Source organism: Dyella sp., from assembly GCF_035685805.1.
In the GTDB taxonomy this organism is placed as follows: Bacteria; Pseudomonadota; Gammaproteobacteria; order Xanthomonadales; family Rhodanobacteraceae; genus Dyella_A.
The window spans coordinates 1-42,322 of record NZ_DASSAB010000020.1; the positions used below are offsets into that span (position 1 = coordinate 1).

The 42,322-nt window shown below is 67.9% G+C and carries 35 protein-coding genes and 3 tRNA genes; 32 read left to right on the plus strand and 6 right to left on the minus strand.

Annotation, left to right across the window (positions count from 1 at the left end):
- On the minus strand, nucleotides 1-731 hold a 731-nt coding region (locus VFG40_RS04415; RefSeq protein WP_324895372.1), incomplete at its 3' end, for a PEP/pyruvate-binding domain-containing protein.
- A gap of 223 nt (nucleotides 732-954) precedes the next feature.
- On the opposite strand from VFG40_RS04415, the gene ppsR reads away from it, so the two are divergent.
- Both ppsR and VFG40_RS04425 read left to right on the plus strand, forming a co-directional pair.
- Nucleotides 955-1,770 (plus strand): phosphoenolpyruvate synthetase regulatory kinase/phosphorylase PpsR, encoded by an 816-nt coding sequence (ppsR, locus tag VFG40_RS04420; RefSeq protein WP_324895307.1) that lies wholly within the window; start codon nucleotides 955-957, stop codon nucleotides 1,768-1,770.
- A 22-nt stretch (nucleotides 1,771-1,792) separates the two neighbouring features.
- Nucleotides 1,793-2,296 (plus strand): DUF1249 domain-containing protein, encoded by a 504-nt coding sequence (locus VFG40_RS04425; RefSeq protein ID WP_324895309.1) that lies wholly within the window; start codon nucleotides 1,793-1,795, stop codon nucleotides 2,294-2,296.
- A 61-nt stretch (nucleotides 2,297-2,357) separates the two neighbouring features.
- On the opposite strand, the gene VFG40_RS04430 is transcribed toward VFG40_RS04425, so the two are convergent.
- From VFG40_RS04430 to VFG40_RS04440, 3 genes are all read right to left on the minus strand, one after another.
- Nucleotides 2,358-2,434, minus strand: a tRNA-Asp gene (locus VFG40_RS04430).
- Nucleotides 2,435-2,493: 59 nt separating this feature from the next.
- Nucleotides 2,494-2,569: transfer RNA gene (locus VFG40_RS04435), tRNA-Glu, on the minus strand.
- Nucleotides 2,570-2,578: 9 nt separating this feature from the next.
- Nucleotides 2,579-2,654 (minus strand) — tRNA-Ala (locus VFG40_RS04440).
- A gap of 157 nt (nucleotides 2,655-2,811) precedes the next feature.
- Here VFG40_RS04440 and VFG40_RS04445 point away from each other — a divergent pair.
- From VFG40_RS04445 to VFG40_RS04465, 5 genes are all read left to right on the plus strand, one after another.
- Nucleotides 2,812-4,554, plus strand: coding sequence for a cation:proton antiporter (locus VFG40_RS04445; RefSeq protein WP_324895311.1), 1,743 nt, complete (start codon nucleotides 2,812-2,814; stop codon nucleotides 4,552-4,554).
- A 172-nt stretch (nucleotides 4,555-4,726) separates the two neighbouring features.
- On the plus strand, nucleotides 4,727-5,491 hold the full coding sequence (locus VFG40_RS04450) for an FKBP-type peptidyl-prolyl cis-trans isomerase N-terminal domain-containing protein (protein WP_324895313.1): 765 nt from the start codon (nucleotides 4,727-4,729) through the stop codon (nucleotides 5,489-5,491).
- Between the two features lie 126 nt (nucleotides 5,492-5,617).
- A complete protein-coding gene (locus tag VFG40_RS04455; protein WP_324895315.1) occupies nucleotides 5,618-6,958 on the plus strand; it encodes a UDP-glucose dehydrogenase family protein in 1,341 nt (446 codons plus the stop codon).
- 2 nt (nucleotides 6,959-6,960) lie between these two features.
- Nucleotides 6,961-7,185 carry a SlyX family protein gene (locus VFG40_RS04460; RefSeq protein WP_324895317.1) on the plus strand — a complete coding sequence of 75 codons (225 nt, stop codon included), beginning with the start codon at nucleotides 6,961-6,963 and terminating at the stop codon, nucleotides 7,183-7,185.
- Between the two features lie 35 nt (nucleotides 7,186-7,220).
- The gene (locus tag VFG40_RS04465) at nucleotides 7,221-7,781 is read left to right on the plus strand and encodes a DUF2058 domain-containing protein (protein ID WP_324895318.1); all 561 of its coding nucleotides are present in this window, start codon (nucleotides 7,221-7,223) and stop codon (nucleotides 7,779-7,781) included.
- Between the two features lie 45 nt (nucleotides 7,782-7,826).
- Here VFG40_RS04465 and VFG40_RS04470 read toward each other — a convergent pair whose 3' ends face one another.
- Nucleotides 7,827-9,899, minus strand: coding sequence for a 3-hydroxyacyl-CoA dehydrogenase NAD-binding domain-containing protein (locus VFG40_RS04470; RefSeq protein WP_324895320.1), 2,073 nt, complete (start codon nucleotides 9,897-9,899; stop codon nucleotides 7,827-7,829).
- Between the two features lie 171 nt (nucleotides 9,900-10,070).
- On the opposite strand from VFG40_RS04470, the gene VFG40_RS04475 reads away from it, so the two are divergent.
- The 11 genes from VFG40_RS04475 to recO all read left to right on the plus strand — a co-directional run bounded on the left by VFG40_RS04475 (nucleotide 10,071) and on the right by recO (nucleotide 22,097).
- A complete protein-coding gene (locus tag VFG40_RS04475; RefSeq protein WP_324895322.1) occupies nucleotides 10,071-10,565 on the plus strand; it encodes a Ycf46 family AAA ATPase in 495 nt (164 codons plus the stop codon).
- Between the two features lies 1 nt (nucleotide 10,566).
- Nucleotides 10,567-13,149 carry a putative bifunctional diguanylate cyclase/phosphodiesterase gene (locus VFG40_RS04480; protein ID WP_324895324.1) on the plus strand — a complete coding sequence of 861 codons (2,583 nt, stop codon included), beginning with the start codon at nucleotides 10,567-10,569 and terminating at the stop codon, nucleotides 13,147-13,149.
- A 131-nt stretch (nucleotides 13,150-13,280) separates the two neighbouring features.
- Nucleotides 13,281-13,874 carry an RNA polymerase sigma factor RpoE gene (gene rpoE / locus VFG40_RS04485; RefSeq protein ID WP_324895326.1) on the plus strand — a complete coding sequence of 198 codons (594 nt, stop codon included), beginning with the start codon at nucleotides 13,281-13,283 and terminating at the stop codon, nucleotides 13,872-13,874.
- A complete protein-coding gene (locus VFG40_RS04490) occupies nucleotides 13,871-14,551 on the plus strand; it encodes a sigma-E factor negative regulatory protein (protein ID WP_324895328.1) in 681 nt (226 codons plus the stop codon). Before rpoE ends, VFG40_RS04490 begins: the two co-directional genes overlap by 4 nt.
- Nucleotides 14,552-14,672: 121 nt before the next feature.
- Nucleotides 14,673-16,130: a Do family serine endopeptidase gene (locus VFG40_RS04495; RefSeq protein WP_324895330.1), complete on the plus strand. Its 1,458-nt coding sequence runs from the start codon at nucleotides 14,673-14,675 to the stop codon at nucleotides 16,128-16,130.
- Nucleotides 16,131-16,279: 149 nt separating this feature from the next.
- On the plus strand, nucleotides 16,280-18,070 hold the full coding sequence (gene lepA, locus VFG40_RS04500) for a translation elongation factor 4 (RefSeq protein WP_324895332.1): 1,791 nt from the start codon (nucleotides 16,280-16,282) through the stop codon (nucleotides 18,068-18,070).
- A gap of 72 nt (nucleotides 18,071-18,142) precedes the next feature.
- The gene (gene lepB / locus VFG40_RS04505; protein WP_324895334.1) at nucleotides 18,143-19,093 is read left to right on the plus strand and encodes a signal peptidase I; all 951 of its coding nucleotides are present in this window, start codon (nucleotides 18,143-18,145) and stop codon (nucleotides 19,091-19,093) included.
- A gap of 140 nt (nucleotides 19,094-19,233) precedes the next feature.
- Nucleotides 19,234-19,614: a DUF4845 domain-containing protein gene (locus tag VFG40_RS04510; protein ID WP_324895336.1), complete on the plus strand. Its 381-nt coding sequence runs from the start codon at nucleotides 19,234-19,236 to the stop codon at nucleotides 19,612-19,614.
- A gap of 3 nt (nucleotides 19,615-19,617) precedes the next feature.
- Nucleotides 19,618-20,274 carry a ribonuclease III gene (gene rnc, locus VFG40_RS04515; RefSeq protein WP_324895337.1) on the plus strand — a complete coding sequence of 219 codons (657 nt, stop codon included), beginning with the start codon at nucleotides 19,618-19,620 and terminating at the stop codon, nucleotides 20,272-20,274.
- An 88-nt stretch (nucleotides 20,275-20,362) separates the two neighbouring features.
- Complete coding sequence (gene era, locus VFG40_RS04520; RefSeq protein WP_324895339.1) at nucleotides 20,363-21,304, plus strand: GTPase Era; 942 nt, start codon at nucleotides 20,363-20,365, stop codon at nucleotides 21,302-21,304.
- Nucleotides 21,305-21,389: 85 nt separating this feature from the next.
- Nucleotides 21,390-22,097, plus strand: coding sequence for a DNA repair protein RecO (gene recO, locus VFG40_RS04525; protein ID WP_324895341.1), 708 nt, complete (start codon nucleotides 21,390-21,392; stop codon nucleotides 22,095-22,097).
- Nucleotides 22,098-22,121: 24 nt separating this feature from the next.
- Here recO and VFG40_RS04530 read toward each other — a convergent pair whose 3' ends face one another.
- Nucleotides 22,122-22,874 (minus strand): response regulator, encoded by a 753-nt coding sequence (locus VFG40_RS04530; protein ID WP_324895343.1) that lies wholly within the window; start codon nucleotides 22,872-22,874, stop codon nucleotides 22,122-22,124.
- Between the two features lie 45 nt (nucleotides 22,875-22,919).
- Between VFG40_RS04530 and VFG40_RS04535 the strand changes: the two genes are divergently transcribed.
- The 14 genes from VFG40_RS04535 to glgX form a co-directional block, all read left to right on the plus strand.
- Nucleotides 22,920-24,935 (plus strand): AsmA family protein, encoded by a 2,016-nt coding sequence (locus VFG40_RS04535; RefSeq protein ID WP_324895345.1) that lies wholly within the window; start codon nucleotides 22,920-22,922, stop codon nucleotides 24,933-24,935.
- A gap of 40 nt (nucleotides 24,936-24,975) precedes the next feature.
- Entirely contained in the window at nucleotides 24,976-25,572 is a 597-nt protein-coding gene (locus VFG40_RS04540) for a YdbL family probable chaperone protein (protein WP_324895347.1), read from the plus strand.
- Between the two features lie 67 nt (nucleotides 25,573-25,639).
- The gene (gene rlmD / locus VFG40_RS04545; RefSeq protein WP_324895349.1) at nucleotides 25,640-26,950 is read left to right on the plus strand and encodes a 23S rRNA (uracil(1939)-C(5))-methyltransferase RlmD; all 1,311 of its coding nucleotides are present in this window, start codon (nucleotides 25,640-25,642) and stop codon (nucleotides 26,948-26,950) included.
- 23 nt (nucleotides 26,951-26,973) lie between these two features.
- Nucleotides 26,974-27,504, plus strand: coding sequence for a CYTH domain-containing protein (locus VFG40_RS04550; RefSeq protein ID WP_324895351.1), 531 nt, complete (start codon nucleotides 26,974-26,976; stop codon nucleotides 27,502-27,504).
- Nucleotides 27,498-28,514 (plus strand): beta-N-acetylhexosaminidase, encoded by a 1,017-nt coding sequence (nagZ, locus tag VFG40_RS04555; protein WP_324895353.1) that lies wholly within the window; start codon nucleotides 27,498-27,500, stop codon nucleotides 28,512-28,514. The genes VFG40_RS04550 and nagZ overlap by 7 nt, the downstream gene beginning before the upstream one ends.
- A complete protein-coding gene (locus VFG40_RS04560; protein ID WP_324895355.1) occupies nucleotides 28,511-29,071 on the plus strand; it encodes a hypoxanthine-guanine phosphoribosyltransferase in 561 nt (186 codons plus the stop codon). Before nagZ ends, VFG40_RS04560 begins: the two co-directional genes overlap by 4 nt.
- A 24-nt stretch (nucleotides 29,072-29,095) precedes the next feature.
- On the plus strand, nucleotides 29,096-29,647 hold the full coding sequence (locus VFG40_RS04565) for an NADPH-dependent FMN reductase (protein ID WP_324895357.1): 552 nt from the start codon (nucleotides 29,096-29,098) through the stop codon (nucleotides 29,645-29,647).
- Nucleotides 29,648-29,672: 25 nt separating this feature from the next.
- Nucleotides 29,673-30,416, plus strand: a complete 744-nt coding sequence (locus tag VFG40_RS04570) for an S-methyl-5'-thioinosine phosphorylase (protein ID WP_324895359.1) — start codon at nucleotides 29,673-29,675, stop codon at nucleotides 30,414-30,416.
- Between the two features lie 164 nt (nucleotides 30,417-30,580).
- Entirely contained in the window at nucleotides 30,581-30,787 is a 207-nt protein-coding gene (locus VFG40_RS04575) for a cold-shock protein (protein WP_324895361.1), read from the plus strand.
- 522 nt (nucleotides 30,788-31,309) lie between these two features.
- Entirely contained in the window at nucleotides 31,310-31,513 is a 204-nt protein-coding gene (locus VFG40_RS04580; protein WP_324895363.1) for a DUF3606 domain-containing protein, read from the plus strand.
- Nucleotides 31,506-34,790, plus strand: coding sequence for a maltotransferase domain-containing protein (locus VFG40_RS04585; protein WP_324895365.1), 3,285 nt, complete (start codon nucleotides 31,506-31,508; stop codon nucleotides 34,788-34,790). Before VFG40_RS04580 ends, VFG40_RS04585 begins: the two co-directional genes overlap by 8 nt.
- An 88-nt stretch (nucleotides 34,791-34,878) precedes the next feature.
- Nucleotides 34,879-38,211 carry a maltose alpha-D-glucosyltransferase gene (gene treS, locus VFG40_RS04590; protein ID WP_324895368.1) on the plus strand — a complete coding sequence of 1,111 codons (3,333 nt, stop codon included), beginning with the start codon at nucleotides 34,879-34,881 and terminating at the stop codon, nucleotides 38,209-38,211.
- The gene (gene glgB / locus VFG40_RS04595; RefSeq protein WP_414649242.1) at nucleotides 38,208-40,403 is read left to right on the plus strand and encodes a 1,4-alpha-glucan branching protein GlgB; all 2,196 of its coding nucleotides are present in this window, start codon (nucleotides 38,208-38,210) and stop codon (nucleotides 40,401-40,403) included. The genes treS and glgB overlap by 4 nt, the downstream gene beginning before the upstream one ends.
- Before the next feature lie 3 nt (nucleotides 40,404-40,406).
- Nucleotides 40,407-42,322 (plus strand): glycogen debranching protein GlgX (gene glgX / locus VFG40_RS04600; protein ID WP_324895370.1); only part of this gene is annotated, 1,916 nt, incomplete at its 3' end.

The following is a 42,322-nucleotide window of genomic DNA, read 5'->3' on the forward strand; positions in this document are numbered from 1 at the left end:
TCCGTGAGGGAAAATCGGTCGCGCTCGGCGGGCGGCAGGTTTTCGGTGCGCACCGACTTGCCCGCCGATGCCTCCGTCGAAAAAGTCATTTTCTGCAGCTTCGAGCCCAGGCGCCGGCGCAGGATCGCCGGCTTGCCCGCCGCCAGCATCGGCTTGTGCACGTAGAACTCGTCCGGGTTCACCGCGCCCTGCACCACCAGCTCACCCAGGCCCCAGGAGGAGGTGATGAACACCACGTCGCGGAACCCCGATTCGGTATCCAGCGTGAACATCACGCCGCTCGCGCCCCGGATATTGAGGAAGGTTTCCTGCTGGCCGGCGAACGAGGCGTCGGGCAGATCCTCCGCCGTGGCCGAGGAGCGCACGGCCACCGCGATGTCGTTGCTACCGGCGTCTTCGCACAGCTTGACGTACGCCTGCCGGATCGCCTGGTCCAGCTCCTGCGGGAGCGGCGTCTCGACCACCCACGAGCGGATCTCGCGGCCGGCGGTGGTCAGCGCATCCACGTCGTCGACGTCCAGATTCGCCAGACGCGCCTGGATGCGCGCGGCCACGCCACTCTTGTCTAGATACTGCTGGAATGCATCGGCGGTGGTTGCGAAGCCGCCGGGCACCGACACGCCAAGCTTGGCCAGGTTGCCGATCATTTCGCCTAGCGACGCATTCTTGCCGCCGACCTTGCCCAGGTCGGTCATGCGCAGGTGGTCGAGCCAAAGCACCAGATCGTTCAAGATGGATCTCCTCGCGAGGTGTGGGGTGGGCACTGCACTGCCGGGAAAAGCAGGCGACAAAGAACTGGTATTGTCGATGAAAAATGACGCATGGCACAAGAAGACCACTCCGGGCCGCTGCCGCGCCACCTCAATACCAGTGTCTCGAAAATCAAGCCAACAAAGCACCAGAAGCATGCGCTAAGGTGCGGAACATGCCCTATGAAGGTGCCGGGAACGACTCATGCAGCGAACCGTTTTTTTCATCTCAGATTCCACTGGTATTACCGCAGAGACAATCGGCAACAGCATCTTGGCGCAGTTCGAAGGGCTTGAATTCGACAAGCATCGCCTACCGTTCGTCGATGATGCGCAAAAGGCCGAGGCCGCCGCCCTGCGCATCAAGACCCGCTACGCCCAGACCGGTGACCGGCCGATCGTGGTGAACACCATGGCCGACCGCACCCTGTGCGACATCGTCGCTACCAGCGGCGCACTGATGATCGACGTGTTCGCGCCCTTCATCGGTCCGCTGGAGGAGGAGCTGGGCGCCAAGCGCTCTGGCGCGGTGAACCGCTCGCACGGTCTGGTCGACTTCGACAAGTACGAGGCACGCATCAACGCCACCAACTATGCGCTGTCGCATGATGATGGTATCGACGTGGACTACGCCCAGGCCGACCTCATCCTTGTGGGTGTGTCGCGCTCGGGCAAAACGCCCACGTGTCTGTACATGGCCTTGCATTACGGCGTGAGCGCCGCCAACTATCCGCTCACCGACGACGATCTGGACAAGCTCGAGCTGCCCGTGCGGCTGCGACCTTACAGGGATCGTCTGTTCGGCCTGACGATCGACCCGGCCCGCTTGGCGCAGATTCGCGAACAGCGGCGGCCCAACAGCCGCTACGCGAAGCTTGAGCAGTGCCGGTGGGAGCTCGCGCAAGCGGACAAGCTGATGCGGCGCGAGAGCATTCCCAACCTCAACACCACCCACGTGTCGATCGAGGAAATCGCCAGCAAGATCTTCGAGCGCTTCGGGATCGAGCGCACCATGTTTTGATGTCCGGGAGTTGCCTGATTAGATGAGCGCCGTACTTGACCGCCGCAGTGCCCTGTTGCCGGGACGATTCGAGTTCCTGATGGGGCTCTATGCGGAGAACTACCACCGGCTGGCGCGACTGTTTGCGCCGCACACGCTGGCGCCCGGGACGTATGTGTCGGACGTGGGCGACGGGCTGGACGTGCACCTGGAGGTGCAGGAGTGCCATCCATATACGCGTGAGCTCGAGCTGACCTACGGGCTCGTCGATGCGCAGACGGGACTACGCACACCGTCCGCGCAGCTGCGCATGTACACCGACGCCCACGTGGCGGAGGCGCTGCATTGCCACCCGGGTCGGCACCTGTGGCAGGTGCTCGGGCCGTTTCCGCCGGCGCATACGGTGTTGCAGCATCGCCTGCGCATGAACGGCTTCCTGTCGCGCTGGCTGGAGTACCTGGCCGAGCAGGGCCACTCGTTGCATACCCTGGAGCGCTGTACCCGCCGGGCCGAGGCTGGCCCGTTGGATACTGTCGTCGACGAGTAGAGCGGGCGGATCGTCAAATGACAGACAACAAAAAACCCGCGCTAGGCGGGCTTTCCGTTAGTGGCGGAGCGGACGGGACTCGAACCCGCGACCTCCGGCGTGACAGGCCAGCATTCTAACCAACTGAACTACCGCTCCACATTTGCTTCCAGCTTCAAGCTTCGTTCGCGCTGCCGCGAACATTGCGGGTTCCAACTTGGCGTCCCCACGGGGATTCGAACCCCGGTCGCCACCGTGAAAGGGTGATGTCCTAGGCCTCTAGACGATGGGGACGAATTAAGTTGGTGGAGCCAGGCGGGATCGAACCGCCGACCTCCTGCATGCCATGCAGGCGCTCTCCCAGCTGAGCTATGGCCCCGCCGCTGGAAGCCCGAAAGAATAGGCAGGGGTGGCGAATCCGTCAAGCATTTTCTTAAAAGATTTTTCGCGCTCTCGGTGCAGGTCGGTGCCGTCGCCGTCCGGGGTCGGGCCGGCGGGTCGTTTAAGCTAGTTGAATCTGCGCAACGGACACCTGCATGCACGAGATCGGCTTCATCCGCGACCTGGCGATCGTGATGATCGTGGCCGGCGCCACGACCATCCTCTTTCATCGCCTGCGTCAGCCGGTGCTGCTTGGATACATCCTCGCGGGCGTGCTGATCGGTCCGCATACGCCGGGCGTGCTGGTTGCCGATCCGCGGACCATCGACGACATCTCGAACCTTGGCGTAGTGCTGCTGATGTTCACGCTGGGGCTGGAGTTCAGCGTGCGCAAGCTGCGCCGCGTGGGGGTAGGAATCCTGGTGGTTGCTGTCGCCGAGGTGGGGGTCATGCTCTGGCTGGGCTTCGGACTGGGCCAGGCCTTCGGCTGGGGCGGCACTGATGCGCTTTTTCTCGGCGGCATCGTTGCGCTCTCCTCGACCATGGTGGCTACCCGCACCCTTGCCGAGGGTGGGCTGCGGGAGCTCCCCTTCGCGCGGCTGGTGATAGGCCTGCTGGTGGCCGAGGACATGCTGACCATCGTCATCCTTACGCTGCTTACCGCCGTGGCCATCGGGGGCTCGGTGGCGGCCTCCACCGCCTTCACCCTGATCGGCCATCTGGGGCTGTTCGTGGTGGCGGGGATGATCCTCGGCCTGCTGCTCTTGCCACGGCTGGTGGATTACGTAGCGGCGTTCGAGCGGGAGGAGATGCTGCTGGTCAGTACCCTCGGCCTGTGCTTCGGTGCCAGCCTGCTGGCGGCGTGGATGGGCTTCAGCGTGGCACTTGGGGCGTTCCTCGCCGGCGCGGTCGTGGCCGAGGCGCGTGCCGCCGAAAAGGTGATGCGGCTGATCGAGCCGCTACGCGACATGTTCGCGGCGCTGTTCTTCGTCGCCATCGGGCTGAAGATCGACCCTGCGATGCTGGCGCAGTATGCGCTGCCGGCGCTGGCCATCGCGGCCGTGGTGATCATCGGCAAGGCCTCGGTGTGCACGCTCGGCGTCTTTGCCATCGGCCATGATCCCCGCACCGCGGTGCGCACTGGCATGAGCATGGCGCAGATCGGTGAGTTCTCCTTTGTCATCGCAACATTAGGGCTTTCGCTCGGCTCGGTGAGCGACTTTCTTTACCCGATTGCGGTGGCGGTGTCGGTGCTCTGCATGGCGGTGTCGCCTTATCTGGTGCGTTCGGCGGACAGCCTGGTCAGCGGCGTGCGCCGGGTGGTGCCTCCATCGGCCCGGCTGCTGGCGACCAGCTACAGCGGCTGGCTGGAAAACCTGCGGCCGGTGGACGACAACGCCATGATCGCGGCCATGGTGCGCCGGCTGCTGTGGCACATCGCGGTGAACGTGATGCTGGTGGTGACGCTGTTCGTGATCGGCGCGTACATCAATGCGCACAACTGGACCTGGTTCTCGATGATCGGGCTCACCCGGGACGCACGCCACACCGTGATCTGGGCATGCGCATTGTTTCTGTCGCTGCCGTTGCTGATCGCGATCTACCGCAAGGCCGAAGCGCTCGGCATGCTGCTTGCCGAGCTCGGCATCCGCGAGAGCTACGCAGGCGGCTACACCCGTGCCATCCGCAGCGTGCTGGCGCGGCTGATTCCGCTGGCGACGCTGCTGGCGCTGGCAGTGCTTGTCAGCGCCTTGGGCTCGACCATCCTGCCGCCACGCGGGGTCGCGATCTCACTTGTGGTCGCCGGTGTGTTGCTGGCAGTGGTTCTCTGGCGCGGGTTGGTCAAGGTCCATGCGCGCTTGCAGGCAGCACTCAGGGACACGATCGCAAAGCCGTGAGGCGCACTCGCGTCTGCTGCGTTCAGGTATGCGCGGAACCAATTCGCGGGCCTCGATGTCCCAGCCTCCGCGTCGTTGCCAAGCGCTGGCGGCGGCCGCACAATGCGGGGCCAGCCTCCGACACGGGGGCTTGTCCGGCGCCGCCGGCACATTCCATATGAGGGAGTTACGAATGAAGCATTTTCTGCGTCCCACGCTCACGACGGCCGCTCTGGCCGTGGCGTTGGGCATGACTGCCGGCGTTCACGCGCAGGCTGCCAAGTCCTCTGCTGCCGGCACGGTCGACAAGACCAAGGCCAGCTACGTGGTGGGTTGGGACCTGGCCAGCTCGCTGCCGCCGCTGGTGCGCGACGAGGTTGACCCGGCAACGGTCGCCCGCGCGGTGCAGTCGGCGCTCTCCGGCCAGAAGCCGACGATGAGCGAGGACGAGTACAAGCAGGTCAAGCAGGCGTTCATCACCAACCTGCAGGCCAAGGCCAAGGCCCAGTACACCGAGGTCGCCGCCAAGAACAAGGCAGCGGGCGAGGCATTCCTGGCCAAGAACAAGACCGCTCCCGGCGTAAAGACCACGGCATCGGGCCTGCAGTACCAGGTGCTGTCGGCTGGCAGTGGTCCGCGTCCGGGTCCGAACGATACGGTGCAGATCGCTTACACCGGCACGTTCGTCAACGGCGAGAAGTTCGACGCCTCGGCGGACCATCCGGAGCCCAAGACCGGCAAGTCGGTGCCGATTCCGCTGGCCGGCGTGATCCCGGGCTTCCGCGAGGGCCTGATGCTCATGCAGACCGGTGCGCACTACAAGCTGTTCATCCCGTCCAGCCTCGCCTATGGGGCGCAGCCGGGCAACGGCTTCCCGCCCAATGAAACCCTGATCTTCGACGTGACCTTGGAGAAGACCGGCCCGACCCCCGCAGGCCAGGGCAACCAGGGCGGCTGATCTGACCGGTTCCAGCTGCTGAATGAAGAGGGCGCGAATGCATTCGCGCCCTCTTCTGTTTTGGGGTAGCGAAGAGGTGGCCCTGATAGAATCCGCGTCCGCTTCTGGCAAGGAAACACCGCAGCAATGAAAGTCACCATCTTCGGCACCGGCTATGTCGGCCTGGTTACCGGTGCCTGCCTGGCAGAAATGGGCAACCATGTCGTCTGCGTCGACATCGACGCGGGCAAGGTGGCTCGACTGGAACGCGGCGAAATCCCGATCTACGAGCCAGGCCTGGAGCCGATGGTGCTGCGCAACCATGCCGAGGGGCGGTTGAGCTTCACCACCGAGGCTGCACCGGCCATCGCCCACGGCGAGATCATCTTCATTGCCGTGGGCACGCCGCCCGACGAGGACGGCAGCGCAGACCTGCAATACGTATTGGCGGTAGCTCGCACCATCGGCGACACGCTCGATCGTTACGCCGTGGTGGTGAACAAATCGACGGTGCCGGTGGGTACCGCCGACCGGGTCAGCGACGCCATCGCTCAGGCGCTGGATGCCCGTGGCGTCAGCGTCCCCTACGACGTGGTCTCCAACCCCGAGTTCCTCAAGGAAGGCGACGCGGTCGAAGACTGCCTGCGGCCGGACCGCATCGTGCTCGGCAGCAACAGCGAGCGCGCGGTGGCTGCGATGCGCAAGCTGTACGCGCCATTCAACCGCAATCACGATCGCACGGTGTTGATGGATGTGCGCTCTGCCGAGCTGACCAAGTACGCCGCCAACGCGATGCTGGCGACCAAGATCAGCTTCATGAACGAAATCGCCAACATTGCCGAGCGTGTCGGGGCCGACGTCGAACTGGTGCGGCAAGGCATTGGGTCCGATCCGCGGATCGGCTACCACTTCATCTACCCCGGCGCCGGTTACGGCGGCTCGTGCTTTCCCAAGGACGTGCAGGCGCTTGAGCGCACCGCGCGCTCGCATGGCTATCAGGCGCGCCTGCTGGAGGCGGTGGAGCGGGTCAACCTAGACCAGAAGAGCAAGCTCTTCGAGCTGCTCCGGCGTCACTTTGGTGACCAGCTGGCGGGCAAGACGATCGGCCTGTGGGGGCTCGCCTTCAAGCCCAACACCGACGACATGCGCGAGGCGCCGAGCCGGCGTTTGCTCGAGGCACTGTGGGAGGTCGGGGCGCGCGTGCGTGCCTTCGATCCCGAGGCGGCCGCCGAGACCAGGCGCATCTACGGCGAGCGGGACGACCTGGCGCTCTGCGATCATCCCTACGACGTGCTCGAGGGCGCCGATGCGCTGGTGATCGTCACCGAGTGGAAGGCCTTCCGCAGTCCCGACTTTGCCCGCATTCGCGAGGCGCTGGCTACGCCGGTGATCTTCGACGGCCGTAACCTTTACGACCCGGTGGCGGTGGAAGAGGCGGGCCTCGCCTACTACGGCATCGGTCGCGGTCGCAGCCTGGTGCGAAGCTGATCATGGCCGGCGAGCGGGTGGATCTGGAGCAGCGCCTGACCGAGCTGGAAGTGAGGCTTACTTTCATCGACGACTCGGTGCATGCGCTGGCCACGGCGGACGCGGAACAGTCGTTGCGGATCGCGGCGCTCGAGCGCATCGTGCGCGATCTGCGCAACGAGCTGGCGACGATGCGTGCGGACAGTTCGCACGATCCGCACGACGAGCCACCGCCGCCGCATTACTGATTTCCGCACCACGTGCATTCACATGGATCGACAGCATGGCTGACTCCCTGCGCGACCAGCTGCTGAAAAGCGGCATCGTCAAACAGGTGCGCGATGACCGGCGCGCGCCTGCACCTGCACCTGCACGAGACAAAGTCTCGCGACCCAACAATCCGCGTCCCGCACCCGCCAAACGGGCACCCAGAGACCAGGCCGAGATTGACTTGGCCCGCGCCTATGCCATGCGCGCGCAGACCGAAGCGGCCGAGCGCAAGCGGCAGGAGAAGGAGGCGGCCGAACGCGCGCGCATCAAGCGCGAACGCAAGGCACAGGTGCAGAAATTGCTGGAGTCGGGCACCTTGAACAAGCCCGACGCAGACCAGGCCAGGCACTTCGAATACGGCGGCAAGATACGCCGCGTCTATGTGGACGCGGACCAGCTGACGGCACTCAATGCTGGCGAACTGGGGGTGATCCAGCAGGGCGGACGTTACCTGCTGGTGCCGCGTGCGCTGGCGGAGCAGATCAAGGCCATCGACGAGCAGGCCGTGGCACTGCTGGTAAATCCCGGTGACGACGCGCCCGAGGATGGCGTGCCGGACGATCTGATCTGGTAAGCGCCCTGGCCGCGTCGCCCGGCCGGCGGCGCGGCCAGAGCGACATCAGCGTATCGCGACCGAGCCCGGGGACTCTCGCAGGGCCGGCGACTCCCAGCCGTGCTTCGGTGCGAAGCGCTCCCCGTACTGACGTGCCAGGCGCTCCAGACGGGACTTGAGCAGATCCGCGCCCTCGCTGCGCGCATAGGTGATCGGGCCGCCGCGGAACGGTGCGAATCCGGTGCCGAAGATGACCCCCGCGTCCAGCAGGTCCGCGTCGTCGACCACGCCGTCTGCCAGGCATGCCACGGATTCGTTCACCATCGGCAGGATCATGCGATCAATGAGGTCGGCGGGCACCACGTAATCCGGATCCACCTCGGGTTTCTGCGGCTTGCCGTCCTGCCACACGTAAAACCCTTGGCCGTCCTTCTTGCCACGCTTGCCGGCCTCGAGTTTGTCGTCAATGCCAGGCGGCAGTTCGAGCCCGAGAAACGGCGCCAGCTCCTTGCCGACCGAGGCGCAGACATCCAGCCCGACGGTGTCCGCCAGCTCGATCGGACCCATCGGCATGCCGAACTTCTTTGCTTCCTTGTCCAGCACCGGCCCCGGCACCCCCTCGCTGTACAGGCGCAGCGCCTCGAGCAGGTAGGGCATCAGGATCCGGTTGACCAGGAATCCGGGCGTTCCCTTCACTGCCACCGGCAGCTTGCCGAGTGCCTTGCAGAATGCCAGTGCCCGTCGTTCGACCGCAGGATCCAGGGCGTCGTGGCGAACCACTTCCACCAGCGGCATCTGCGCCACGGGATTGAAGAAATGCAGCCCGAGGAAACGCTCCGGATGCTGCAGCTGGGTACTGAGTTCGCTCAGCGGGATGCTGGACGTGTTGCTGGCCAGCAATTCTTCCGCCTGGAACTGCGGCTCGATCCCTGCGTACAGCGCTTTCTTGGCGTCGGCGTTCTCGTAGATTGCCTCGATCGCCAGATCGGCGTCGGCCACGCCCTTGCCCTCGACGTCAGCGCGCAGGCGCGCCAGCGCGGCCGCGATCTTTTCCGGCGTCTTGAGCTTCTTCTCGTACATCTGACGCGCGCGGTCCAGCGCCGGCTGGATGTACTTCATCTCGCGATCCTGCAGCGTCACCTGGAAGCCCTTGAACGCGCACCAGGCCGCGATGTCGCCGCCCATCACGCCGGCGCCCACCACGTGCACGTGTTCGATGCCGTGCTCGACCCCTGCGCCCTGGCCCTTCAGTCGCTCCTGCAACAGGAAAATCCGGATCAGATTGCGCGCCGTGGCCGTCTCGGCCAGCCGTGCCACCGAACGTGCCTCCAGCTGCAAGCGTTGCCGGATCGAGCTGCCGCCGCGACGCCACACCTCGATCAGGGCGAACGGGGCCGGGTAGTGTTCCTTGCGCACCTTGGCGGCGGTCTGCTTGACCACCATCGGCGCAAGCACCTGGCGGACCGGCCAGAGGTTGGTTGCCCACGCCTTGGCGCGTTGCGACAGCGGTCGCGAATGAGGGCGGCGCAAAAGTGCACGCGCCTCCGCAAGCAGCTCGGCGGCAGGCGCGGTGCGGTCAACCAGGCCGAGCGCGAGCGCGCGACGGGCCGACAAGGCGCGGCCGGTAAGCATGATGGGCAGTGCGTCGGTGGCGCCGATCAGTCGCGGCAGCCGTGCGGTGCCGCCCCAGCCGGGGTGAATCCCCAGCATCACCTCGGGCAGGCCAATGCGAGTGCTTTCGTCGTCTGCGGCGATGCGCTGGCGGCAGGCCAGGATCAACTCCGTGCCGCCACCCATGCAGGCACCGTGCACGGCCGCAACGGTCGGGCAGGGCAGGCGGGCAAGCTGTTCGTAGATGCGCTGCCCGTTTTCGATGTTCTGCAGCACATCGCCCTGCGCTGCGTAGCCGACGAACTCCTTGATGTCCGCTCCGACCGCGAACCCGCTGGCCTTGGCGGAATGGATGATCACGCCGGCCGGCTTTTCGATCGCGAGCCGTTCGACGATCTGTCCCAGCTCATCCAGTACCGCCCGGGAGATGGCGTTGGCGCTGCTGCCCTCGCGGTCGAGCGTGAGCGTGACGATGCCGCCATCGTCCGTGCTCGTCTTCCAGTGGATAAAGCGCAGTCCTTCAAACATGGCGTCTGGCAGGTGATGAGGGGGCTCAAACCATACCGTCCCGGACGGTCGAATGCGAGATTGCCCCGCAGGCGTCAACCGCCGGTCGCGCGGGCGGGCCGGGGGCACCGTGCTTGACCGCTGCACCGCCTATTGCCAATTGCCCGGCAGTGCGCAAACGTACCGCGCTGTATGCAGTCGATGATGGCGTCCAGCCCGCCCAAGGCCGGTATCGAGATTTTCGAGCGAATCCTGGCCGCGCCGGGAGGCCTGATCGTGACCGAGGGCGTCGACGGCCCAACTTTGATCGGGCAGTTCCGCGCGATTGCGCGCCACACAGGCCAGGCGGTCTACCTCTGGCAGCCCGACAGCGGCCTGGGCAGCCTGCGCGACGCACATGCCCGCGTACCGGGCTGCCAGCGACTGGGCAACGCGTTGCGCTACATGCAGCAAAGCATGCATTTCGGCGTCTACCTGCTGTGTGATCTCGAGCTGCCGCTATCGGCGATGGACGCCACCTTGCTGCGGCAACTGGCACGTGCCCCGAGCGGGCACCTGCGACGGGTGGTGCTGGTGGATGCGCCGCAGACGCTGGTGGATCACCTGGGGGATCTGGCCGTGCGTGTCGCCGCGCAGTCGGACCAACCGGTGCGCCCGCGACTGCGCGACGGCCGCTGGGTCGTCTGACATGACCCGGCCACTGACGACCGACATGCTGGTCGTGGCGTCCAGCCGCGAGTTGCGACGCCAGCTCTTCGACGTACTGGACGCCGAGGAGCACGACCGCATCCTGAGCGCGCGCGACGGTGCGCACGCCTCGATCCTGCTCGCCGGCCGTGGGCCGATCTCGCTGATCGTGGTCGCGTTCGAGGGCGACGGCCGCGCCGCGCGCGCGTGCTGCGAACAATTGCGCGCGATGGATATCTGCCGCGCCGCGCCGCTGCTGGCGGTGTTCGGCCCGGACTGCCGGATCGGTCCGGCGCTGCTGCCCGACTGCGTCACCGACTGGCTGGACAGTGCCGGGATCGCCCGCGAATTGGTCGCACGCTGGCGCAGGGTGGAGCAATCGCGGCCGCAGCCGGCCGCTCCCGACACGCCTGCGTCGCACGCGTCGCCGGAAGACGCGCTCGCCTACCGGTTCGCCTTCGACGATGAAGACAACGATGCCGAGTGGCTGATCGCCGACCCGGCCGGGAGCCGCGTGCTGGACGTCAACGCGGCGGTGCTGCGGCACAGCCAGTTGCCGGTGACCGAGTTGCTGGGCAGGCCACTGGGCGAACTGCTGGCGTTCGAAGGGATCGAGCTGGACCAACTGCTGGCGGCGGCGGATCGCTCCTGGTACGCCTGCCAGCGACGCACCCGGCACGGTACCGATACCGGGCAGGCAAATGCACGACGGGTTCGCCACCGGGGCAGGGACGCTGTCGCCGTGGCGTTCCGCAGCGACCGTGCCGAAGCGCGTGCCGAGGCGGCGTTGGCGCTGCTCTCACGCATCTTCCAGGCGGGCAGCAGCATCGATGCCCATGCCGCCACCGCCCGCCTGCTGATCGACGAACTCTCACTGGACTACCTGGCGCTGTGGTCGGCGCGCCCCGAAGAAAGCGCTGCGCCCGTGCAGGTGATCTCGCACTGGCGCGGCGACGACGTGGCGTGGCCGGACCCGGCCGAGCAGGCGTCGTTGCGCCGGGTCCTCGGTGGCAAGAGCATGTGGCACGTGGAGGATGCGCAGCGGCTGGGCGAGTACGACCCGCTCCTGCGGCAACTGAAGGTGGCAGGCTTTGCTGGATTGCCGCTGCTGGACGAGCGCCGCAGCGTGCTCGGGGCCTTGCTGGTGGGCCGTCGCCGCGGGCTCGGCCGGATGGACATCGTCGAGCCGGTACTGCGCTGCGCCGTATCGCGTTTCGCGCAGTCGCTCGAACTGCGGCGCACGCGCGAGCAGGGACGCGCCGAAGGCCTGCTCGACGCGCTGACCGGGTTGCCCAACCGGCTCCTGTTCAACGACCGACTCGACACGATCATCCGCGAAGCGACCCGCACCGGTGAGTGCTTCGCCGTGCTGTTCGTCGACCTCGATCGCTTCAAGGCGATCAACGATACGTACGGCCACGCCGCCGGCGACCAGGTGCTGCGTGTCGTCACCCAGCGCCTGAGCAGCTCGATTCGAGCCTCCGACACGGTGGCGCGCTATGCCGGCGACGAGTTCACCGTGGTGCTGCGACACATCATCAAGACCGACGACGTGCTGCGGGTGGCCGAGAAGATCGTGCAGGTGATGGAGACGCCCCTGCACCTGGAAGGCGGCGTGGAGCTGCAGGTTACCGCGTCCATCGGCGTCAGTTTCTTCCCCGACGACGCTGCCGATGCGGACACCTTGCTCAAGCATGCGGACGAGGCGATGTATGCGGCAAAGCATCTGGGGCGGAACAACTTCCAGATCTTCGAGATGAGCCAGGATCAGGAGCAGCAACAGGATGTGGCGCTGATCTCGCGCCTGCGTCACGCCGAGCGCAATGGCGAACTGCGGGTGTTCTACCAGCCACAGGTGGACGCGGTAACCGAGGACATTGTCGGCATGGAGGCGCTGGTGCGCTGGGAGCACCCGGAGCTGGGCGGCATCAGCCCGGGTGTGTTCATTCCGCTGGCCGAGGAGAGCGGGCTGATCGTCTCGCTGGGCGCCTGGGTGCTGCGCACCGCGTGTACCCAGGCGCATGCCTGGGAGCAGGCCTATGGCCTGCGGCTGCGCCTGGGGGTGAACCTCTCGGCGGTGCAGCTGATGGAGCCGGATCTGCTGGATGTGGTTTCCGGCGTGCTGCGCGATACCGGCATGGATGCGTCCCTGCTGGAGATGGAGGTCACCGAGAGCATCTCCATCAAGGAGGTACCGAACCTGGTGGAGAACCTGCACGGCCTGCATCAGCTCGGCTGCCGCATCGCGATAGACGATTTCGGCACCGGCGCCGCCTCGCTGGATTACCTGCGCCGCCTGCCTGCGGACCGTATCAAGATCGACCAGAGTTTCGTGCGCAACATCGGTATCGACCCGGACGACGAAGCTATCGTGCGTGCCACGATCGAGATGGCTCATCGCCTCAAGCGCGGGGTTGTCGCCGAGGGCGTCGAGATCGAGCAGCATTTCGAGTTCCTGCGCGCCAACCACTGCGACGAGCTGCAGGGTTACCTGTTTTCGCGCCCACTGCCGCAGGCCAGCTTCGAGCGCCTGTTGGCCGAGCGCCAGCGGCTGGTGCAGGGCGATGACGTGGCCGCCGCTTGAGCTGGCCGCCGTTGTCCCCACCATCTTTGCCATGGGGCTGAACTTGGCGGCCGCCGGCTTGTCTCAAGCGGCTTGCATCCATCCGTCAAGACACCGAGCACGTGGCGACAGTAATCAAGGAGACGGCCCGGATGGGCGATAACGAACTGGATCATGCGCTGGTCGAGCGTGTCCAGAAAGGGGACAAGCGAGCCTTCGACCTGCTGGTGCGCAAGTACCAGCACAAGGTGATCGGCCTCGTCTCGCGCTACGCCAACAACCACGCCGAGGCCGAGGACATCGCGCAGGACGCATTCGTGCGTGCCTGGCGTGCGATCGGGTCGTTCCGTGGCGACAGCGCCTTCTACACCTGGATGTACAAGATTGCCGTCAACACGGCGAAGAACCACCTGGTGGCCCTGGGCCGCCGGCCGCCGGCGGACGACATCAACGTCGAGGACGCGGTGTTCGTGCCGGGGTCGGACCGCATGCACGAGACGGCCACGCCCGAGCGCGAGCTGATGCGCCAGCAGGTGGAACAAACCGTCTTCGCTGCGGTCCAAGCCCTGCCCGAAGAGCTGCGCGCCGCCATCACCCTGCGGGAAGTGGACGGCCTCAGCTACGAGGACATCGCCGAAGCGATGAGTTGTCCGATCGGAACGGTGCGTTCGCGCATCTTCCGGGCCCGCGAAGCCATCGACGAAAAATTGCGTCCACTGTTGTCCGATCGCGAGGATCAGACATGAATCAAGTCAATCCCGAACACCTCTCTGCCGGCATGGATGGAGAGCTCAGCCGCGAGGAGCTGCGCTTCCTGCTTCGTCGGCTGGATCACGACGTGTCGTTGCAGAAGCAGTGGGATCGGTTCCACCTGGCCGGCGACGGCCTGCGTGGGCAGGTCTGCGTGCTGGCTTCGCCTTCGTTCGCCGAGCGCGTCATGCGCGCGGTGGATGGGGAAGCCGTCTCGGTGGCGGTTGCGCCGCGCGGTCGGCGCGGCCGGCAGTGGTTGCGTCTTTCGGCGGGCGGCGCGATTGCCGCCAGCGTCGCCGTGGTGGCGCTGATGGCGACGCAGCCGGCCGACACCGGTCGCCGCGGCGAGCTTGCAGCGGCACCGGCAGTTGCCAGGGCGGATGGCGCCGCGCCGGCGACCGAGGTTGCTGCGACAGCCCCGGCAGCGGTTCCCGTGTCCTTGTCCAGCACGAATCCCTTCCGCTACAGCCAGCGTGCCTCGGCCACCTTCGGGGTGCCTGGCCCGGCGGGAGCGCAGGCTGACTCGCTGCTGCCGTACGAGCAGTCGCTCTCGCCTTATCAGGTGAAGGGTTACCGGACGCTGCAGAACGCCGATGGCAGTTATCTGCTGCTGATCGATCCGACGCGGCAGCCGGCCCGCCGTGCCATGCGTGAGTCCGCCACGGCACATTAGGCAGGTCGTCGCCGCGTGTGTACCGCCGCGGCGCTTTCCGCTTTGCGTGTTTCCCGCCGTTCTGTCGCGCCACGCGCGCTGGCGGCGTTTTGTTGTCTGACATCATCCCCAGGAGGAGCTTATGAGTCGTCCCAACCTGCGCCTGCTTGCCTGCAGCGTGCTGATCGGACTGGCTACCGCCGGCGGCGTACAGGCCCAGGTGGCCGCACCCACGGGCACGCTGCCCGACTTCACCGGCATCGTCGAGCAGAACGCGGCGGCGGTGGTGCACGTGGAAGCCAAATACAACGGGCGTAGCCAGCCGAGCCTGCCCGGCGGTCCGCAGGCGGGGCCGGGCGACGACGAGCGGGCAGAGATCCTGCGACGGTTCTTCGGCATGCCCATGATGCCCTCGCCGGAAGAGCAGAAGCACACCTCGCTGGGCTCGGGTTTCATCATCTCCAGCGACGGCTACATTCTCACCAACAACCACGTGGTCGACCACGCCGACGAGGTCACGGTAAGGCTGCAGGACCGCCGTACCCTCACCGCGAAAGTGATCGGCACCGACCCGCAGTACGACATCGCCGTGCTCAAGGTGAACTCCGACGCCAAGCTGCCGGCCGTGCGCATTGGCGATTCGCAGTCGCTCAAGGCCGGGCAGTGGGTGCTGGCGATCGGCTCGCCGTTCGGCTTCGACTACACCGTGACCCAAGGCATCGTCAGCGCCGTGGGCCGCAATCTTGGTGGCGGCGACCAGCCCTACACCTCGTTCATCCAGACCGACGTGCCGATCAACCGCGGCAATTCGGGCGGCCCGCTGTTCAACCTGCAGGGCCAGGTTGTGGGCGTCAACTCGCAGATCTATTCCAACACCGGAGGTTATCTGGGCGTGGCGTTCTCGATCCCGATCGACGTCGCCATGAACGCGGTCGAGCAGATCAAGTCCAAGGGTTATGTGACCCGCGGCCAGCTGGGCGTGATGGTGCAGGCCGTCACCGACGACATGATCAAGGTCTACAAGCTCGATCGTGGCGCCGGCGCCGCGGTCACCCAGGTCAGCCCCGACAGCGGCGCGGAGAAGGCCGGGGTCGAGCCCGGCGACATCATCCTGTCCTACGACGGCAAAATCATCGACCAGCCGGGCGACCTGCCGCCGCTGGTCGGCCTGACCAAGCCGGGCAGCAAGGTGCCAGTGGAGATCCTGCGCAACGGCAAGCGGCAGACCCTGCAGCTGACCGTCGGGGCGGCACCGCGCGATCCCGAGGCGCGGGCCGGGCGCGGCAGCGTGCCGTCGCAAGCCACTGGCGCGGCGGCACTGGGGCTTACCGTGGGTCCGCTCGATGCGGGCGACCGGAGCCAGCTCGGCCTGCGCTCCGGCGAGGGCGTGCAGGTGACTGATGTTCAGGGCCAAGTGGCCGCCGAGGCGGGGCTGCGTCCGGGCGACGTGATCCTGCGGGTGGACCAGCACGCGGTGGGCAGCGTCGGCGACTTCCGCGAAGCGACCAAGGACGTGCGCCCCGGAAGCACCGTGCTGCTGCTGGTGCGCCGCGGCGAGCAGAGCAGCTTCATCGGCTTGACCGTGCCCGATCGCAAGTGATCCAGCCCGCCGGCGGCGGTTTCGCGACCTGCCGCCGGCCTGCCGGGCACGGGGCGGTTCCATGCGATAATGCCGGGTTCGTGTCGCCACCCCGGCGACACGCTGCCTGCGCAGCACGCGCACGGCGGTGCAAGCTGACAGCGTAGCCCATGGAACTGATCCGCAACTTCTCCATCATCGCGCACATCGACCACGGCAAATCCACCCTGGCCGACCGCATCATCCAGATCTGCGGCGGGCTGGCCGACCGTGAGATGGAAGCCCAGGTGCTCGACTCCAACCCGATCGAGCGCGAACGGGGCATCACGATCAAGGCCCAGTCCGTATCGCTGCCGTACAAGGCCCGCGACGGCAAGACCTACCAGCTCAATTTCATCGACACCCCCGGCCACGTCGACTTCTCCTACGAGGTCAGCCGCTCACTTGCGGCCTGCGAGGGGGCGTTGCTGGTAGTTGACGCCGCCCAGGGCGTGGAGGCGCAGTCGGTCGCCAACTGCTACACCGCGGTAGAGATGGGGCTGGAAGTCGTCCCGGTGCTCAACAAGATCGACCTGCCCACCGCCGATGTCGACAAGGTAAAGGGCGAGATCGAAGCGGTGATCGGCATCGATGCCGACGACGCGGTGGCGGTCAGCGCCAAGACCGGCCTGAACGTGGTGGAGGTGCTCGAGGCCATCGTGGCGCGCATCCCGCCGCCCAGGCCGCGCGACACCGATCGGCTGCAGGCGCTGATCATCGACTCGTGGTTCGACAACTACCTCGGTGTGGTCTCGCTGGTGCGCGTGATGCAGGGCGAGATCAAGCCCGGCGACAAGCTGCTGGTGATGTCCACCGGGCGCACCCACGAGGTCGGCGACGTGGGCGTGTTCACGCCCAAGCGCAAGAAGCTCGACCGCCTTGGCGCCGGCGAAGTGGGCTGGATCAACGCCTCGATCAAGGATGTCCACGGCGCGCCGGTGGGCGACACACTCACGCACGCCGGCAAGCCGGCCGAGAAGCCGCTGCCGGGCTTCCAGACCATGCAGCCGCGCGTGTTCGCCGGCCTGTTCCCGGTGGCCGCCGACGATTATCCCGCACTGCGCGAGGCGCTGGACAAGCTGCGCCTGAACGATGCCGCGCTGTTCTTCGAGCCAGAATCGTCCGAGGCGATGGGCTTTGGTTTTCGCTGCGGCTTCCTCGGCATGCTGCACATGGAAATCGTGCAGGAGCGGCTGGAGCGCGAGTACGACCTGGACCTGATCACCACCGCACCGACGGTGGTCTACGAGATCCTGAAGACCGACGGCACGGTGATGGCGCTGGACAACCCGGCCAAGCTACCGCCGATCCCCCAGATCGACGAGATCCGCGAGCCGATCGTGGTGGCCAGCATCCTCACACCGCAGGACTACATCGGCAACATCATCACGCTGTGTGAAGAGAAGCGCGGCGTGCAGCGCTCGATCCAGTACCTGGCCACCCAGGTGCAGATCACCTACGAGATCCCGCTGGCCGAAGTGGTGCTCGACTTCTTCGATCGGTTGAAGTCGGTTTCCCGCGGCTACGCCTCGATGGACTATCACTTCGATCGCTTCGAAGCCGGCCCCTTCGTGCGCACAGACGTGCTGATCAACGGCGATCGGGTGGACGCACTGAGCCTGATCGTGCACCGCGTGCATGCCGAGCGGCGCGGCCGCGACCTGGTCGAGCGCATGAAGGACCTGATCCCGCGTCAGCAGTTCGACGTGGCGATCCAGGCGGCGATCGGCGCCCAGATCATCGCCCGCTCCACCGTCAAGGCGCTGCGCAAGAACGTGCTGGCCAAGTGCTACGGCGGCGACGTCAGTCGCAAGAAGAAGCTTCTGGAGAAGCAGAAAGAAGGCAAGAAGCGCATGAAGCAGGTCGGCCGCGTGGAGATTCCGCAGGAAGCCTTCCTGGCCGTGCTGAAAGTGGACAAATAATGGGGGCGTGGCAGCTGGCCAGCTGCCCTCGGCGGCCTCGGCTGCTGCGGCCTTCCGACGACGGAGCGACACATGGATTTTGATTTTTCGGCGATCCTGCTCGGCCTCACCGTGCTCTTCGGTGTGGTGTGGGGGCTTGATCGGCTGTTCTTCTATCGCAAGCGCAAAGCCCGGCTGGACGCTGCCGGTGCCGAGTACCGCGATCCGGTGCCGGTGGACTGGGCGCGCTCGCTGTTCCCGGTGGTGTTCATCGTGCTGCTGCTGCGCTCGTTCGTGGCCGAGCCGTTCCGCATCCCCTCCGGATCGATGATGCCGACGCTGGACGTGGGCGATTTCATCCTGGTCAACAAGTTCGCGTATGGCCTGCGGCTGCCGGCGTTCAACAACAAGTTCCTGGACATTGGCGAGCCCAAGCGGGGCGACGTGGTGGTTTTCCGGTTTCCGGGCTACCTGTGCCGCGACGCCAACGGCAAGCTCCAGCGCATCGGCGGTGGCGAAGACGGCACGTCGCCGGCCACCGGCAGCGACCACAGCTGCCCGAACCCGCTTCCGGCAGTACCCAGCCAGAACTGGATCAAGCGCGTGATCGGCCTGCCGGGCGACACCATCGAGGTGCGCGACAGCCAGGTCGTGATCAACGGTACGCCGGTCCCGTCCGACGAGCTCGGCCCCTACGTCGGCAACGCGCAACGTGCGGCGGACGCGGAGCTGCTGTTCTTCGGCGCCTCGGTGTGGAACGAGCATCTGCCCGGCGAGCACGGCAAGACGGTCAATCATCTGGTAGCCAGGATGCCCGCGCGGATGGCGACCAACACCATTCCCAACGACCTGGTGCCGTCGAAGGTGCCGCAAGGCTGCTACCTCGTGATGGGCGATGACCGCGAGAACAGCACCGACAGCCGCTGGTGGGGTTGCCTGCCGGAAAAGAACCTCGCAGGCAAGGCGTTCCTGATCTGGTTCAGCTGGCAGGGCCTGCACACCGGGGGCGTTGCCTGGAACCGCATCGGCACGTTGATCCACTGAGATATGCGACGGACGGCGCGTGACCTGAGCCGTTCCAGCGGGCAGAATCAGCGCCACAAAACCGGGGCCGCAGCCTTCCGTCGGGAGGGCTGCGGTGTCCATCACAGGGGTTGCCGCGATCGCGGCATAGCGAGGGGACTATGAAGACAAAGCAGTCGGGCATCACCCTGATCGGGTTTATGGTCATTCTCGTCGTGGTCGCATTTTTCGGCTTCATGGCGATGAAGCTGGTGCCGTCCTACGTCGAGTTCATGGGCGTCAAGAAGGCCATGGCGCAGATCGCCAGCAGCGGCGCGAACGATCGTTCGCTCGACGCCATCCGCCGCGATTTGCTGTTCAAGATGGATTTCCAGTACGTGGACGACGCCACCATCCAGCCCAAGGACATCACCCTGGAGCGGAGCAACGGCGCGTCCACGCTCGTTGTCAGCTACGAGAAGCAGGTGCCGTTTGTCGCGAACATCGATTTCCTGATGCATTTCGACAACAGCGTGCCGCTGAAGGGCAACGTGGGCGAGTGACCCTTGGAGCTTGAGTTTCGTTTCAATGACCCTGCGCTGGCCGAGCTGGCGCTGACCCATCGCAGCGTCGGTCGGCCGAACAATGAGCGCATGGAGTTCCTGGGCGACGCGTTCCTGGGGGCGGTGGTTGCCGAGATGCTGTTCGAGGCTCACCCGAACGCCAGCGAAGGGGAGCTGTCGCGCCTGCGCGCCCAGCTGGTCAACGGCCAGGCGCTGGCGGTGATGGCGAAGGAGCTGGCGCTGGGCGACCGGCTCAAACTCGGGCCCGGCGAGCTCAAGAGCGGCGGGTTCCGGCGCGAGTCGATCCTTGCCGATGCGTTCGAGGCGATGATTGCGGCGGTCTATCTTGATGGCGGATTCGAGGCGTGCCGGCAGGTGGTCCGGCAGCTTTTCGCGGCGCGCATCGCGGCGCTGCCACGTTCTTCCAAGGACGCCAAGACCCGCCTGCAGGAGCACCTGCAGGGCGGCGGCTGGCCGTTGCCCCGCTACGAGCTGATCGGCAGCCACGGCGACGATCACGCCAAGCAGTTCGACGTGCGCTGTTCGATCCTGGAGCCTGTGCCGCTGCAGGCCGACGCCAGCGGAAGCAGCCGACGCGCGGCGGAGCAGGATGCCGCCGAGTCGGTACTGCTGCGCCTGCTCGAACAGACCGGCCGCTGATCCGGCGCCCGCAGAATTCCTCCCAGCTGGCGCCGCTGCCCCGGCAGCGCGATGCTAGTCATCTTTCCTGTTTCCAAGACCGACGACCATGAACCACGAAAACGACGCCGCCGATGCCGGTGCGCCCTCTCTTCCGCACGATGATTTTCGCTGCGGCACGGTGGCGCTGGCGGGCCGCCCGAACGTCGGCAAGTCGACCCTGCTCAACGCCCTGATCGGCTTTCGCCTGTCGATCGTCAGTCCGCGGCCGCAGACCACGCGTCACCGCATCCTGGGCATCAACACCACCGACGCCGGTCAGATTCTCTACGTCGACACGCCGGGGCTGCACCGCGGTGCCAAGCGGGCGATGAATCGCAGCCTCAACCGCGCCGCGCGCTCGGCGATCAGCGATGTCGACGTGGCGGTGCAGGTGATCGAGGCGGGCCGCTGGACCGACGAAGACGAGGCCGTCTACGCAGCCCTGGGCGAGCAGGACACCCCGCGTCTGCTGGCGATCAACAAGGTCGACCTGAACAAGGACAAGGGCGCCCTGTTGCCGTTCGTGGCCAAGCTCGCCGAAACCCATGCCTTCGACGAGATCCACTATCTCAGCGCGCTGAAGAAGCAGGGGCTGGCCGAGCTGGAGAAAGGCCTGCTGGCCCGGCTTCCGGTGCAGCCGCCAATGTACGGCGAAGACGAGGTGACCGACCGCAGCGAACGCTTTCTCGCCGCCGAGATGGTGCGCGAGCAGCTGATGCTGCGGCTGGACCAGGAGCTGCCGTATGCCACCACCGTGGAAATCGAGCAGTTCGCCGACCGTCCCGACGGCGTGGCCGAGATCCACGCGGTGGTCTGGGTCGAGCGCGACGGCCAGAAGGCGATCGTGATCGGGCAGGGCGGCGCCCAGCTCAAGGCGATCGGCAGCTCGGCGCGACGCAACATGGAACGCCTGTTTGAGCGCAAGGTATTCCTCAAGCTGTGGGTGAAGGTGCGCGAAGGCTGGGTGGACGACGAGTCCATGCTGAAGAAGTTTGGCTACACCGACTGACATCGCGCCCCTGCACCGGTCGCCCCGACCGCACGCGGGCCATGTCGCGGGCGGCGATCCGGCCGCGAGCGCAGGCTGAGCCGACGTGCGCATCGACCAGCAGCCGGGGTATGTCCTGCATGCGCGACCGTATCGCGAGACGTCGCTGTTGCTGGAATGCCTGACCCGCGACCACGGCCGTATCGGCGTGGTCGCGAGGGGCGCGCGCAGCGGGAAAGGCCAGCTGCAGCGCGCCCAGCTGGAACCGTTCCAGCCGTTGCTGTTCGACCTGCTGCTGCGCGGCGAGCTGGCCACGTTGCGCACGGCCGAGCCGGCCGCGGCGCCAGCGCGATTGATCGGCGACGCCGGCCTGGCCGGCCTTTATCTCAACGAACTGGTGGTGAAGCTGACAGGGCGCCAGGATCCGCAGCCCGAGGTCTTCGCCTCGTATGCCGATGCGCTGTCGCGGCTGGCGCGTGGCGAGCCGATGGCGTGGACGCTGCGGCGCTTCGAGCGGGACTTCCTGCAGTCGCTGGGCTATGCGCTGGTGCTGACCCACGACATCGACGGCGAACCGGTCATCGCCAGTGAGGCGTACGCCTACCGCGCCGAGCGTGGGCCGGTCCGTGCAGCGGTGCGGCAGGCCGGCACGATCGACGGAGCCAGCCTGCTCGCGCTGGCCGAGGATCGGCCGCCGGACGCTGCCGGGCTGCAAGCGCTGCGCGCAATGATGCGCGAGACCATCCGCTTCCATCTCGGCGGCGGCGAGCTGCGCTCGTGGCAGGTGCTGGGCGCGGCGCTGGCGCGGCGCTGAGTCAGGTCCCCGAACCGGGGCGTTTCAGCCCGGCGGTTCGTCCAGTGCGTCGAGCGTCTCCATCAGTGCGGCCTGGAAGCGCGCCATGGCCGCCTGCGCACGCTCCGGTGCGCTGGCCAGCTGGCGCTCGAGCGCAGCCACCTGGGCCGACAGCGCGGTCGCTCCACAAAACCCGCAGGAAGAGCGCAGCCGGTGCAGCCGGTCGCGGAACGCCGGACTTTGCGCAGGCATATTGTCCAGTTCGCCGCGCACCGCGATCAGCTCCTGCTGCAGCAGCTGGCGCAGTGCCGCCATCGTGTGGGAGTCGCCACTGGCCAGCAGCGCGGCGTCGTCATCGAGCACCGGCAGTTGCTGCAGATGGGCCGGCGTCAGGCGCAACACGCGCCGCAGGTCATCGAACTGGCACGGCTTGAGGAGGATGTCGGCAAAGCCTTCGGCCAGCAGCTGCGGCCGGTGCGCGGGAGCCAGCTCCGCCGTGGTCGCTACGGCCACCGCCGCATGCGATGCGGCCTCGGCGTCGCCCTGCAGCTGAGCCAGTACCTCGCTGGCACCGGCGCGCGGCATCCGGCAGTCGAGCAGCAGCAGGTCGAACGCGGTGGTGCCTGCTGCACGAATGGCGGCGGCTCCGTCGCCACAGGCTTCGGCCGTGGCGCCCAGCGCGATCATCGCGTCATGCAGAAAACGCCGGCTGGCCGGATCGTCGTCGGCGATCAGTACGTGCGGTACGGCGGCGGGCCGGGGCAGGGGGCGGGAGGCGGAACGAGGGGGCGGCGTCATGACGAAATCCTTGTCGTTCATCCGAGTTTGGCAGAATGGGCGGCCATGGGTGCCCAATCCAACCGCTTCGCCTGGTCGGTCCTCCTGCTGCTGTTGCTGGTCACGCCGGCGCGCGCGGGCGTGGAGATGGCCGCCCGTACGCTGCGCGTGCCGGGCGTCACGCTGCAGCAGGTCCACGTGCTGGTGACGCCCGGGCCGCAGGGCGGCCTGCGCATCCAGCTCGATGCTGCGCGCGCCGACGTGCCGGTGATGGGCTGGCGTCGCGTGGGCCTGCACGTGGACGGCGTGCTTCAGCGCGACCCGCACCTGCGCTGGATCCTCGACGGCAGCGCCGCATTGCAGCGGGCGCCGGGTGGGGCGCTCACCGACGCAACAGTGAGCCTGCAGGTGGACGAGGCTGCCAACACGCTGCTGCTGGACCTCCGCCAGGGCACTGCGCAGGCCACCACGGCGGTCCCACTGGACCAGCTCAGCCACGCCCAGATCGAGCTCAAGAATCTCCCGTTCGGCTGGCTGCAGGGTCTGTTGAGCACGGTGTGGTCTGGTCAGGCCACCGGGGGACGGGTGGATGCGCTGGTGGCGCTGGACCAGCGTGACGAAGGCATCGAGGCCTCGGGCCGGTTCGGTTTGCGTGCGCTCGGCTTCGACTCCACCAGCGGAACGCTGGCCGCGCAGAACCTCGACGGCGCGGGCCGCTTCACGCTCGACACCACCCAGGGCCCGTCGCGCATCAGCCTGGACGCCACGTTGCGCGACGGCGAGTTGCTGCTCGGTCCGATCTACGCACGCCTGCCCGACCATGCCGTGCAGCTGTCGCTCGACGCCAGCGCGCGCAACGGCGGGCTCGTCTTCAAGCATCTGCACGTGGGCGACCCCGATGCGATGCAGTTGACCGCCTCCATGGCATTCAACGCCAGGAGCGATCTGACCGCGCTGGCCGTCTCGCAGTTGCAGATGAACCTTCCGGCGGCCTACGAGCGCTACGGCTCGGCCTGGCTGGGCACGTTCGGTCTGACTGACCTCACCGTGGCCGGCGAACTGTCTGCCACGCTGGACCTGCGCGACGACGGCCTGCACGCCTTCACCTTCCGCACCGACGGCATGAGCTTTGCCGACGGCGCCGGCCGGATCGGCGTGGAGGCGCTGAAAGGCGGCCTGGACTGGGCTCGCGACGGCACCCGCCCGGCGACCGAGCTGAGCTGGCAGGGCATCAGGCTCTATCGTCTCGCCAACGGCGCGGCCCAGTCGCAGTGGCAAAGCCGGGATGGCTTGCTGGCGCTGCAGCAGCCGGTGTCGATGCCGTTGCTCGACGGACGCGTGCGCATCAGCGAACTCGGCTGGCGGCCGGCTGCCGCCAAGGGCCAGCGGCTGACTGCCTCGCTGGCCGTCAGCGGCGTCGACATGAGCGCATTCAGCCGCGCCATGGGCTGGCCGTCGTTCCCGGGCACGCTCGGTGGCGCCATCTCCGGCCTGACCGTCACCGGCGACGAGATCTCGCTCGCCGGCGGCCTCGCGATCAACGTCTTCGGTGGCTTCGTCGACCTCACCGGGCTCACGCTGCAACAGCCGTTTGGCGACAACCCGGTGCTGTCCGGCGACATCAGCCTGCGCCAGCTCGACCTCGGCGGGATCACCAGCGTGTTCGATTTCGGCAGCATCACCGGCACCCTCGACGGCTCGATCAAGCAGCTGCGGCTGGTGAACTGGCAGCCGGTGGCGTTCGATGCGCGGCTGCGTGCCGACGAGGGCGGCCGGATCAGCCAGCGCGCCGTGAACAACCTGACCTCCGTCGGTGGCGGCGGCGTCGCGGCCGGTTTGCAGGGCGCGGTGCTGAAGCTGTTCAAGACCTTCGGCTACAAGCGCATCGGCCTCGACTGCCGCCTGCAGGGTTCGGTCTGCCACATGAGCGGGCTCGAGCCGACGGCGGACGGCTACACTATCGTCGAGGGCAGCGGCCTGCCGCATCTGGAAGTCATCGGTCACGAGTCCGATGTCGACTGGCCCACGTTGATCCGCCGGCTCAAGGCCGCCATCGCCGGCAACGCGCCGGAAGTTCGCTGAGCTGCCGCCACACGCACTTTTCCGCCCAATGGAGTCGATCATGCGCAAGCTTGTCTATGGATTGCTGACCACCGTGATGGTGGCGCTGGTCGGCTGCGTCACCATCAATGTGTACTTCCCCGAGGCTGCGGCGCAGAAGGCCGCCGACCAGTTCATCGGCACCGTGCTGGAGAACGCCGGCAAGCCCGCACCCAAGGAAGACACGCCGCCCCCGCCGGCCAAGCCGCATCCCTCGGCCATGCTGCTGAACCTGCTGGTGCCGGTGGCCTATGCCGGTGACGCGCCGAACATCCGCATCCAGAACGCCACCACCGAGGCGATCCGCCAGCGCATGCAGTCGCGTTTCAACGGCGGCCTGGGTGACCTGTTCAAGAGCGGCGCGGTGGGCTTCACCCATGACGGCATGGTGGCCGTGCGCGACGCCTCGGCCGTCCCCCTGAGCCAGCGTGCGCAGGTCAACGCCACCGTGGCGGAGGAGAACCGCGATCGCGCCGCGCTGTATCGCGAGGTCGCCAGCGCGAATGGTCATCCGGAATGGGAGCCGCAGATCCGCGCCACCTTTGCCAAGGGCTGGATCGAGCGCGCGCCGGCCGGCTGGTATTATCAGGACGCTGCGGGCGCCTGGAAGCGCAAATAAGCGTCCGCGGGCCCCATCCGCATCCCGCGCCCGGGTCCCTCGACCCGGGCGCCTTGTTTTGAGCGCCATGCAAGAACTCCAAGCCACCATCACCGACCTCAGCCATGACGGCCGCGGCGTCGCCCGCATCGACGGCAAGACCGTGTTCGTCAGCGGCGCGCTGGTCGACGAGCAGGTACGCCTGCGCCTGCGCAAGCGCCATCGCCACTTCGACGAGGCCGAGGTGGTGGAAGTGATCGTGCCGTCGCCGCATCGGGTGACGCCGCGCTGTCGCCACATCGGCGAGTGCGGCGGCTGCTCGCTGCAGCACATGGACGCGGCCGCGCAGATCCACGCCAAGCAGCGCGTGCTGGCGGACAACTTCGCCCGCATCGGCAAGGTGTCGCCTCAGCAGTGGCTCGAGCCGCTTACCGATGCGCCGTGGGGCTACCGTCGCAAGGGCCGCCTGTCGGTGCGCCACGTGCCGAAGAAGGAGCGCGTGCTGGTGGGTTTCCGGCAGGAGGCCAACCCCCGTTTCGTGGCCGAGATCGCCCACTGCGAGGTATTGCATCCGGCGCTTGGGCCGAAGATCGGCCTGCTCGCCGACATGCTGGGCACACTCGACGCAGCGCGCGACATCCCGCAGGTGGAGTTCGCCGGCGGCGACGAAGGCATCGCGCTGGTGTTCCGCCACCTGCAGCCGTTGAGCGAGCGCGACCGCGCGACGCTCACCGCGTTCGGCCAGCAGCACGGCTTCGCCATCTATCTGCAGCCCGGCGGCGTCAGCAGCGTGCACCTGATCTGGCCGGAGCAGTCGCATCTGGCCTTCCGCATTGCGGCGGGCGAGGGCGTGCCCGATGTCGAGCTGGAATTTCGCCCGCTCGATTTCGTGCAGGTCAACGCCGGCATGAACGCGAAGATGATGGCGCGCGCGCTGGATCTGCTCGACCCGCAGCCTACCGACCGCGTGCTCGACCTGTTCTGCGGCCTGGGCAACTTCACCCTGCCGATCGCCCGGCGCGTGGCCGAGGTGGTCGGCGTGGAAGGCGAGCACGGCCTGGTGGAACGCGCCGCCGAGAACGCGGCACGCAACGGCCTGGCCAACGCGCGCTTCCACGTCGCCAACCTGTTCGAAGACCAGCGCGGCAGCGACTGGGCGCGCCAGCCGTGGGACAAGATCCTGCTCGATCCGCCGCGGGCCGGCGCCGACAAGGTGCTGGAGTACCTGCCGCACAAGGCGACCAGGCGCATCGTTTACGTCTCCTGCCACCCCGCCTCGCTGGCGCGGGACGCCGGCATCCTGGTCAACCAGCATGGCTTCCGGCTGACCTCGGCGGGCGTGATGGACATGTTCCCGCACACCGCGCACGTCGAATCCATCGCGCTCTTTGAGCGCTGAGAAACACCAGGGCGATCAACCGTATGGCTATTGAGATCGAACGCAAATTCCTGCTGCGCAGCGACGGTTGGCGCGCGCAGATCGATCGCACCGAGCGCATGGCGCAGGGCTACCTGGTGAGCGCGCAGGCGCTTCGCGACGGCACCGCGAAGGCCTCGGTGCGTGCCCGTGTGGCCGGTGATCGCGCCTGGCTGAACATCAAGGCGGCGCGGTTGGGCATCGAGCGAGCCGAGTTCGAGTACGCCGTGCCGGTGGCCGATGCCGAGGCCATGCTGGGTTCGCTGTGCGACGGCGTGCTGGCCAAGCAGCGCCACTACGTCACCGTCGACGGCGCGCTGTTCGAGATCGACGAGTTTGAAGGCGACAACGCCGGCCTGATCGTGGCCGAGGTGGAGCTGCCCACGGTCGATGCGCCGTTCCCGCGCCCGGTCTGGCTGGGCGCCGAGGTCAGCGCGCTGCCGCGTTACTACAACGTCAACCTGATTACGTACCCTTACGCACAGTGGACGCGCGACGAGCGCGACGCTGTCGATGGAGAACCTTCCGCATGCTGATGATCGGTCTGGCCGGCCTCGCGCTGGAGCCGCGCGAACGCGAGTGGCTGGTCGCGCCCGGCGTGGCCGGCGTGCTGCTTTTTTCCCGCAATTTCGCCTCGCGCGAGCAGCTTGCGGCGCTGGTGGAAGCGATCCGCGAGGTCGGCGGCGAAGACCTGCTGATCGCGGTCGATCAGGAAGGCGGCCCGGTGCAGCGCTTCGGCGACGGCTTCACCCGCCTGCCGGCACTCGCCAAGGTGGGCGCGGCGTACGACCGTGATCCGAGCGACGCCATCCGGCTGGCCGAAGAGCACGCCTGGGTGATGGCCAGCGAACTGCGCGCGACGGGCGTGGATTTCAGCTTTGCGCCCGTGGTGGACCTGGCGCGCGGCAACGCGGCGATCGGCCTGCGCGCGTTCCATGCCGATCCGGCGGTGGCCGGCGAACTGGGCCAGGCCTACGTGCGCGGCATGCATCTGGCCGGCATGGCGGCGGTGCTCAAGCACTTCCCCGGCCACGGTTCGGTGGCCGCCGATACGCACAAGGCGCAGGCGATCGACACGCGCCCGCTGGCCGAGATCGAGCACGTCGACCTGGTGCCGTTCGCCCAATGCGTCGAGGCGCGGGTGGAAGCCGTGATGATGGCCCACGTGATCTACCCGGAAGTGGACGTGCTGCCGGCCGGCTTCTCCAAACGCTGGATCGGCGACGTCCTGCGCGGCCGGCTCGGCTTTGACGGCGCCGTGATCAGCGACGACATCTCGATGGCCGCCGCAGGCACCGCCGGCGGCGTGGCCGCGCGCGTGCACGCGCACCTGGACGCCGGCTGCGACCTGGTGCTGGCCTGCTTCCCCGACGTGGTGGACGAGGCGATCGCCGCTGTCGCCGATCGCCATCCGGTGGCGCCCCAGCGCCTGATGGCCCTGCGCGGCGCGCTCGGCGCCAGCTGGGAATCGCTCACCGACAATCCGCAGCGCGATCGCTTCATCGCGCGCATCACGGCGCTGGACGCCGAAGGAACCACCGCATGATCCACGGCACCGCCACGCCCTCGCTTTCCGACGCCCTCGCCAACGCCGACCTGCTGGTCGACCGGCCCGCGATCGACGCGATGATCACCCGCATAGGACGCGAGATCGATGCCGCGCTGGAGGGCGAGCGCGCACTGTTCCTCACGGTGATGAACGGCGCGCTGATGTTCGCCGGGCACCTGTCGCTGGCGATCCGCACCGACCTGGAATTCGACTACGTGCACGCCACGCGCTACCGCGGGGCCACCACCGGCCACGATCTGCACTGGCTGCGCGAGCCGATCGTGCCGATGACCGGCCGCACCGTGCTGCTGGTCGACGACATCCTCGACGAGGGCCACACGCTCAAGGCCGTTCGCGACGACTGCCTGCAGCGCGGCGCGCGGCGCGTGCTGATCGCCAGCCTGTGCACCAAGAAGCACGACCGGCTGGTCGAAGGCATCGCCTCGGACTTCAACGGCATCGAGCTGCCGGATCGCTACGTGTTCGGCTACGGCATGGATTTCCACGAGCAGGGCCGCAACCTGCCGGCGATCTACGCCCTGCGCGAAAGCTGATTTCGGAACCGGAGCACCTGCGCCATGAAACTACTCGGTATCTCCGGCAGCCTGCGTCGGGCCTCGTTCAACACCGCGCTGCTGCATGCCGCCGCCGAGCTGGCGCCCACCGGCACCGAGCTGGCGATCCACGACCTGCACGCGCTGCCGCTGTTCGATCAGGACGTGGAAGAGCAGGGCGACCCGGCCGCCGTGGTGGCGCTGAAAGACGCCATCGCCGGCGCCGATGCCTTGCTGCTGGCCTCGCCCGAATACAACGGCGGCATCACCGGCGTGCTGAAGAACGCGATCGACTGGGCCTCGCGCAAGGGCATCGCGCGCGACGCTGCGCCGCTCGCCGGCAAGCGCGTGTGCATCATCGGCGCCAGCCCCGGCATCACCGGCACGGTACGTGCGCAGGACGCGCTGCGGCTGGTGCTGCGCCGCGCCGGCGCCATCGTCGAGCCGCAGGGCGAGGTGCTGGTGTTCCAGGCGCACACCAAGATCGCCGACGGCAAGCTGGTGGACGAACGCACCCGCGACGCCCTCGCGCGTCATCTGCAGAACTTCGTCGCGCTCGTAGAGCGCGCGTCCTGACCTACCTGATATCGGAACCGACATCGTGAGCATCGACCTGGCCGTCATCGGCGGCAGTGGCCTGTACAACTTCCCCGGCCTGGAAAACGCCCAGCGGCAGTCGGTGGACACGCCGTACGGCCCCGCCTCCGGCGACGTGGTGTGCGGCGATTTCGCCGGCAAGCGGTTGGCCTTCCTGGCCCGCCACGGCGAGAGCCACACGCTGCCGCCGCACCGCGTGAATTACCGCGCCAACCTGTGGGCGCTGCATCACCTGGGTGCGCGGCGCGTCATCGGCGTCAACGCGGTCGGCGGCATCCGTCACGACATGGGCCCGCGGGTGATCGTGGTGCCAGACCAGATCATCGACTACACGCACGGCCGCCATACCAGCTTCTGCGACGTGGAAGGCGCCGAGGTGAAGCACATCGATTTCAGCGAGCCGTACACCGCCTCGCTGCGTCGCGAGCTGCTGGCAGCGGCCGCCAAGGCCGGCATCGCGGTGATCGACGGCGGCTGCTATGGCGCGACCCAGGGCCCGCGGCTGGAGACCCGCGCCGAGATCGCCCGCATGAAGCGCGACGGCTGCGACCTGGTAGGCATGACCGGCATGCCCGAAGCCGCGCTGGCCCGCGAACTGGAGCTGGATTACGCCTGCCTTGCGCTGGTGGCCAATTTCGCCGCGGGCTGCGGCGACGAGGCGGAGATCAGCATCGAGGAAATCTTCGCCCACCTGGCAGCGGCCACCGCCGAAGTGCCGCGACTGCTCGGCGCCATGCTCGCAGACTGAGGCACAGCCTGCCGTTGTGGCCGCCAGGGGCGCGTTCAGCATATTGCGCTCGCCCCATAAAGATGCCGATACTTTGGGCCGTGCCAGGGGCGGCCGACCAAGGGGATAGGGGGTCAGCACGCATCCGTTGGTGCATCCATCCTTAAGCTTCAGAGGTTGCCGCAATGCGTTTCGGTACGGTCAAGTGGTTCAACGACGCCAAGGGTTTCGGTTTCATCGCACCCGAGGACGGTGGGGAGGACGTTTTCGTCCATTTTTCGGCGATCAATTCCAAGGGCTTCCGCAGCCTGCAGGAAGGCCAGCGCGTGCAGTTCGAAGTCACCCAGGGCCCCAAGGGCGCCCAGGCTTCCGGCGTGGAAATCGCGGCCTGATCGTTCGCTCTACGAGCAGACGTTGCAGAGAAACCCCGTGCTTCGCAGCACGGGGTTTTTTTATCTGCCTTTGCTGAGATTTTTTCCGCGGGTGGCGCTGCCTCCACGACATCGTCTGGTTGAACACTCGTCCTTTGTCCGCCCGCAGCGCAAGCCGGGCAGGACGGCCGCGCGTGAAACGACGGATGGCCCGAACTCGGTCCAGCCTGGCTTCGGACCTGCGGCGCGCGTGTGGTCGCTCGGCCCATCCAGCGGGAATGGCGTTCGCCACACAAGGCACTACACCCCGCCAATGCAGGTGCGGCAGCGCGCTCATCACGAGCGATCTGATCACCACGCGCATGACGGTCGAGGCTGCTTGGCCCGGTGCCCCATGCATTGGGAGAGCGCGCTCTTTCGACGGCATGCACGGTCCCGTCATCTGCCCGTGACGGGGCGTTTAAGTCCCGACCACCACCATCAGCACTCACCGCGAGTGCGCATCGTGCACCCGCCGGCCTCATCTCCCGACGTGTGCAGCCCATGAGCCCATCGAGCAAGACCCTCAACAAGATCAACGAGGCGGATCCATTTGCCATGCACTACTGGTCGCGGCAGTTCCGGCTCTCCGAGCGGGAGCTGCGCAAGGCGATCAGCGAGGTGGGCAACAGTCCCCAGGCCGTGCGTCAGTACGCCAGACAGGCGACGGCGCAGCCGCGCGACAGCATGCAGCGGCACAATGGATGAGCCGACCCTGCCAACACGCCGGCGCTCGCGCCGGGATGCCCAGGCCGCTGCCGGCCCCGCCGCCGAGGGTGCATCCACTGCACCCGAGATTCCCGAGATCCCCCGCATCTATCGTCTGCCAGGCGTGATCGCCGGCGATGAGCGCGACGTCGCTCCCTGGCTCGAGCACGCGGCGGCCATGGGCTTCACCCACGTGCTGGCGACGCTCCCCCACGGCGAGCTTGCCAGCGACACCGCCGCGTCGGCGGTGCAGGGTTTCGCCGCCCGCTGCCGCGAGCACCAGCTGGCCCTGCTGGTGGATATCGACGTTCATCCGATGGCGGCGGACGCACGCCTGCGTCAGGAACACCCAGAGTGGTTCCAGGGGGTGATCGACAGCGACAGCCTGCCCGACCCGCGGCGCGCGCCCGATGAATCGGGTGCGCGCTGGCGCCTGCACGATCCGGCGGCAGCCGCCGCGGCAGCGCAGTGGTGGACGGATCGGCTGGTCGAACTGGCCCGCGCCGGCGTGCGCGGCTTTCGCGTGCTGGCGCCGGCGTCGGCACCCGCCGACTGGTGGCACGATCTGCTTGGCCAGGTGCGCGCTCAGGCCACCGGGCCGCTGCTGTTCGCGGCATGGACCCAGGGCCTCGCGCCCGAGCAGTTGGCGCCGCTGGCGCAGGCGCGCTTCGACTACACCTTCTGCTCGTTCGAGTGGTGGGACTTCCGCTCGCCGTGGCTGCGCGAGGAGCTTGAACGCCTGCGCGCCGTGGCTCCGCCCCTGGCCTGCGTGGCGCCGATTGACGGTGCGGCACAAGTCGCCCGGGGCGAGCAGGATCAACGTGAGCATGCGGGCCGCCGCGCGCTGTGGTTCGCCGCCAGCTGCGCGGCCGGCTGGGTGATGCCGGCCGGCTTCGAGTGGGACCAGCCCGGCGCGACACAGGGCCGGACCCCGGACGCCATGGCCGCACAGTCGGTCGTGGACCTGGTGCCGGAAGTGGGCAGGGTAAACACGTGGCTGCACTCGGCGCCCGCGGCCCTGCGGCAGGCGCCAGTGCTGCATCTGGGGCGCGACTGGACAGCATTGCTCTGCCGCTCCGGCGACGTGGCGCAGCTGCTGCTGGCGAACGCGGCGCTGGAGCGCGAGACACCGGTGGACATCGCGGGCATCGACGGCGGCATCGTGCGCGACTTCGGCCCGTGGCGAGACCTGCGCACGGACGCCGAACTCGCGCCGCGACAGTTGGAGGCCGGCGCCGTGATGCTGCTGCATGCCACCCGGGCGCAACCGGCCAACCCGCGCGCCTCGGCGAGTGCCCAACGCCAGCGCCTGAGCGATGCGACGGTGGCCGCGCGCATCGCCATCGAAAACGTGAGCCCCTGTGTGGACGGCGGGCGCTTTGCGGTGAAGCGGGTCGTGGGAGATCGCGTGGTGGTCGAAGCGGACGTGTTCATGGACGGCCACGACGAACTGGCTGCCGTGCTGCGCTGGCGTGCGCTGGGTGACAAGCAGTGGCAGGAGCAGCGGATGGCGCCCCAGGGCAACGACCGCTACCGGGGAGAGTTCACGCCGTTCCGGATCGGGCCGCACGAATACGTGGTGCAGGCCTGGCGCGATGCGTTCGCTACCTACCAGCACGAGATCCACGTCAAGCACGACGCGGGCCTGGATATCGGGCTCGAGCTGGAAGAGGGCAGGTTGCTGGTGGAGTCCACCGCGGCGGGCGCACCGCCGAAGTTGCGCAAGCCGCTGCGGGCGCTGCTGACGCAGCTGGAGAACGCGGCTGACGATGAGGCGCGCTATCGCCAGCTGATCGCCGATGCCAGCGTGCAGGCGATGGCGGCGGCCGATCCGCGGCCGTTTGCGGTGGAAAGTCCGCTGCTGCGGCTGGAGGTGGATCGCCGCGCGGCGATGTTTGCCAGCTGGTATGAGTTGTTTCCCCGCTCGGAAACCGACGACCCCGCCCGCCACGGCACCCTGCGCGACGTGATCAAGCGCCTGCCGGCGATCCAGGCGATGGGCTTCGACGTGCTGTACTTCCCGCCGATCCACCCGATCGGGACGGCTTTTCGCAAGGGTCCCAACAACACGCTCACGCCCGGGCCGGACGACCCGGGCAGCCCGTACGCGGTCGGTTCGCCCGAGGGCGGCCACGATGCGATCCATCCCCAGCTCGGCACGCTGGAGGATTTCCGCGCGCTGCGCGACGCGGCCCATGCGCACGGCCTGGAGCTGGCGCTGGACTTCGCCATCCAGTGCTCGCCGGACCACCCGTGGCTGCGCGAGCACCCGGAGTGGTTCGACTGGCGTCCGGACGGCAGCCTGCGCTACGCGGAAAACCCGCCGAAGAAATACCAGGACATCGTCAACGTCGACTTCTATGCCGACGGCGCGGTGCCCTCGCTGTGGCAGGCGCTGTGCGACGTGGTGCTGTTCTGGGCGGGCGAGGGCGTGCGCACGTTCCGCGTCGACAACCCGCACACCAAGCCGTACCCGTTCTGGGAATGGATGATCGCGCGGGTGCGCGAGAGTTACCCCGACGCCTTGTTCCTGGCCGAGGCGTTCACCCGGCCACGGCCGATGTACCGGCTGGCCAAGGCCGGCTTCAACCAGTCCTACACCTACTTCACCTGGCGCCACACGCAGCGCGAGTTCGTCGAGTACCTCACCGAGCTGACCCAGGAGGCGCCGAAGGATTTCTACCGGCCGAACTTCTTCGTCAACACGCCGGACATCAACCCGTATTTCCTGCAGCGTTCGGGGCGCACCGGCTTCCTCATCCGGGCCGCGCTCGCCACCACGCTGTCCGGTTTGTGGGGCATGTATTCGGGCTTCGAGCTGTGCGAGGCGCTGCCGGTGCCGGGCAAGGAGGAGTACCTCGATTCGGAGAAGTACGAGATCCGCCCGCGTGACTTCAGCCAGCCCGGCAACATCGTGGCGGAGATCACCCGCCTGAACATGATCCGGCGCCAGCACCCCGCGCTGCAGAGTCACTTGGGCGTGCGGTTCCTGCCGTGCTCGAGCGAGCAGGTGCTGTGCTTCGAGAAATTCTTCCCCGCCGGCGATCCGGCCCAGGCCGACGATCGGGTGCTGGTGGCCATCAGCCTCGATCCGCACGGCGACCAGCGCGCCACGCTCACGCTGCCGCTGCACGCCTGGGGCCTGCCGCACGATGCCTCGCTGATCGCCGAGGACCTGCTGCACGGCGGCAGCGCCACCTGGCAGGGACCGTCGCGCGAGGTCTGGCTGGGGCAGGCGCTGCCTTACGCGATCTGGCATCTGAGGACACACTCATGAGTACCCCACCGTTGCTGCCGGCGAACTACGCCCGGAGCCGTAGTGTCCGTCTCGCGCCGGCGACCTCGGCTGCTGCCGGTAGCGCGTCATGAATCGCCGCGAGAAATTTCCGGGCGCGCCGTCGTTCACCGACGATCCGCTCTGGTACAAGGACGCGGTCATCTACCAGGTCCACGTAAAGTCATTCTTCGACGCCAACAACGATGGCGTCGGCGACTTCCAGGGCCTGATCGAGAAGCTCGACTACATCACCGAGCTGGGCGTGAACACGCTGTGGCTGCTGCCGTTCTACCCCAGCCCGCGCCGTGACGACGGCTACGACATCTCCGGCTACAAGGACGTGCACCCGGACTACGGCACGCTCGCCGACGCCAAGCGCTTCATCGCCGCCGCCCACGCCCGCGGGCTGCGCGTGATCACCGAGCTGGTGATCAACCACACCTCCGACCAGCACCCGTGGTTCCAGCGCGCACGGCGCGCCAAGAAGGGCTCGTCCGCGCGCAACTTCTACGTGTGGTCGGACACCGACCAGGCCTACAGCGGCACGCGCATCATCTTTCTCGACACCGAAAAGTCCAACTGGACCTGGGACGCCGAGGCCGGCCAGTACTTCTGGCATCGGTTCTTCTCGCACCAGCCCGACCTCAATTTCGACAACCCCGCGGTGATCAAGGCGGTGCTGGGGGTGATGCGGTTCTGGCTGGACATCGGCGTGGACGGCCTGCGGCTGGACGCGGTGCCGTACCTGATCGAGCGCGAGGGCACCAACAACGAGAACCTCGCCGAAACCCACGACATCCTCAAGCTGATCCGCAAGGAGATCGACGAGCACTACCCCGATCGCATGCTGCTGGCCGAGGCCAACCAGTGGCCGGAAGACACCCAGGATTATTTCGGCGGCGGCGACGAATGCCACATGGCGTTCCACTTTCCGCTGATGCCGCGGATGTACATGGCGATCGCGCGCGAAGACCGCTTCCCGATCACCGACATCATGCGGCAGACGCCGGAGATCCCCGAGAACTGCCAGTGGGCGATCTTCCTGCGCAACCACGACGAGCTGACGCTGGAGATGGTCACCGACGCCGAGCGCGACTACCTATGGCAGACCTACGCCAGCGACAAGCGCGCGCGCATCAACCTGGGGATACGCCGCCGCCTCGCGCCGCTGCTGGAGCGCGACCTGCGCCGCATCGAGCTGATGAACTCGCTGCTGCTGACCATGCCCGGCACGCCGGTGCTGTACTACGGCGACGAGCTGGGCATGGGTGACAACATCCACCTGGGTGACCGCGACGGCGTGCGCACGCCCATGCAGTGGTCGATGGATCGCAACGGCGGCTTCTCCAAGGCCGACCCGGCCAAGCTGGTGCTGCCGCCGATCATGGATCCGCTGTACGGCTTCCAGGCGGTCAACGTGGAGGCGCAATCGCGCGATCCGCACTCGCAGCTCAACTGGAGCCGCCGCATGCTGGCGGTGCGCAAGCGCTACCGCGCGTTCGGACGCGGCACGCTGAAGTTCCTCTACCCGGGCAACCGCAAGGTGCTGGCGTACCTGCGCGAGTACGGCGACGAACAGGTGCTGTGCGTGGCCAACGTGTCGCGCTCGATGCAGGCGGTGGAGCTGGACCTGAGCGCGTTCGACGGTTTCGTGCCGGTGGAGATCTACGGCGGCACCTCGTTCCCGCCGATCGGCCAGTTGCCGTACCTGCTGACGCTGCCGCCGTACGGTTTCTACGCGTTCCAGCTGTGCGCCAACGCCCAGATGCCGTCCTGGCACGAGGAGCCGGCCGAGGCGATGCCGGACTACGAGACGCTGGTGCTGCGCGGGCCGCTCGCCGACGGGCCAGTGATGGCGCATCACAAGCACGCGCTCGAGTACGACGTGCTGCCCACCTACCTGGGCATGCGCCGCTGGTTCGGCGCCAAGGATCGCGGCATCGCCTCGATCAGCATCATGTACAGCCAGCCGTGGCCCGACCAGGGCGACGACCTGGTGGTGTCGGAAATCGAGACCGCCCTCAACGATGGCGGCAGCGAGCGCTACTGCCTGCCGCTGGGCATCTTCTGGGAAGACGAAAACCCGCCGCCGCGCGCGCGGCAGCTGGCGCTGGCGCGGGTGCGCCGCGGCCGCCGCGTGGGCTACCTCACCGACGGCTTCGTGCTCGACTCGTTCATCTCCGGCCTGCTGCGCGGCCTGCGCGAGAAGGTGGAGCTGCCGCTGCGCCGCGGCGGGATGATCCAGTTCAGCGGCACGCCGGCACTGGAGGGCATCGAGTTTCCCACCGAGCTGGAAAACCGCTGGCTGTCCGCCGAGCAGTCCAACAGCTCGGTGATCGTGCACGAGCGCGGCATGCTCAAGCTGTTCCGGCACATTTCGCACGGCATCAATCCCGAGCTGGAGATGGGCCGGCACCTGAGCCGGGTCGGCTATGCGCACACCCCGCCGCTGCTGGGCGAGGTGCTGCACGTGGGTGCCGACGGCATTCCCTCGGCGCTGGCGGTGATGCAGGGGTTCGTGCGCAACCAGGGCGATGCCTGGCGCTGGACCCTCAACTACCTGCGCCGCAGCTACGACGAGTACGGCCATGCATCCGACGACGACGCCCGTGCGGAAATCGTGGCTGGCTACGACAGCTTCGCCGCCGCCGTCGGCACCCGGCTGGGGCAGCTGCACGCGGTGCTCGCGCGGCCCAGCGACGATCCCGCGTTCCAGCCGCAGCCGGCCACCGACGCAGACGGCAGGGCCTGGGCAGCACACGCCCGCGAGCAGCTCGACCAGGCGCTGGCCGCGCTCGATGGCCTGGCCGAGCCGGACGATCAGCTCCGCGCCGATCGACAGGCGCTGCTCGCCCGGCACGAGTCGTTGCACCAGCGCATCGACCGGCTCTCCGAACGGGCCGCCGGCACGCTGCGCACGCGCTCGCACGGTGACTTCCACTTAGGCCAGATCCTGGTGGTGAAGGGCGATGCGTGGCTGATCGATTTCGAGGGCGAGCCGGCGCGGCCGCTGGAAGAGCGCCGCCAGAAGGGCTCGCCGCTGCGCGACGTGGCGGGGTTGCTGCGTTCGCTCGACTACGCCGCCGCCGTGGCCCAGCGCGGCGAGGACGGCGTGGCGCCGGTGGAGGACGAGCACTACCACGCGTATCTGGAGGCATTCCGCCAGCGCGCGGGCGAGGTGTTCCTGCGCGCCTATGTTGACGTGCTCGACCATGCGCAGCCGCGCTGGGTCGGCGAAGAAGCCCTCAAGCCCCTGCTGGAGCTTTTCCTGCTGGAGAAAGCCGCTTACGAAATCGCCTACGAGGCGGCCAACCGCCCCGGCTGGGTCGCGGTACCGCTGCGCGGGCTGCTTGCGCTGGCACAGGCCGACGACGGCGCCGACGTGGCGCCGTCACCCAACCCCCGCGGGAGGCGCGCATGAGCGACAGCGAGCTGATGGATCCCCACGCCGCGCTGGCCGACGAGGCCGCGCGCGCACTGATCGAGGGCCGCCACGGCGATCCCTTCGCCGAGCTGGGGCCGCACCCGGCCGGCGCCGGCCTGCGCCGCATCTGCACGCTGCAGCCGGGCGCGCAGGCGGTGGAGGTCATCGACACCCACGGCAGCGTGCTGGCCCGGCTGCAGCAGCAGCGCGACGGGCTGTTCACCGGGCTGGCCGAAGGCGAAGGCCGCTACCGCCTGCGCGTGCACTGGCCACAGGCGGTGCAGGAGCTGGTCGATCCGTACGCCTTCGGCACGCTGCTGGCCGACGAAGACCTGGCCCAGCTCGCCGGCGGCCACCACCCCAAGCTGTACCGGGTGCTGGGCGCGCAGCCGATGAAAGTGGACGAGGTCGCCGGCGTGCGCTTCGCCGTGTGGGCACCGAATGCGCGGCGCGTGAGCGTGATCGGCGACTTCAACCAGTGGGACGGGCGGCGCCACCCGATGCGCCTGCGCGCCCCGGCCGGTGTGTGGGAGTTGTTCGTGCCGGGCCTGGCGCCGGGCGCGCACTACAAGTTCGAGATCCTGGGCGCCGACTACGTGGTGCGGCAGAAGGCCGACCCGGTGGCGCTGGCGACCGAGGCGCCGCCGTCGACCGCCTCGGTGGTGGCCGATCCGGCCGCGTTCGGCTGGACCGACCAGCAATGGATGCGCGAGCGCGGCCGACGGCAGGCGCTCGACGCGCCGCTGTCGATCTACGAACTGCACGCCGGCTCGTGGCTGCGCGACGGGCACGGCGACAACCTCGACTGGGACGCGCTGGGCGAGCGGCTGATCCCGTACGTCAGCGGCATGGGCTTTACCCATCTGGAGCTGCTGCCCATCTCCGAGCATCCCTTTGGCGGTTCGTGGGGCTACCAGCCGCTGGGGCAGTTCGCGCCCACGGCGCGGTTTGGTCCGCCGGCCGCGTTCGCGCGCTTCGTCGACCGCTGCCACGAGGCCGGCATCGGCGTGATCGTGGACTGGGTGCCGGCGCATTTCCCCACCGATGCGCACGGGCTGGTGCAGTTCGACGGCACCGCGCTGTACGAGCACGCCGATCCGCGCGAGGGTTTCCACCAGGACTGGAACACGCTGATCTACAACCTCGGCCGCAACGAGGTGGCCGGCTTTTTGGTTGCCAGCGCGCTGGCGTGGCTGGAGCGCTTCCACGTCGACGGCCTGCGGGTGGATGCGGTGGCTTCGATGCTCTACCGCGACTACAGCCGCAAGCACGGCGAGTGGGTGCCCAACGTGCACGGCGGGCGCGAGAATCTCGAGTCGATCGCCTTCCTGCGCCGCTTCAACGCGGCAGTGCACGAGCGCCATCCGGACGTGCTCACCATCGCCGAGGAATCCACCGCGTGGCCCGGCGTGACCCGCCCGACCAGCGAGGGCGGCCTGGGCTTCGATTACAAGTGGAACATGGGCTGGATGCACGACACGCTGCAGTACATGTCGCGCGATCCGATCCACCGCCGCTGGCACCACCACGAGATGACGTTCTCGATGGTCTACGCGTATTCGGAGCATTTCGTGCTGCCGCTGTCGCATGACGAGGTGGTGCACGGCAAGCGGTCGCTGCTCGGACGCATGCCCGGCGACGACTGGCAGCAGCTGGCGAACCTGCGCGCGTACTTCGGTTTCATGTGGGCGCACCCGGGCAAGAAGCTGCTGTTCAACGGCGGCGAGCTGGCGCAGCCGACCGAATGGAACCACGACACCCAGCTGCCGTGGGAGCTGCTGGACAACCCGCGCCACCGTGGCATGCAGCAGCTGGTGCGCGACCTCAACCGGCTCTACGCCGCCGAGCCCGCGCTGCACGCCAGCGACATCGACCCCGCCGGTTTCCACTGGGCGGTGGGCGACGACGCCGAGCACAGCGTGCTTGCCTGGTGGCGCTACGCCGGCGGTGCGCCGCCTGCGCTGGTGGTGTGCAACCTCACGCCGGCGCCATTGCCGCACTACCGCATCGGCGTGCCGCGCGAGGGCCGCTGGCAGGTGCGCCTCAACACCGACGCCAGCGAGTACGGCGGCTCGGGTGCGGGTGACGCCGTGGTGCACAGCGAACCCTTGCCGCTGCATCAGCAGGCGCACTCGGTGGGGTTGTCGTTGCCGCCGCTGGCGACGGTGATCCTGATCGCCGACCGCTGATCGATGGCGTACACCCCCGACCGGATCCAGCCGGGCCAGCCGTATCCGCTGGGCGCCACCTGCGACGGCATCGGCACCAACTTCGCGGTGTTCTCGGCGCACGCCACGCGCATGGAGCTGTGCCTGTTCGACCCGACCGGCCGGCGCCAGCTGGCGTGCTACGACCTGCCCGAATACACCGACCAGGTGTGGCACGGGTACCTGCCGCGGGTCACCGCGGGGCAGCTGTACGGCTACCGGGCGCACGGCCCGTACGAGCCCGAGCAGGGGCACCGCTTCAACCCGCACAAGCTGCTGATCGACCCGTACGCGCGGCAGCTCGCGGGGCAGACGCGCTGGTCCGACGCGCTGCACGGCTACCGCATGTCTTCGCCGCGGGCGGATCTGTCGTTCGACCGCCGCGACAGCGCCGCCGCCGTTCCCAAGTCGGTGGTGGTGGAGCCGATGGAGCCGTTGCTCCACCAGCCCCGGCCGCGCACCCCGTGGTCGCGCACGGTGATCTACGAGACCCACCTCAAGGGGCTCACCCAGAAACTGCCGCAGCTGCGCCCGCACGAGGCCGGCACCTTCATGGCGCTGGCCGATCCGCGGGTGATCGAGCACCTGGTCAAGCTCGGCGTCACCGCGGTCGAGCTGCTGCCGGTGCATGCGTTCGTGCAGGACCGCCGGCTGGCGCAGATGAAGCTGCGCAACTACTGGGGCTACAACACGCTGGCGTTCTTTGCACCGGAACCGGATTACCTGGTGCGCGGCGCACTCAGCGAAGTGCGTGCCGCCGTGCGCGCGCTGCACGACGCCGGCATCGAGGTGATTCTGGACGTGGTCTACAACCACACCGGCGAAGGCAACCAGATGGGCCCGACGCTGTGCTTCCGCGGTATCGACAACGCGAGCTACTACCGACTGCAGGAAGACCCGCGCTATTACTGCGACGACACCGGCACCGGCAACAGCCTGAACCTCGCGCATCCGCGCGTGCTGCAGATGGTGATGGATTCGCTGCGCTACTGGGCCGGCGAGATGCAGGTCGACGGCTTTCGCTTCGACCTCGCGACCACCCTTGCCAGGGGCGTGAACGGGTTCGATCCGCACTGCAGTTTCCTGGATGCGCTCGCGCAGGACCCGATGCTGGCGCGGGTGAAGCTGATCGCCGAACCCTGGGACGTGGGGCCCGGCGGCTACCAGCTCGGCCGCTTCGGCGCCGCCTGGTCGGAATGGAACGACCGCTACCGCGACAGCGCGCGCCGCTTCTGGCGCGGCGACGCGGGTGCGCTGCCGGAGCTGGCGACGCGCATCACCGGCTCCGCCGACCTGTTCGACCACGACGGCCGCAGCCCGCGCGCCAGCGTGAATTTCATCACCGCCCACGACGGGTTCACCTTGCAGGATCTCGTTTCCTACGAGCACAAGCACAACGAGGCGAACCAGGAGGACAACCGCGACGGCCGCGACGATGCGCTGAGCGCGAACTACGGCGCCGAAGGCGAAACCCGCGACCCCGGCATCCTCGAATTACGCCGGCGGCAGCGGCGGAACCTGCTCGCGACCTTGCTGTTGTCGCAAGGCACGCCGATGCTGCTCGCCGGCGACGAATTCGGCCGTACCCAGCACGGCAACAACAATGCCTATGCGCAGGACAACGAAACCAGTTGGGTGGATTGGGAAGCGATCGACGAGGCGGCCGACGACGACATCCGCTTCGTCCGCCGCCTGATCCGCCTGCGCCGCAACCATCCGGCGCTGCGCTGGCCGCGCTTCATGCACGGGTGGGCTCAGTGCGAAAAGAGCATCAAGGACATCACCTGGCTCGCCTCCGAGGGCGGCGAGATGAACACCGGCCACTGGAGCGACCCTGAACGCCGCAGCGTGGGGCTGCTGCTGAACGGGCGTGCCGACATCCGCGTCGGAACCCTGCCGCT

Coding starts and splice junctions, on each gene's coding strand:
- nagZ (WP_324895353.1), top strand. CDS start 27,498: ATGCTGATGATCGGTCTGGCCGGCCTCGCGCTGGAGCCGCGCGAACGC.
- VFG40_RS04495 (WP_324895330.1), top strand. CDS start 14,673: ATGAGTCGTCCCAACCTGCGCCTGCTTGCCTGCAGCGTGCTGATCGGA.
- lepB (WP_324895334.1), top strand. CDS start 18,143: ATGGATTTTGATTTTTCGGCGATCCTGCTCGGCCTCACCGTGCTCTTC.
- VFG40_RS04550 (WP_324895351.1), top strand. CDS start 26,974: ATGGCTATTGAGATCGAACGCAAATTCCTGCTGCGCAGCGACGGTTGG.
- ppsR (WP_324895307.1), top strand. CDS start 955: ATGCAGCGAACCGTTTTTTTCATCTCAGATTCCACTGGTATTACCGCA.
- VFG40_RS04510 (WP_324895336.1), top strand. CDS start 19,234: ATGAAGACAAAGCAGTCGGGCATCACCCTGATCGGGTTTATGGTCATT.
- lepA (WP_324895332.1), top strand. CDS start 16,280: ATGGAACTGATCCGCAACTTCTCCATCATCGCGCACATCGACCACGGC.
- VFG40_RS04585 (WP_324895365.1), top strand. CDS start 31,506: ATGGATGAGCCGACCCTGCCAACACGCCGGCGCTCGCGCCGGGATGCC.
- glgB (WP_414649242.1), top strand. CDS start 38,208: ATGAGCGACAGCGAGCTGATGGATCCCCACGCCGCGCTGGCCGACGAG.
- rlmD (WP_324895349.1), top strand. CDS start 25,640: ATGCAAGAACTCCAAGCCACCATCACCGACCTCAGCCATGACGGCCGC.
- rpoE (WP_324895326.1), top strand. CDS start 13,281: ATGGGCGATAACGAACTGGATCATGCGCTGGTCGAGCGTGTCCAGAAA.
- VFG40_RS04470 (WP_324895320.1), bottom strand. CDS start 9,899: ATGTTTGAAGGACTGCGCTTTATCCACTGGAAGACGAGCACGGACGAT.
- VFG40_RS04535 (WP_324895345.1), top strand. CDS start 22,920: ATGGGTGCCCAATCCAACCGCTTCGCCTGGTCGGTCCTCCTGCTGCTG.
- treS (WP_324895368.1), top strand. CDS start 34,879: ATGAATCGCCGCGAGAAATTTCCGGGCGCGCCGTCGTTCACCGACGAT.
- VFG40_RS04490 (WP_324895328.1), top strand. CDS start 13,871: ATGAATCAAGTCAATCCCGAACACCTCTCTGCCGGCATGGATGGAGAG.
- VFG40_RS04455 (WP_324895315.1), top strand. CDS start 5,618: ATGAAAGTCACCATCTTCGGCACCGGCTATGTCGGCCTGGTTACCGGT.
- VFG40_RS04540 (WP_324895347.1), top strand. CDS start 24,976: ATGCGCAAGCTTGTCTATGGATTGCTGACCACCGTGATGGTGGCGCTG.
- VFG40_RS04575 (WP_324895361.1), top strand. CDS start 30,581: ATGCGTTTCGGTACGGTCAAGTGGTTCAACGACGCCAAGGGTTTCGGT.
- VFG40_RS04450 (WP_324895313.1), top strand. CDS start 4,727: ATGAAGCATTTTCTGCGTCCCACGCTCACGACGGCCGCTCTGGCCGTG.
- VFG40_RS04560 (WP_324895355.1), top strand. CDS start 28,511: ATGATCCACGGCACCGCCACGCCCTCGCTTTCCGACGCCCTCGCCAAC.
- VFG40_RS04475 (WP_324895322.1), top strand. CDS start 10,071: ATGCAGTCGATGATGGCGTCCAGCCCGCCCAAGGCCGGTATCGAGATT.
- era (WP_324895339.1), top strand. CDS start 20,363: ATGAACCACGAAAACGACGCCGCCGATGCCGGTGCGCCCTCTCTTCCG.
- VFG40_RS04465 (WP_324895318.1), top strand. CDS start 7,221: ATGGCTGACTCCCTGCGCGACCAGCTGCTGAAAAGCGGCATCGTCAAA.
- VFG40_RS04445 (WP_324895311.1), top strand. CDS start 2,812: ATGCACGAGATCGGCTTCATCCGCGACCTGGCGATCGTGATGATCGTG.
- VFG40_RS04530 (WP_324895343.1), bottom strand. CDS start 22,874: ATGACGCCGCCCCCTCGTTCCGCCTCCCGCCCCCTGCCCCGGCCCGCC.
- VFG40_RS04480 (WP_324895324.1), top strand. CDS start 10,567: ATGACCCGGCCACTGACGACCGACATGCTGGTCGTGGCGTCCAGCCGC.
- VFG40_RS04580 (WP_324895363.1), top strand. CDS start 31,310: ATGAGCCCATCGAGCAAGACCCTCAACAAGATCAACGAGGCGGATCCA.
- VFG40_RS04460 (WP_324895317.1), top strand. CDS start 6,961: ATGGCCGGCGAGCGGGTGGATCTGGAGCAGCGCCTGACCGAGCTGGAA.
- VFG40_RS04425 (WP_324895309.1), top strand. CDS start 1,793: ATGAGCGCCGTACTTGACCGCCGCAGTGCCCTGTTGCCGGGACGATTC.
- VFG40_RS04565 (WP_324895357.1), top strand. CDS start 29,096: ATGAAACTACTCGGTATCTCCGGCAGCCTGCGTCGGGCCTCGTTCAAC.